The sequence below is a fragment of the Streptomyces sp. NPDC051217 genome (assembly GCF_044455465.1).
Taxonomy (GTDB): Bacteria; Actinomycetota; Actinomycetes; order Streptomycetales; family Streptomycetaceae; genus Streptomyces.
The window spans coordinates 1-55443 of sequence record NZ_JBITEV010000027.1; the positions used below are offsets into that span (position 1 = coordinate 1).

The 55443-nt window shown below is 70.5% G+C and carries 40 protein-coding genes, 1 tRNA gene and 6 pseudogenes; 21 read left to right on the top strand and 26 right to left on the bottom strand.

Annotated features, from left to right (window positions below):
* The 4 genes and pseudogenes from ACIBBB_RS35260 to ACIBBB_RS35275 form a co-directional block, all read left to right on the top strand.
* Positions 1-262 (top strand): annotated as a pseudogene (locus tag ACIBBB_RS35260) (hypothetical protein); the annotation flags it as partial.
* Between the two features lie 3 nt (positions 263-265).
* Positions 266-1603, top strand: coding sequence for an FtsX-like permease family protein (locus ACIBBB_RS35265; RefSeq protein WP_398989400.1), 1338 nt, complete (start codon positions 266-268; stop codon positions 1601-1603).
* A 298-nt stretch (positions 1604-1901) separates the two neighbouring features.
* The gene (locus tag ACIBBB_RS35270) at positions 1902-4520 is read left to right on the top strand and encodes a bifunctional FO biosynthesis protein CofGH (RefSeq protein WP_398989403.1); all 2619 of its coding nucleotides are present in this window, start codon (positions 1902-1904) and stop codon (positions 4518-4520) included.
* 117 nt (positions 4521-4637) lie between these two features.
* The gene (locus ACIBBB_RS35275; RefSeq protein ID WP_398989405.1) at positions 4638-5753 is read left to right on the top strand and encodes an ADP-ribosylglycohydrolase family protein; all 1116 of its coding nucleotides are present in this window, start codon (positions 4638-4640) and stop codon (positions 5751-5753) included.
* A gap of 218 nt (positions 5754-5971) precedes the next feature.
* Here the strand turns inward: ACIBBB_RS35275 and ACIBBB_RS35280 are convergent, their stop codons facing one another.
* From ACIBBB_RS35280 to ACIBBB_RS35295, 4 genes are all read right to left on the bottom strand, one after another.
* On the bottom strand, positions 5972-7555 hold the full coding sequence (locus ACIBBB_RS35280) for a sodium:solute symporter family protein (protein ID WP_398989407.1): 1584 nt from the start codon (positions 7553-7555) through the stop codon (positions 5972-5974).
* A 416-nt stretch (positions 7556-7971) separates the two neighbouring features.
* Positions 7972-8181: a DUF397 domain-containing protein gene (locus tag ACIBBB_RS35285; protein WP_398989409.1), complete on the bottom strand. Its 210-nt coding sequence runs from the start codon at positions 8179-8181 to the stop codon at positions 7972-7974.
* A 184-nt stretch (positions 8182-8365) separates the two neighbouring features.
* Complete coding sequence (locus ACIBBB_RS35290; RefSeq protein WP_398989411.1) at positions 8366-9223, bottom strand: helix-turn-helix domain-containing protein; 858 nt, start codon at positions 9221-9223, stop codon at positions 8366-8368.
* Between the two features lie 328 nt (positions 9224-9551).
* Entirely contained in the window at positions 9552-10271 is a 720-nt protein-coding gene (locus ACIBBB_RS35295) for a GPP34 family phosphoprotein (protein ID WP_189109787.1), read from the bottom strand.
* Between the two features lie 201 nt (positions 10272-10472).
* Between ACIBBB_RS35295 and ACIBBB_RS35300 the strand changes: the two genes are divergently transcribed.
* Both ACIBBB_RS35300 and ACIBBB_RS35305 read left to right on the top strand, forming a co-directional pair.
* A complete protein-coding gene (locus tag ACIBBB_RS35300) occupies positions 10473-13031 on the top strand; it encodes a D-alanyl-D-alanine carboxypeptidase (protein ID WP_398989414.1) in 2559 nt (852 codons plus the stop codon).
* A gap of 199 nt (positions 13032-13230) precedes the next feature.
* Positions 13231-15081 carry an MFS transporter gene (locus tag ACIBBB_RS35305; RefSeq protein WP_398989416.1) on the top strand — a complete coding sequence of 617 codons (1851 nt, stop codon included), beginning with the start codon at positions 13231-13233 and terminating at the stop codon, positions 15079-15081.
* Between the two features lie 91 nt (positions 15082-15172).
* Here the strand turns inward: ACIBBB_RS35305 and ACIBBB_RS35310 are convergent, their stop codons facing one another.
* The 5 genes from ACIBBB_RS35310 to ACIBBB_RS35330 all read right to left on the bottom strand — a co-directional run bounded on the left by ACIBBB_RS35310 (position 15173) and on the right by ACIBBB_RS35330 (position 22689).
* On the bottom strand, positions 15173-16255 hold the full coding sequence (locus ACIBBB_RS35310) for a C40 family peptidase (protein ID WP_398989418.1): 1083 nt from the start codon (positions 16253-16255) through the stop codon (positions 15173-15175).
* Positions 16256-16392: 137 nt separating this feature from the next.
* The gene (locus tag ACIBBB_RS35315; RefSeq protein WP_398989420.1) at positions 16393-16875 is read right to left on the bottom strand and encodes a poly-gamma-glutamate biosynthesis protein PgsC/CapC; all 483 of its coding nucleotides are present in this window, start codon (positions 16873-16875) and stop codon (positions 16393-16395) included.
* Positions 16872-18659: a poly-gamma-glutamate synthase PgsB gene (gene pgsB, locus ACIBBB_RS35320; RefSeq protein ID WP_398989422.1), complete on the bottom strand. Its 1788-nt coding sequence runs from the start codon at positions 18657-18659 to the stop codon at positions 16872-16874. Before pgsB ends, ACIBBB_RS35315 begins: the two co-directional genes overlap by 4 nt.
* A gap of 6 nt (positions 18660-18665) precedes the next feature.
* Positions 18666-21077, bottom strand: a complete 2412-nt coding sequence (locus ACIBBB_RS35325; protein ID WP_398989424.1) for a cache and HAMP domain-containing protein — start codon at positions 21075-21077, stop codon at positions 18666-18668.
* A 310-nt stretch (positions 21078-21387) separates the two neighbouring features.
* Positions 21388-22689, bottom strand: coding sequence for a CapA family protein (locus tag ACIBBB_RS35330; RefSeq protein WP_398989426.1), 1302 nt, complete (start codon positions 22687-22689; stop codon positions 21388-21390).
* Positions 22690-22709: 20 nt separating this feature from the next.
* Here ACIBBB_RS35330 and ACIBBB_RS35335 point away from each other — a divergent pair, with 20 nt between their 5' ends.
* Both ACIBBB_RS35335 and ACIBBB_RS35340 read left to right on the top strand, forming a co-directional pair.
* Positions 22710-23735: a hypothetical protein gene (locus ACIBBB_RS35335; RefSeq protein ID WP_398989428.1), complete on the top strand. Its 1026-nt coding sequence runs from the start codon at positions 22710-22712 to the stop codon at positions 23733-23735.
* A 5-nt stretch (positions 23736-23740) separates the two neighbouring features.
* A complete protein-coding gene (locus ACIBBB_RS35340; RefSeq protein ID WP_398989429.1) occupies positions 23741-24118 on the top strand; it encodes a VOC family protein in 378 nt (125 codons plus the stop codon).
* A 64-nt stretch (positions 24119-24182) separates the two neighbouring features.
* Here the strand turns inward: ACIBBB_RS35340 and ACIBBB_RS35345 are convergent, their stop codons facing one another.
* Entirely contained in the window at positions 24183-24626 is a 444-nt protein-coding gene (locus ACIBBB_RS35345) for a DUF397 domain-containing protein (RefSeq protein ID WP_398989431.1), read from the bottom strand.
* Between the two features lie 421 nt (positions 24627-25047).
* On the opposite strand from ACIBBB_RS35345, the gene ACIBBB_RS35350 reads away from it, so the two are divergent.
* Positions 25048-26256, top strand: coding sequence for an acyl-CoA dehydrogenase family protein (locus ACIBBB_RS35350; RefSeq protein WP_398989433.1), 1209 nt, complete (start codon positions 25048-25050; stop codon positions 26254-26256).
* A gap of 57 nt (positions 26257-26313) precedes the next feature.
* On the opposite strand, the gene ACIBBB_RS35355 is transcribed toward ACIBBB_RS35350, so the two are convergent.
* The 8 genes from ACIBBB_RS35355 to ACIBBB_RS35390 all read right to left on the bottom strand — a co-directional run bounded on the left by ACIBBB_RS35355 (position 26314) and on the right by ACIBBB_RS35390 (position 34119).
* Positions 26314-26892 (bottom strand): GAF domain-containing protein, encoded by a 579-nt coding sequence (locus tag ACIBBB_RS35355; RefSeq protein ID WP_398989435.1) that lies wholly within the window; start codon positions 26890-26892, stop codon positions 26314-26316.
* Entirely contained in the window at positions 26889-27539 is a 651-nt protein-coding gene (locus tag ACIBBB_RS35360) for an ATP/GTP-binding protein (RefSeq protein ID WP_189109795.1), read from the bottom strand. The genes ACIBBB_RS35355 and ACIBBB_RS35360 overlap by 4 nt, the downstream gene beginning before the upstream one ends.
* Positions 27529-27903: a DUF742 domain-containing protein gene (locus ACIBBB_RS35365; protein ID WP_189109796.1), complete on the bottom strand. Its 375-nt coding sequence runs from the start codon at positions 27901-27903 to the stop codon at positions 27529-27531. The genes ACIBBB_RS35360 and ACIBBB_RS35365 overlap by 11 nt, the downstream gene beginning before the upstream one ends.
* 1 nt (position 27904) lies before the next feature.
* Positions 27905-28294 (bottom strand): roadblock/LC7 domain-containing protein, encoded by a 390-nt coding sequence (locus ACIBBB_RS35370; protein ID WP_398989438.1) that lies wholly within the window; start codon positions 28292-28294, stop codon positions 27905-27907.
* A gap of 91 nt (positions 28295-28385) precedes the next feature.
* Entirely contained in the window at positions 28386-30530 is a 2145-nt protein-coding gene (locus tag ACIBBB_RS35375) for an ATP-binding protein (protein WP_398989440.1), read from the bottom strand.
* A gap of 913 nt (positions 30531-31443) precedes the next feature.
* A complete protein-coding gene (locus ACIBBB_RS35380) occupies positions 31444-33108 on the bottom strand; it encodes a hypothetical protein (RefSeq protein WP_398989442.1) in 1665 nt (554 codons plus the stop codon).
* A gap of 260 nt (positions 33109-33368) precedes the next feature.
* Positions 33369-33860 carry an MFS transporter gene (locus ACIBBB_RS35385; RefSeq protein WP_398989444.1) on the bottom strand — a complete coding sequence of 164 codons (492 nt, stop codon included), beginning with the start codon at positions 33858-33860 and terminating at the stop codon, positions 33369-33371.
* 67 nt (positions 33861-33927) lie between these two features.
* Positions 33928-34119 carry a hypothetical protein gene (locus ACIBBB_RS35390; RefSeq protein WP_398989446.1) on the bottom strand — a complete coding sequence of 64 codons (192 nt, stop codon included), beginning with the start codon at positions 34117-34119 and terminating at the stop codon, positions 33928-33930.
* A gap of 227 nt (positions 34120-34346) precedes the next feature.
* On the opposite strand from ACIBBB_RS35390, the pseudogene ACIBBB_RS35395 reads away from it, so the two are divergent.
* A pseudogene (locus ACIBBB_RS35395) lies at positions 34347-35059 on the top strand (helix-turn-helix transcriptional regulator).
* Between the two features lie 77 nt (positions 35060-35136).
* Here ACIBBB_RS35395 and ACIBBB_RS35400 read toward each other — a convergent pair.
* Positions 35137-36420, bottom strand: a complete 1284-nt coding sequence (locus ACIBBB_RS35400) for a hypothetical protein (RefSeq protein ID WP_398989448.1) — start codon at positions 36418-36420, stop codon at positions 35137-35139.
* 251 nt (positions 36421-36671) lie between these two features.
* Here ACIBBB_RS35400 and ACIBBB_RS35405 point away from each other — a divergent pair, with 251 nt between their 5' ends.
* Together ACIBBB_RS35405 and ACIBBB_RS35410 are read left to right on the top strand one after the other, a co-directional pair.
* A complete protein-coding gene (locus tag ACIBBB_RS35405; RefSeq protein WP_398989450.1) occupies positions 36672-37052 on the top strand; it encodes a hypothetical protein in 381 nt (126 codons plus the stop codon).
* A gap of 73 nt (positions 37053-37125) precedes the next feature.
* Positions 37126-37437, top strand: a pseudogene (locus ACIBBB_RS35410) (ATP-binding protein); the annotation flags it as partial.
* A 127-nt stretch (positions 37438-37564) separates the two neighbouring features.
* Here ACIBBB_RS35410 and ACIBBB_RS35415 read toward each other — a convergent pair.
* A pseudogene (locus ACIBBB_RS35415) lies at positions 37565-37695 on the bottom strand (NAD(P)/FAD-dependent oxidoreductase); the annotation flags it as partial.
* Positions 37696-37810: 115 nt separating this feature from the next.
* Between ACIBBB_RS35415 and ACIBBB_RS35420 the strand changes: the two are divergent.
* Positions 37811-38109, top strand: a pseudogene (locus ACIBBB_RS35420) (helix-turn-helix domain-containing protein).
* 44 nt (positions 38110-38153) lie between these two features.
* Here ACIBBB_RS35420 and ACIBBB_RS35425 read toward each other — a convergent pair.
* The 4 genes from ACIBBB_RS35425 to ACIBBB_RS35440 all read right to left on the bottom strand — a co-directional run bounded on the left by ACIBBB_RS35425 (position 38154) and on the right by ACIBBB_RS35440 (position 41464).
* Positions 38154-38226 (bottom strand) — tRNA-Arg (locus tag ACIBBB_RS35425).
* A 394-nt stretch (positions 38227-38620) separates the two neighbouring features.
* The gene (locus ACIBBB_RS35430) at positions 38621-39718 is read right to left on the bottom strand and encodes a CapA family protein (protein ID WP_398989474.1); all 1098 of its coding nucleotides are present in this window, start codon (positions 39716-39718) and stop codon (positions 38621-38623) included.
* 104 nt (positions 39719-39822) lie between these two features.
* Complete coding sequence (locus ACIBBB_RS35435; RefSeq protein ID WP_398989452.1) at positions 39823-40587, bottom strand: PP2C family protein-serine/threonine phosphatase; 765 nt, start codon at positions 40585-40587, stop codon at positions 39823-39825.
* Between the two features lie 70 nt (positions 40588-40657).
* Positions 40658-41464 (bottom strand): HAD-IIA family hydrolase, encoded by an 807-nt coding sequence (locus ACIBBB_RS35440; RefSeq protein ID WP_398989454.1) that lies wholly within the window; start codon positions 41462-41464, stop codon positions 40658-40660.
* Positions 41465-41610: 146 nt separating this feature from the next.
* On the opposite strand from ACIBBB_RS35440, the gene ACIBBB_RS35445 reads away from it, so the two are divergent.
* Together ACIBBB_RS35445 and ACIBBB_RS35450 are read left to right on the top strand one after the other, a co-directional pair.
* A complete protein-coding gene (locus ACIBBB_RS35445) occupies positions 41611-42903 on the top strand; it encodes a phosphoribosyltransferase family protein (protein WP_398989456.1) in 1293 nt (430 codons plus the stop codon).
* Positions 42904-43001: 98 nt separating this feature from the next.
* Entirely contained in the window at positions 43002-43340 is a 339-nt protein-coding gene (locus tag ACIBBB_RS35450) for a DoxX family protein (RefSeq protein ID WP_398989458.1), read from the top strand.
* Positions 43341-43390: 50 nt separating this feature from the next.
* Here ACIBBB_RS35450 and ACIBBB_RS35455 read toward each other — a convergent pair whose 3' ends face one another.
* Positions 43391-45646, bottom strand: coding sequence for an MMPL family transporter (locus ACIBBB_RS35455; protein WP_398989460.1), 2256 nt, complete (start codon positions 45644-45646; stop codon positions 43391-43393).
* 370 nt (positions 45647-46016) lie between these two features.
* On the opposite strand from ACIBBB_RS35455, the gene ACIBBB_RS35460 reads away from it, so the two are divergent.
* From ACIBBB_RS35460 to ACIBBB_RS35485, 6 genes are all read left to right on the top strand, one after another.
* Positions 46017-47402 (top strand): FAD-dependent oxidoreductase, encoded by a 1386-nt coding sequence (locus ACIBBB_RS35460; RefSeq protein ID WP_398989462.1) that lies wholly within the window; start codon positions 46017-46019, stop codon positions 47400-47402.
* 43 nt (positions 47403-47445) lie between these two features.
* Positions 47446-48486, top strand: coding sequence for a prenyltransferase (locus tag ACIBBB_RS35465; RefSeq protein WP_398989464.1), 1041 nt, complete (start codon positions 47446-47448; stop codon positions 48484-48486).
* 54 nt (positions 48487-48540) lie between these two features.
* A complete protein-coding gene (locus ACIBBB_RS35470; protein WP_398989466.1) occupies positions 48541-50166 on the top strand; it encodes a class I adenylate-forming enzyme family protein in 1626 nt (541 codons plus the stop codon).
* 126 nt (positions 50167-50292) lie between these two features.
* Complete coding sequence (locus ACIBBB_RS35475; protein ID WP_398989468.1) at positions 50293-51675, top strand: protoporphyrinogen/coproporphyrinogen oxidase; 1383 nt, start codon at positions 50293-50295, stop codon at positions 51673-51675.
* A 225-nt stretch (positions 51676-51900) separates the two neighbouring features.
* A complete protein-coding gene (locus tag ACIBBB_RS35480; protein WP_398989470.1) occupies positions 51901-54537 on the top strand; it encodes an ATP-binding protein in 2637 nt (878 codons plus the stop codon).
* Positions 54538-54637: 100 nt separating this feature from the next.
* Entirely contained in the window at positions 54638-54976 is a 339-nt protein-coding gene (locus tag ACIBBB_RS35485; RefSeq protein WP_398989472.1) for a YciI family protein, read from the top strand.
* Positions 54977-55326: 350 nt separating this feature from the next.
* Here the strand turns inward: ACIBBB_RS35485 and ACIBBB_RS35490 are convergent.
* Positions 55327-55443: pseudogene (locus ACIBBB_RS35490) on the bottom strand (4-hydroxy-3-methylbut-2-en-1-yl diphosphate synthase); the annotation flags it as partial.

Here is a 55443-nt window from a genome sequence, read left to right on the forward strand (position 1 = left end):
CAGCGCACGCGGCGTGCTGCGGCTGCTCCAGGAGACCGTACGGATCCACGGCCGCACCGTCGTCATGGTCACCCACGACCCGGTCGCCGCCTCCTTCGCGGACTCCGTGATCTTCCTCGCCGACGGCCGTCTGGCCGGGCAGATCGACCGGCCGACCGTCGACGCCGTCGCCGAGCGCCTCGCGCATCTCGGAGACACCGTCAACCAGCCGGGCACCAGCTCCGCCGCCCAGTTCGCCGGCAACGCGTTCGCGGGGGTCTGACACATGTTCACTCTCGCCATGAGCTCCATCCGCCGGCGCCCCGGGCGCTTCATCGCCACCCTGCTCTCCACCTTCCTGGGCGCGGCGGTCATCATGACCTTCAGCTCGATGCACGACACGGCCGCGACACCGGGCATCGACAGTCTCAGCAAGGAGTCCATCACCACCGCCGCGAACGTGGTCGGCGGCTACGGCGCCCTCCTCGTCTTCTTCGCGATCGCCTCCACCCTCACCGTCAACGTCCGCCAGCGCCGCGAGGAGATCTCGCTGCTCCGCCGGAGCGGGGCGACTCCCGCGCAGATCAAGCGGATGGTGGTCTTCGAGGCCGCCGTGGTGGGGATCGTCGGAACGCTGCTGGCCGTGGTGCCCGCGATGATCGGCGGCGAGCAGCTGCTCAACGTCTTCAAGGACACCGACCAGGTGGCCGCCGGTGTGGACCACGTCTTCGGTCCGATCGCGCTGGCCTTCGGTGCGACCGTCACCCTGCTGACGTCCGTCGGCGCCGCGTTCCTCGCGGTCCGCCGGGCGACCAGGGAAGCGGCAGGCGGCCGCAAGCCCCGCGGCCGGGCGAAGACCTTCGCCGGAGTCGCCGCCCTGCTCCTGGGCGCCGGCACCGTCGGCTCCACCTTCGCCATGGACAAGACGGACGTCGCGCTGATGGCCGCCCCCGGCTACGGTGCCATCCTGCTCGCCGCGGGCTTCGCGATCCTCTCGCCCGCACTGCTGCGGATCCTGCTCGGCGCCCTGGCCAAGCCGCTGACCCTGGTCTTCGGCGCCAGCGGTTACCTGACCATCCACAACATGCGGCAGCGCGCCGCGCAGCTCTCCAGCGTGCTCATGCCGCTCATCCTCTTCATCAGCATCGCCACGGCCATCTTCTACATGCAGGTCATCGAGAACGACGCGGCCGAGGCCGCCGGTCTCACCCGGTCCGGCGAGGACATGAGCGTCCAGACCCTCAACTTCGTGATCGCCGGCATCATCGTGATCTTCGCCTGCATCATGCTGGTCAACAGCCTCTACGCGGCGACCACTTACCGCACCAGGGAGTTCGGCCAGCAGCGTCTCACCGGCGCCACGCCGGGTCAGGTCCTGGGCATGATCAGTCTCGAATCGCTCATCCTGACGGTCTTCGGAGTCTTCTTCGCGACGCTGTCGGCGATCGCCGGGATCGTCTCCTTCAGCATCGTCCGCACCGACACCGCCGTCCCGGACCAGAGCCTCGGGATCTGGCTGGCCGTCGTGGGCATCGGAGCCGTCGCGACGATCGTCACCAGCGTGGGTACCGCCTACCGCGGCCTGCGCACCCCGGCTGTCGAGGCGGTGGCACTGGCCGCCTGAGATGACGCACCGGACAGCACCACACCGACAGGAAAAGCCGCCGAGGGGCAGTCGCACACAGCGACTGCCCCTCCGGGCTTTTCCGCGGGCCCTTTTCCGCGGGACGCTTTTCCGCGGGACTCGGTCGCCCTACTCGGGGCCGTACGCGCAGGGCGACACGACCGAGCCGTCCAGGTCCTTGAAGTCCTTGGCGTCGTTCATATGACCGAAGTTATTCCCGGACACCCGAATGTGGGCATCCGCTCACCTACTCATCTCCGCCCCGGAATCGTCGGACCCCGCTCGTATGCTCGGAGATATGACGACGAGCGCCACGTCCCCCTCCGGCTCCCCCTCCGCCCCCACCGCCAACTCCATGCGCCGTGCCCTCAAACGTGCCAGGGACGGTGTCGCGCTCGACGTCGGCGAGGCCGCCGTCCTGCTCCAGGCGCGCGGCGACGACCTGAATGACCTGGCCGCCTCGGCCGCGCGGGTCCGCGACGCCGGGCTCGAAGCCGTCGGGCGGCCCGGGATCATCACGTACTCCCGCAAGGTCTTCATCCCGCTGACCCGCCTCTGCCGCGACAAGTGCCACTACTGCACCTTCGTCACCGTCCCCGGCAAACTCCGCCGCGCCGGCCACGGCATGTATCTGTCGCCCGACGAAGTCCTGGCCATCGCCCGTGAGGGCGCCGAGATGGGCTGCAAGGAAGCGCTGTTCACACTCGGCGACCGGCCCGAGGACCGCTGGCCCGAGGCGAAGGCGTGGCTGGAGGCGGAGGGTTACGACGACACCCTCGCCTACGTACGGGCCATGGCCATCCGCGTCCTGGAGGAGACCGGGCTCCTCCCGCACCTCAACCCCGGCGTGCTCGGCTGGACCGACTTCCAGCGGCTCAAGCCCGTCGCGCCCAGCATGGGCATGATGCTGGAGACCACCGCCACCCGGCTCTGGTCCGAGCCCGGCGGCCCGCACCACGGCTCGCCGGACAAGGAGCCCGCCGTACGGCTGCGGGTGCTCGAAGACGCGGGCCGGTCCAACGTCCCCTTCACCACCGGCATCCTGATCGGCATCGGCGAGGATTACGAGGAGCGCGCCGACTCCCTCTTCGAACTGCGCCGCACCGCCCGCGCCTACCACGGCATCCAGGAAGTCATCGTCCAGAACTTCCGGGCCAAGCCCGACACCGCGATGCGCGCCATGCCCGACGCCGAGTTGGAGGAGCTGGCCGCGACGATCGCCGTCGCCCGACATCTCCTCGGCCCGGCGGCCCGGATCCAGGCCCCGCCCAATCTCGTGGACGAGGAGTACGCGCTCCTCATCGACGCCGGCATCGACGACTGGGGCGGCGTCTCCCCGCTCACCCCCGACCATGTGAACCCCGAGCGCCCCTGGCCGCACATCGATCAGCTGGCCGAGCGCACCGCCGCCGCCGGGTTCGAGCTGCGCGAACGGCTCACGATCTACCCCGAGTTCATCCAGCGCGGCGAGCCCTGGCTCGACCCGCGCGTGATGCCGCATGTGCGCGCGCTCGCCGACCCGGCGACCGGGCTCGCCCGCGAGGGCGTGAAGCCGGCCGGGCTGCCGTGGCAGGAGCCCGACGAGGGGTTCACCGCCACCGGCCGTACGGATCTGCACCGCACCATCGACACCGAGGGCCGCACCGGCGACCGGCGCGACGACTTCGACCATGTGTACGGCGACTGGGACGCGCTGCGGGAGGCCGCCGCGCCCGGCATGGTGCCCGAGCGCATCGACACCGACGTCAAGCAGGCGTTGAAGCAGGCCGCCGCCGACCCGACGAAGCTCACCGACGACGAGGCGCTCGCGCTGCTGCACGCCGACGGTCCCGCGCTCGACGCGCTGACCCGGATCGCCGACGAACTGCGCCGCGAGGTGGTCGGCGACGACGTCACGTACATCGTCACGCGCAACATCAACTTCACCAACGTCTGCTACACCGGCTGCCGTTTCTGCGCCTTCGCCCAGCGCCGTACGGACGCCGACGCGTACACCCTCTCCCTCGACCAGGTCGCCGACCGCGCCGCGCAGGCGTGGGACGTCGGCGCCGTCGAGGTGTGCATGCAGGGCGGCATCCACCCCGATCTGCCCGGCACGGCGTACTTCGACATCGCGCGCGCCGTCAAGGAGCGCGTGCCCGGCATGCATGTGCACGCCTTCTCGCCGATGGAGGTCGTCAACGGGGCGTCGCGCACCGGGATGTCGATCCGTGAATGGCTCACCGCCGCGAAGGAGGCCGGGCTCGACTCGATCCCGGGGACGGCCGCCGAGATCCTGGACGACGAGGTGCGCTGGATCCTCACCAAGGGCAAGCTGCCGACGGCGACATGGATCGAGGTCGTGGAGACCGCGCACTCGCTGGGCATCCGTTCCAGCTCCACGATGATGTACGGCCACGTCGACCAGCCCCGGCACTGGCTCGGGCACTTCCGCACCCTGGCCGGCATGCAGCGCAAGGCGCTGGAGGCGGGGCGCGAGGGCTTCACGGAATTCGTCACGCTGCCCTTCATCCACACCAACGCGCCCGTCTATCTGGCCGGCATCGCCCGCCCCGGCCCGACGACCCGCGACAACCGCGCGGTCATGGCGATGGCCCGGCTCCTCCTCCACCCGTACATCACCAACATCCAGACCAGCTGGGTGAAGCTCGGCACGGAAGGCGCCGCCGAGATGCTGCGCTCCGGCGCGAACGACCTGGGCGGCACGCTGATGGAGGAGACCATCTCCCGTATGGCGGGCTCCAGTTACGGCTCGTACCGCTCGGTCAAGGACCTGATCGCGATCGCCGAGGCCGCGGGCCGGCCGGCCAGGCCGCGGACCACGCTGTACGGGGAGGTGCCCGAGGAGCGCGTACGGGCGGCGACGGCGTCCGACGGGCACCTGCCGGAGCTGCTGCCGCTGCTGCCCGCGGAGTGACCGGGGGCCGGTGGCCGGGGACGAACCGGCCACCGGCCGCCCGTGCTCAACCGTCCGTTCCCGTTCGATTACAGTGCTGCGCCAGAGCGCGTTCCACGACTCGGGAGGGAGGGACGCGTGAGCAGGCCAGCCACCGCCATATGGGGCCGGGCGGAACAGCAGGACTTCCGCAGCCGCGTCCGTGGCTGCCTGCTCGGGGGAGCGATCGGCGACGCGCTGGGAGCGGGGGTCGACACACTGACCCTCGACGAGACCCGCACCGCGCACGGCGCCGAAGGCGTCACCGACTTCGCCCCCGCGTACGGCCGGCGCGGCGCGGTGGCCGCCGCCACCCAGCTGACCCTCTTCACCGTCGACGGCCTCATCCGCGCGCAGGTCCGGCGTGACACCGGCGCCTGGCACCCGCCGACCGACGTGCACCGCGCGTATCTGCGCTGGGCCGCCACCCAGAGCGACTGGGGACCCGACGAGCGCCGCAAGGACAACGGCTGGCTCGCGCAGGAGGAGTGGCTGTACGCGCGCCGGGACCCCGCGCGGCCCAGTCTGACCGGGCTGGCGGACGAGGTGATGGGGACCCTGGAGAAGCCCAAGAACCCGACCGCGCGCGACGCGGGCGCGCTGGTGCGCTCGGCGCCGTTCGGGCTGCTGGTCGGCTGGGAGCCGCAGTTGGTGTGCCAGTTGGCGGTCGAGTGCGCGGCGCAGACGCACGGCCATCCCACCGCATATCTGTCGGCCGGTGCCTTCGCCGTGATCGTGCACGGCGTGGCGCGCGGCGACGGCATCGACGCGGCTGTGCAGCGGGCCCTTGCGCTGCTGACCCAGCGGCCCGGCCACCAACCCGTCACCGACGCGCTGGGACAGGCGCTCGGAGCCGTACGGCAGGGGATCCCGACCCCGGGCCGCGTCGCGGTGCTCGGGGAGGGCCGGGCGGCGGAGGACTCGCTGGCGGTGGCCGTGTACTGCGCGCTGGTCGGCGAGGACGTACGCCACGGCCTGCGGCTGGCCGTCAACCACGACGGGCCGTCCTCGGCGACCGGGGCGCTCTGCGGCGCCCTGCTCGGCGCGATGCATGGGGAGACGGCGCTGCCGCCCGCGTGGCTGGCCGAGTTGGAGGGCCGCCCGACGCTCCTGGAGATCGCGGACGACTTCGCGATGGAAATGACGCAGGGCCCCGCACTGCACAGCCCGGCGGTCACGGCGTCGGCCTGGCTGACGCGGTACCCGCGGGGCTAGGGCCTGGGGCCGAGCCCGTTGGCAGGGCCGCGCCACTTGTGGCCCGCGCCTGTCCTCAATCGCCGGACGGGCCGCGATGCGGCCCGTCCGGCGTTCGAGGACACCTTCAACCGGCCGGGCGCATCTCAAGCCCGTCCGGTGATTGAGGACGAACCGGCCCACTGGCCGGGCCCGGTGACACAAGTCCGGGCCCGGCACCAGGCCGAGACGCGGACCCGTCAGCCGGAGGCGTCCTCGCGGCCGAGCAGCTTCGCGTCGCCCGACGTGGCGGGCGCCGGCACCGCGACCGCCGCCGCGAGTGCGTCAGAACCGTCGTCGTCGTTGTTGATCTTCTCCAGCACGGCGTCGCGCTCCGGGGTGTCCTCCGGCTTGATGAAGCCGATCAGGATGTAGAGGACGAGCGAGACGGCGAGCGGGATCGACACCTGGTACTGGAGCGGCACTCCGCCGTCCACGTTCCAGCTGATCGGGTAGTTGACCAGCCAGAAGGTGACCAGACCGACGCCCCAGCTGATCAGCGCGGCCGTGGGCCCGCTCTTGCGGAACCAGGGCAGCAGACCCAGCATCAGCGGGATCGCGATCGGCCCCATGAGTCCGGCGACCCACTTGATGACGACGGTGATGATGTCGCCGAAGAAGGGCGAGTTGACCTGCGTCGCGATGGCCATCGAGAGACCGAGGAAGAGCAGCGTCGTCCAGCGGGCGGCGAGCAGCCCGACCCGGGTGTCCCACTCCCGTGCCTTGCGGGACAAGGCGGGCATGATGTCGCGCGTCACGACCGCCGCGATGGCGTTCGCGTCCGAGGAGCACATGGCCATCGTGTGCGAGAAGAAGCCGACGATGACCAGGCCCAGCAGCCCGTGCGGCAGGAGCTGTTCGGCCATCAGCGCGTAGCTGTCGGCCGGTACGTCCGTGTCGATGAGGACCGGCGCGACCCACATCGGGAAGAACAGCACCAGCGGCCAGATCAGCCACAGTACGGCCGACAGGGCGCCGGAGCGCGTCGCGGACTTCGCGGAGTCGGTCGCCATGTAGCGCTGCGCCTGGTTCCACATGCCGCCGTTGTACTCGAAGGTCTTGATGAACAGATACGCGATCAGGAAGACCATCATGTACGGCCCGGCCAGCGGCTCGGTGTGGCCCTGGAGTTCGGGCTCGTCCCAGACGTTCCACAGGCTGCTGAACCCGCCCAGCTCCGCCAGGACGGCGACGAGCATCGCGATACCGGCGATGAACTGGATGATGAACTGGCCCAGTTCGGTCAGGGCGTCGGCCCACAGACCGCCGACGGTGCAGTAGACCGCGGTGACCGCGCCCGTGATCAGGATGCCCATGTTGAGCGAGACACCGGTGAAGACGGAGAGCAGGGTGGCGATCGCGGCCCACTTGGCACCGACGTCCACGATCTTCAGCAGCACCCCCGACCAGGCGAGCGCCTGCTGGGTCGGCAGGTTGTAGCGGTTCTTGAGGTATTCGAGCGGCGATGAGACATGCAGCCGCGAGCGCACCCGGTTGAGCCGGGGAGCGAAGAGCTTGGCCCCGATCGCGATGCCGATGGCGATGGGGAACGACCAGGTGACGTACGACGTGACGCCGTAGGTGTACGCGATGGCCGCGTATCCCGTGAACATCACCGCGCTGTAGCCGGACATGTGGTGCGAGATGCCGGAAAGCCACCACGGCATCTTGCCGCCGGCAGTGAAGTAGTCATGGACGTCGCCCACGCGCTTGTGGGACCAGACGCCGATCGCGACCATGACACCGAAGTATCCGATGAGCACGGTCCAGTCGAGACTGTTCATGTGCCCCCTCCAGGGGTCCGCCTTGTGAACGTGGGTGCGCTCCGCCAGTACGTCCGGTCAGCGGTGCCCCCGTGCGGGAGCGGGGACTTCGGGGATTGAACCGCTACTCGCGGCAGCGGGTCAAGGGTTCCGGCGGTCATAAATGTGAACACGGATCAGAAAGCCGAACGATTTTACCGGTTCTTGACCTTGCTAGGCGTTGTCGTGAACGTGACGGGAACCACACGATGGGCGGGCACTTCGTCAGATGCGGCAGGTAGCACGGCAACAACAGGAACGACCGCACGGGATGCGGGTCCCGTGCGGCCGAGAGGGAGTTCGTGTGAAGTGAGGGCATGGCCGAGCCCCCTCGGCCAGGACGGCGGACAGGTCGAGAGGGCTCAATTCCGTGCTGTGGTGCGGGTGGCGCGAAGGGCTCAGCCGAGGTCGAAAGCGCCCCGGTTCATCTCGTGTACGAAAGTGGTCCACGATCCCGGGACAAAGGTGATCGAGGGACCTTCCGGGGCCTTCGAGTCCCGTACGGCGATCGCCTGCACGACGGGAGACTTGACCTCGACGCATGCGCCGTTTCCGCCGGAGTACGAGGACTTGGTCCACGTGTCCGTAGCGCCCTGAAGAATTGCCATGTTCGGTTCGCTCCGATTCAGCAAGTGGTGTCAATACGCCAACTTCTTGCCGGCAAGATCGACGCTACTAGCCGGGATGGACGCGTGGGGCGGACGTTCACTCGACCGGATGGGATATCCCGGTGAACTCTTCCGATATGAGTCCACCGGGTGTATTCTGCCGCCCGCTCCTGCTCAACTGCCCTTAGCGGGCGTATCCCTTGGCGATGTCCGAGATGAACTCGCGGGTCTGATCCGCATTCAGCGCCTGCGCGCGAAGGTGTTCGTACATCACGCTGTACTTCTGGACGTCGTTGGCCTTCTCCAGATAAAGATCACTCGTGACGCCCTCGATGTACACCACGCTCGAATCCGTGGCGTCGGGGAATTCAAGAATCGCGTAATGCCCGCTGATACCCGGATGGGCGCCCATCTCGAACGGCAGCACCTGCACGGTGACATGGGGGAGCTGCGACAGCTCGACCAGGAACTCCAGCTGCTCACGCATCAGATGTTTGCCGCCGACCACGCGGCGCAGCGCCGACTCGTCGATCACGGCCCACAGACGCAGCGGCTGCTCGGGCGCGTTGACCCGCTCCTGGCGGCGCACCCGTACGCTGACGCGCTTCTCGACGTCCGCCGGCGAGGTCTCCGGGAGCGCGCCGGTGATCAGCGCCTCCGCGTAGCCCCGGGTCTGGAGCAGTCCGGGCACGACCTGCGGCTCGTACACACGCAGCGAGGCCGCGTCCGTCTCCAGACCGATGTAGACGCTGTACGGGATATCCCCGAAGGCGTGCCACCAGCCCTGCTGGCGGGAGTCCTTGGCCATTTGCATGAGCGACTCGACAATGCGGTTGTCCTCGACCTCGTACACACCGCACAGGTCGCGGACATCGCGCTGACTGATGGAACGGCGACCGTTCTCAAGACGGCTGATCTTCGACTGGGAAACCAGCAGGCGCTCCGCCACCTCCTCGGCCGTCATGCCTTTGACCTCGCGGAGCCGGCGCAGCTCCTGGCCCAATCGGCGTCGCCTGACGGTGGGATTGACACTGGACGCCACGGAAACGGCACCTCCTGCTGAGTAACTGCGTAGCTCTATGTGTCTACGTCTCAGCAGACTGCCACCGATAGGGTCAACTGCGCTGGAAAACAGGCACAGAGAAGAAAGCACGGGCGGTGAGTGGACACGCCGCCGCCGGACCTGTATCCGGGCGCGCGACGCGCGGGGGCAGCCGGTTGTACGGCTGGACCCCGCGCGCCTCTTGCGGCTCCCGAACCGGGTCTCTGGGGACGTCGGCGCGGCGGATTCGGATACCCGCGTGCTGTCGTGTCCGTGCTCTCTCGGTGCTCTGTTGGTGCTGTTGGTGCTGTTGGTGCTGTTGGTGCTTTCAGTGCGCCGCGACGCGGGCCATGCCGCCGCGCTGCGGTTGCATCGGTACGGCCGGCGGTCGGCCTCCCGGTGCGGGGTTACGGCGTGGCTGAGCGGCCACACCGTTCTGGACGTCCATCACGGCATGCGCCACGAGACCGCCCATGGGGTCGTGTCTGATCAGATCCCGGAGCCGGGAGCGCGACGAGCGCCCCTCGTTACCGGGGTACAGGTGCTTGCCAAGTCCGACCGCGTGGGCCAGTGCGGCGAGCGCCGCGGTCCGCGGGTCCGGCGGTACGCCGGTGCGGATCGCACTGTCCAGCCGTGACCTGATGTCGCGGCTGATCGCCGTCTCCGTCGCCTGGTAGCGAGTCGTCGGCAGCACTCCGCACATCTGGCCCGCAACGGCATGAACCATGCCGCACCGCTCCAGATGCGAGAGGTAAATCTGACGGAGCCCCAATCGGGGCCCGCCGATCCAGTGAACTGCGCGAACCGGACTGCCACGTCTGCGCAGCAGTTCCAGCGCGGAGTCCAGAGTCGGATCTCCGGTCGGCCGTGGCATCACCACGGCGATACGATCCCCGTCAGGGGCTATCCGTCCTGCCAGAGCCAGCTCTACTAGCTGTGCTCCGGCCAGGCCGAGGTCGAGCGACTGCGGCTGCGCTGTGGTACCCGTGGCCGGGTCCAGAGCGAGCAGCAGAAGCTCCTCCGGAATTGTTCTGCGGCTCCTGCCCATCCATGCCTCCCCGCGTGGATGAATGACAGGGTGACCCCTCTCACATTGGTCTGTCGAGAGTGCCTGGTCGCTTTGTACGGGAACCGTTATGTATGTCGTTCTCGTCTTGCGCTTGGGCTGTGGTTTCACACAGGACACTGATAATCGGTTCGGAGAGTGCGGCGGAGCGTGCGAAGCGCCGCACACGCATGAGGAGGCACGGTGGCGGGCGAGTCCCCCGACAAGTCGGAGCAGCGGAAGTCGTCGGGGGAGGCGGCTCAGGAACCGGACCCGAGGTTCGCGGTCTTCCGGGAGTCGGCCGCCGCCCGGGAGGCGGATGCGGATGCCACTGCCGGGGAGGCGGAGGGCGGCGCCGACACGGACAAGGACGCGACGCCGGGGACGGACGGTTCCGCGGTGGACACGGCTGAGCCCTCTGCCGACCGCGGGACGGCCGTTTTCACGGTCCGGGGTGAGCGGGGGCCCTCTGGGGCTCCTGAGGCCGCTGGGGCGCGTGTGACGGCTCCTGAGGTGCCTTCGGCGCCGGAGGCGGGACGGCCGGAAGCGGTGTCGGTCGCCTCCGAGCCGGAGGGCGAAGCCACCCCGGCGGGGCCGGAGATGCCGGGTGGCGCGGCGGCTGCCGTGCCGGAGGCGGCGGATTCGGGCGAGGTCGGTGTCGACCGGAGGACGGCCGTCTTCAAGGCGGTTGAGCCCGAACCGGAATCCACGGGCGGACCGAAGTCCGGGGCCCCTGCGGCCACTTCCGAGCCGGAAGCCGCAAAGCGGGGCGGCGCGGCGCCTGCCGCGCCGGTGGCTGACGCCACGACCGGCAAGCCGGAGGCCGACCGGGGCGCAGGCGGCGCCGCAAAGCCCGCAGCCGCGCCTCCCGTGCCGAAGCCCGACGCCACGGCTGCCCGGCCCGGGGACGCTCCCGCCGTACAGGCGGGCGGGTCCGGGCCGACGACGCGAGGCAGCGAGGGGTCTACCGCGCCGAAGGCGAGGCCGGAGCCGGTGGCCGACGCCACGACCGGCAAGCCGGAAACCGGCCCGGCCGCCAAGCCCGCAGCCGAGCGGGACGGTGGTGGCGCCGCGAGGCCCGGTGCCGCTTCCGCCGCGTCAGCGGGCGGGTCCGGGCCGACGCCCTACCCCACGGCCTCCAAGGCCGAAGCCGGCCCGGCCGCCCGGCCCGCAGCCGAGCGGGACGGTGGCGCCCGGACCGGGGCCGACGGTGACGACGAACCCGGTGTCGACCGGAAGACCGCCGTCTTCAAGGCCGTCAAGCGGCCCGGGGTTGATCAGCCCACCGCCATGCTCAAGCTTCCGCCGCAGCCCCCGGCCGCGACCCCGCCGGCGGTCTCGCCCGAGCTTCCCGCCGAGCGCACCAGCAAATTCGTGCCCCTTCGGGCGGACGACGTGCGGGTGCCCGCGAAGCCCGCCGGGGCGCCCTCCGGGCAGGCTGTCGCGGAGGCCGAGCGGACCCGGCAGCAGCCCATGCCGCCGCTGCCGCCGCTCGATCTGCTCGCCGAGCTGACCAACAAGCCCGCGCCGCCCGAGACCCCCACCCGTACCGTCGTCCGGCGGGTCAAGATCTGGACGCCGCTGCTCGTACTCGTACTGATCGTCTTTGCGGTCGTACAGGCCGTGCGCCCGCTCCCGGCGCCCTCGCTGAACCTGACCACGAAGTCCACGTACACCTTCGAGGGCGACAAGCCCGCGCTGCCGTGGCCCGGCGAGGGACAGGGCTTCATGGCGGCGACCGGGCTCGGCACGGTCGACTCGTTCGGTGAGCAGAAGGCCGTGCCCATCGGCAGCGTCGCCAAGGCGATGACCGCGTACGTCGTCCTCCAGGACCACCCGCTGAAGAAGGGCGCCAAGGGCCCGTCCATCAAGGTCGACGCCAAGGCCGAGGAGGACGGCGGGCTCGACGCGCAGGGTGAGTCGACCCTCAACACCGTGAAGGAGGGCGACACCCTCACCCAGCACGACGCGCTGGCCGCCCTCATGATCCCGTCCGCGAACAACATCGCGCGGCTGCTGGCCCGTTGGGACGCGAACGGCTCCGAGGAGGCGTTCGTCAAGAAGATGAACGACACCGCCGCGGAGCTCGGCATGAAGAACACCGAGTACACCGACCCGTCCGGCCTGGACGCGACGACCGTGAGCTCCGCCGAGGACCAGGTGAAGCTCGGCCAGAAGCTCGTCGAGATCGAGGCGCTGATGGACATCACCAAGCTGCCCGAGTGGACGGACCCGTCGGGCAAGAGCTGGCGGAACTACAACACCCTCGTCCCGTACGACGGCGCCCTCGGCATCAAGACCGGCTCCACCACCAAGGCGGGCGGCAATCTCCTCTTCGCCGCGCACCAGATGGTCGGCGACACCGACCAGTTGATCGTCGGGGCGGTCCTCGGCCAGCACAAGTCGCCCATCATCGACACCGTCAACGCGGTGAGCAAGGGCGTCATGCTCGCGACGCAGGACGAGTTGGAGGGCGCGACGATAGTGAAGAAGGGCGCGGTCGTCGGCGAGGTCGACAACGGCATGGGCACGACGACGCCCGTCGTGGCCACCGAGGACGTGAAGGCCGTCGGCTGGTCGGGCCTCACCGTCAAGCTCGAACTGACCGACGGCGGCGAGGTGCCGCCGCACGCCGCCGCCGCCGGAACCCACATCGGCACGCTCACCGTGGGTGAGGGCAAGAGCCAGGTCGAGGTGGCCGTCGCCCTCCAGAGCGACGTTTCCGAGCCGTCGTTCACCGACAAGCTGACGCGGGTGAGCTGACTCGGTCGGCCGATTCCGTCCACGACCGCACGGGAGGGCGCCGGAACCGGCGCCCTCCCCGCCCCCGGACGCGTGCTAGCGTCCGAGAAAGGGCAGCCAGGCAACTCAGGACGCGGGGACGGCGTCCTTACACCTCCAGGGCCGGACAGACCTCGGAGGGCCGGCACACCGGGCTGACGGTGAGACGGGGAGAGTCGCAGTGACCACCGCTGAGCCGACGCGCGCCGACGGCAACTCCACCACGCCCCCAGGGGCGGCGGGGAAGAAACCCGACGGCAGTGCCACCGGGCAGGCGGCCCCCGACGCGCCTCCTGAGCCCGCCCCCACGCCCGCCAAGGACCTGCGCAGCCGCGTGCTCCGCCACCCCGTCCTGCTCACCGGCACGGTCGCCGGGGTCGTGCACATCCTCTGGTTCTTCTTCTTCGCGAACAGCGGCGGCGACATCGCCGCGCAGGACGCCTGGGCCGAGTTCGTCGGCCGCCACCCGGACTCCGCGTACAACCTCGCCTGGTACGGCGGGATGCACCCCGTCTCGTACAGCGTCGTCTCGCCCTACCTGATGTCGCTGCTCGGCGTCCGTACGACCATGATGATCGTCGGGACCGTCTCGGCCGCGCTGACCTCGCTGATCCTCTACCGCGTCAAGGCTGTCCGGAATCCGCTCGCGTGCTCCTTCGCCGGCGTCTTCGCCTTCCTCTGCAACGCGCTCTCCGGCCGCGTGACCTTCGGTCTCGGCACGATGTTCGCGCTCGGCGCCGTCGCCGCCGTCTTCTGCTGGCCCTACCGCTGGCGCTACAAGCGCTGGGCCAAGGCCGTGGTCGCCGCGCCGCTCGCCGGCCTCGCCACGGCGGCGAGCCCGGTGGCCGGGCTCTTCCTCGGAGTGGTCGCCGCCGCGCTCTTCCTCAACAAACGTCGTCCGGGGGCGTACGCGGTCGGCCTCGCCCCGGTCGCGGTCGTCGCCCTCTCCGCCTGGCTCTTCCCGTTCTCCGGCACCCAGCCGATGTCGCTCGGGACCGCGTCGCTGCCCTTCCTCTTCTCCTTCGTCGCCTTCTTCCTGGTGCCGCGCGACTGGCACACCGTCCGCACCGCGGCCGCCGTCTACGGCCTCGGGACGCTGCTGACCTGGGCGATCGATTCACAGATCGGCTCCAACGTGTCGCGGCTGGCGATGATCGTCGGCGGTGTGGTGCTGCTCGCCGCCCTGCCGTACACGGCGCCGCGCTCACGCAAGTGGTACGCGCTGCTCCTCGCCTTCGCCGCGCTCAACTTCTGGATCGGCTTCAAGGGCGTCGACGACATCATCCGTACCGCGCCCACCGCGTCCTGGACCCGGGAACTGGCACCGCTGGTGAACGAGTTGCAGGAGGTCGGCGCCGAGCGCGGCCGGGTGGAGGTCGTCCCGGCCAGCAGCCACCGCGAGGCCTCCGCGCTCGCGCCGTACGTCAATCTGGCCCGCGGCTGGAACCGGCAGGCCGACATGGAGCGCAACCCGCTCTTCTACGACGACAGCCTCACCGACGACACCTACCGCGCCTGGCTGGACCGCTGGGCCGTCCGCTACGTGGTGCTGCCCAAGGGCCGGCCCGACAACGGCGGGGACCAGGAGGCGGAGCTCGTACAGCGGGGCCTGCCCTATCTGAACCACCTGTGGGGCGACGCCAACTGGCAGCTCTACGAGGTCCAGGACCCGATGCCGCTGGCCGACCCGCCGGCGGACGTGCTGCGGGCGTCGGCCGACGAGCTGACCATAGAGGTGAAGTCCGCGGGGCGGGTGCTGATCCGTATCCCGTACTCGCGCTGGCTCGCCGTCGTGGACGAGAAGGGCGAGAGCCTGGACCGCCCGGAGGAGACGGAGGCGTCCAAGGCCGACGAGGACGGCCCGAAGACGTTCACCAACCCCAACGGCTGTCTGTTCCGGGCCGAGAAGAACACCGACGGCGACGAGTGGACGGAGCTGCTGGCCCCGCGCCCGGGGACGTACCGCGTCGCGGCGCCGTACCAGCTCCGTCCGGGCACGCCCTGCCCGGAGGAGCTGCGCGACGAGGGCTGACGTCGCCCGCCGCCCACAGCTCCCAGAGCCCGGCCCCGGGCCCAGAGCCCGGGCCCAGAGCCCGGCCCCGGGCCTCGCCGCCCTCGCCGCGTCAGAGCCGCTTCGCGCTGCGCAGCGTCTTCGCGTAGTAGCCGTTGCCGTCCAGGCGTGACGTGCCGCCCGTGTCGCCGATCGTCGGCCCGTTGACCTCTTCGCGGCTGGAGACGAACATCTGGTGGCCGTCGGTGTCGATGCCCATGTAGATCCCGACGTGGTCCAGCCGCTCCTTGGTCCGCGCGTCGAGCTTGAAGAAGACCAGGTCACCCGGCTGGAGAACGCTGATCGACTTCGGCCGCTCGAACGGCGCGCTCCCCGTCAGCTTGATGACATCCGTGCCGGTCCCCGAGCGCGCCATGCCGTTCGCGGTACGCGGCAGTCCGTCACCGGTCTTGTCGTCGGCCATCAGGGGGAACCGGCCCCGGTAACCGAAGACCGTCCGGATGAAGCCCGAGCAGTCGATGGAGCGGTAGCGCTTCTGCTCCGGCTGGTTGGTGGTGCCGTCGCGGAAGGTGTACGGAATGCCCAGGTAGTCGTAGAAGTCCGACTCTTCGAGCCGGTAGTCCGCGCCCACGCTGCCCTCGGGGTTGATCGGGCCGAAGTCCGCGTCACCCGCGTACGGGGTGCCCTCGCCGTCCTCCTTGACCGGGGCGCCCTCGACGTACTGGAAGGCGTACGCGAACAGGTCGTCCTCCTCGCTGCCGTAGAACTCCTCGAACCAGTCCTTGAACCACTGCTCCTTCTCGGCGTCCTTCTTCCACGGCTCGGGCATCAGCCGCACCCAGTTCTCGGTCACCACCCGCGACTGGGTACTCGTCGGCTCGGAGAACGTACGGCTCGGCCCGGTCAGCGTCGCGGTGCGGGCGCCGTCCGTGAAGGTCGCGAGCACGGCCCCCTTGCCGGAACGCAGCACCGAGCGGTCCGGGTTCTTCAGCCGCTCCCACTTCTGCTCGCCGTTCCGCGCGTCCCCGGCCGACGTCAGGTCCGGGGTGTCCGTGATCGCCTGGACGGCGGGCGCCTTCGCCTGTTCGTCCTTGCGCAGTTCGACGGTGAGATACGCGCTGCCGGCGAGCAGCGCGATGACGGTGGTCGCGTGCAGGAAACGGCGGGTGCCGCGTTTGTTGGCCTTGGCACTCATGAGAGGTCGCTCCGGAGGGTCCAGGAATCTCGGGCACGTGGGCGGTCCGAGGGGGTGTCTTGTCGATCAGGCCGGATGAGCGTGCGTGCCAGGGCTCGCGAGCCCGGCAAGATCGGGAAGACACCCCCTGAGGCCGCTCATGTGGTGGGCAGGGCGCCGAGCAGGATGCCGGCGGTGAGGACGACGTACGCCATGAGCGTGACCGTGCCTGTCGCGAGGATGGTCGCCCCCTTGGGCTGGCGGACGAGCTGGTACGCGATGAGGCCCGGCACGATGAAGCCGAGCGTCTGGTTCGCGTACAGCAGGGGGAACTCCAGCGACAGCACGATCATCACGGTCGCCTGGAGGAGCACACCGATGAGGACGACGGCGGAGAAGAGCCGCTTTCCGTAGAGGATCACGAAGCGCTGGACGAGGAGCGTGCTCACGTACGTCAGGACGGTCACACCGACGACCATGGCGGCGCGCTGGAGGTCCTCGACGAGGGTCAGCGCGAGCCAGCCCGGCGTGATCATGCCGCCGGGGGAGAGATTGGTCGTCAGGTAGCAGATCAGGGAGAACATCAGGCCCAGGCCGATGCCTATGGCGGCGATCTCGGGCGTGAGGACTGCGGGGATCAACGGGGTTCTCCAGGATTCTGCGGGGTCTGCGGCGGCTGCGGACTCTGGCCGTACGGGGGCTGCTGCGGGGCGTCGGTCTCACGTTCGTCCGCCGCGTCGGTCGGCATCCGTACCGGCTCGAAGGGGCCGCGGGGCCGGGCCGGCCGCTGGTAGCGCTGTTCGTAGGCCTCGGGGTAGGGCTGGAACGGGTCGATGTGCGGTGAGTAGCGGTGGAGCGCCAACGTGTCCTCGTGGCGCGGGTGCTGAGCGGCGTGCGGTGTGGCGTGCGGTGTGGCTTGCGGTGCAGCGGGGTCGGGCGTGGGGGCCGGTGATGTTCCGGCGGCGGGTGCGGCGGGGGAGGCCGGTGCACCCGGGGCGGGCGGTTGCGCGGTCAGCCGGGCCACCAGCTCGGTGCCCGGCTCGGCCGGCCGCCTGGAGGTCTGCACGGGGACGACCACCGGCAGCGCCGCCGTCGCGGCGGGGTCCCCGGCCGCGTCCGCCACCGGAGCCGACGGAGGAACGAAAGCGGGAGCGGGAACGGACGCCGGAACGGACGCCGGAGCGGACGCCGCGGCGCGAGCCGGGGCCGGCTCCTGGCCGGGGACCGGGTCCGGGTCCGGCGTCTCGTCCGCCGGCAGCTCCGCCAGGTGCTCCAGCAGCAGCTCGCCCTGGCCGTGGATGTTGCCGATCGCGACCAGCGACGAGTCGGGCCCGAGCTGCTCCAGCAGCTCGCGCATGAACTCCGCCGGGTCGCGCTTGTCACCGCCCAGGTCCACCGCGCGCGAGCGCCAGTCCGCCGGGATCGCGTCGATCGCGCTCTTCGCCGGGTGCCCGATGACGAACACCTGGTCCGGCTGGAGGTCGGGGACGATCTCGCCCATCTGGCCGTTGCGCTCGACGCGGTCGGGGCGGCAGTTGATGACGACGTTCAGCGGGCGGGCGATCGCGCCCAGGTCGAGCAGCTGGTTGATGTTCATCAGCGTCGACTCGGGGTCGTTCGCCGCGAAGACGTTCGCGAACCGCAGCCGCTTCCCGTCCGGCGTGAGATACCGCTCGACCGACAGGACACCCGGGTCCGGCGGGGCATCGTACATGCCCTGGAGAGCCGTCTCGCGCTCCACGCCCATCAGTTCGGCGACCTTCAGCGCGATCGACACGTTCTCCTTGAACGTGAACCAGCTGAAGCCGCGCAGCTCCTCGTCGCTGACCGTCTCCGGATCCGCGTAGATCAGCTTGCAGTTCCGCGCGTCGGCCTCCTCCTGGAGGATGTCGAAGCGCTCCTTCTCCGCCGTCACACAGATGCCGTTCTCCGGCATCGAGCGCGACAGCGAGCGCGCGACGTCGTCCAGCGTCGGCCCCATCTCGGCCAGATGGTCCTCACGGACGTTGCACAGCACGCCGATCGTGGAGCGGATCAGTTTCGACTGGTTGATCTCCTGGAGGGCCGGCATGACCGCCATGCACTCGATGACCAGCGCGTCCGGGTTGTACGCCGCCGCGCGCCGTACGATCCCGATCTGCTCCACCACGTTGGCGATGCCGAACTTCCGGTAGACCGGCTCCTCGGTGGCGTCCGGGTGGATGAAGCGCGCGGCCGTGCCGGTGGTCTTGGCGACCGTGACCAGGTCACCGCCGCGCAGCGCGCCCGCGCAGAGGCGGGTGATGGAGGACTTGCCGCGGATGCCGTTGACCAGCACCCGGGCGGGGATGCGGTTGAGGTTGGTGAAGTGGCGGCGCTGCTCGACGACGCCGGCGACCAGCAGGAACGCGCCGCACACCAGCAGCACGGTGTAGAGGAAGAGCACGGTCGGTCAGTTCCTTCCGGCGGGTGCCTGCGCGGCGGCGGCGGGGGCCGTCGCCCCCGCGCCGTCCCGCTTGCGTTGTTCGAGCACCTGCTGGCGCAGCAGTTCCAGGGAGCGGGCGATGGCGCCGACCTCGTCGTGGTGGCGCGGGTAGAGCACGGTGCGGCGGTCGCCGCCCGCGAGCGACTCGGCCTGCTTGGCCACCTCGCGCAGCGGCCTGACGACAACGATGTGCAGCCAGCCCAGACACGCGGCCGCGGCGGTGATGCCGAGGAGGCCCGCCAGCACGGTGCGGTTCTGGAGGCTGTACTCGGGGATCGCCAGCCCGGCGGCCGGCTGCCAGCTCACCACGCTCCAGTTGAGCGACTTGGCGGCGCCGCCGCCGACGAACGGGGCCGCGCCGGCCACCTGCACGCCGCTGCCGTCGCGGTAGACGACGGCGCCCGCGCGGGCGCTGACACCTGTCTTCTGGCTGGTACCGGCGACCAGTTCGTCCAGGCGCGACGACGGCAGGTCCTCGAAGGCCAGATAGCCGGAGTTGCCGCCGAGTACGCGCCTTTCGGCGTCGACGACACGGATCTCGCCGAGGCCCGGCCGCTTGAGGAGCGAGTTGATGAAGTCGATGCGGAACTCGCCGACGACCGAACGGCCGTCACGTCCCGGCAGCTCGGCATAGCTCGCGATGACGGGTTCGGTGCCGGAGTCGTTCAGGACGGTGATCGGGTCGGCGAATGGCCTGCCGTCGTCGGCTGCGCCCTTCGCCGCGTCCTCGCCCGCGCCCGCGCCCGCGTCCTCGCCCGCGCCTTCGTCCTTCGGCTTGTCGGGCAGCCGGGGGGACTCGCCGGACCGCGCCACGATGGTGCCGTCGGCGTCGCGTACGTACAGCGAGCGGTAGCGCGAGTGGTCGGTACGGGTGCGCTCCAGGACCTTCGTCATGTCCTCGGGCGAGGTCCGCTCACCGAGCAGACCGGCGACGGACATCAGGTCGGCGTGACCCTCGTTGAGCGAGCGGCGCACCCGGTCGGAGAGGGTGTCGGTGCGCTCACGCTGGTCGTTGGTGACCTGTTCCGGTACGACGGCGGTGGCGTCGGCCCGGTTGAGCAGGAGCAGCATCGGGGCGGACCAGACGAGCAGCAGGATGCCGCAGACCGCGAGCAGGGCGCGGGCGCCGAACCGGCCCCGGCGGGGCCGTGCGGCGGGGCCGCCGGACGTACCGTCCGCTGCCTCGTCCGCGTCGGAGCGCTCCCCGAGCAGCTGGCGGCGCAGCCGCTCCAGCGCGTCGCCGATCCGGGCGGCCTCGCCGAAGCGGGGCGTGCGGACCGGCCGGGTCAGGTCGCCGCGGGTCAGCCGCCGGCTCTCCAGGAAGAGCCGCAGCAGCGGCCGTTGGACCGTGCCGAGCAGGACGCCTACGGCCAGCGCGCCGATCAGCAGCAGCGCGCCGGCGGCGAGCAGCCCGAACAGCGGGTCGGTCACCCGGGTCGGGTCCTCGGCCACGTCCACCATGGCGACGACGGTCAGTCCGAGCGAGGTGGCGACGGTGCCCTTGCCGGGCTCCGGGCCGGTGAGGGCCGCGTAACCGGCGATGGCGCGGTCGCCCTCGAAGAGATCGCCGCGCAGACTGCCGCTGACTCCGGTGTAGCCGCCCCCGCCGGGCTCGTTCACCTTGAGGGGGTGTTCCTTGGCCCGCTTGGCGGCGACATCGGCGAACGCCTTGAGCTGCTTCTCGGAGCGGGCGACGCCGGTGCGCTGGTCCTCGGTGAGGACCTGCTCGCTCTCCGGGATGCCGTCGCTGCTGAGGATGCGCCCGGTGCTGTCGATCACCGCGATGGAGCGGAACTTGCCGAGGCTTATACCGGGGAAGCGCAGGCTGCTGGAGGCGATGAGCAGTTGCTGGGGCTGTCCCTCCCAGGACAGCACCTGGAGGGAGAGCAGCCGGGTCTCGCCGTTGGCGAGGCGCACCATACGGGGGCTGAGCCCGCCCTTCTCGGAGAGCTTGGAGGTGTCGATCGCGGCCACGGGCACGTTCTCGCCGCGGGCCGCGAGCATCCGGCCGGAGGAGATCTCCACGACGGCGGTGCCGACCCACTTCTGGTAGACGCTGCCGATCTTGTCGACCACGGCGTCCGGCTGGGCGGGGTCACCCGCGTTGAACAGTCCGGCGGTTCTGGCCAGGTCCGCGGCGCTCTCGTCGATGGAGGCGCGCATCGCGACGGCGCCGTCCTCGGCGAAGTGCGCCTGCGAGGTCATGACGGCCTTCGGAACGGAGTCCTCGCTCGCGCGGCCGAAGCCGAGGGCCGTGATTCCCGCGAGGGAGAGCAGGAGCGCGGACAGGACCGCGATGGGCGGGCGAATACCGCCCAATAGGGACATGTCGGCCCGTCTGCGGACCTTGTGCCGTCGCTTCGCGGGCGAAGCGGCCATGAGCGTTCCCTTTCGGATTTTCGTGATCGGCGGGTGCGGTGCGTGCGTGCGGGCGCGCGGAGAACAGCCCCAGCCGGAAGAGTCCGACTCGCAAGCCTTGGGGATGGTTGCACGAAGAGTGACCGGTGTGACCTACGCGACGTTTGGACCGGGGGATTCCGCCTACGCGCGCGCAGGCATGATCCCAGGCATGATCCAGAAATTCGGATTCCCGGCTCTCCGCGTGTTCGGATGCTGGGCCCCGCGCGTGTCCGCGTTCTTACCTACCGAGGGGCGCTCGCTCAATTCTCGATGGCGGACAGTCCCCGGCTCAGTCCGGCAGCTCGTTCAGCGGCCGCAGGCCGTCCTTCGCCGCGCCCCGGTTGAGCATCGTGCCCCGGGTGCGTTCGAAGGCGAGCCGGTACTGGGCCCGCTCCTCGGCCGACAGATCCTTGTCCGCGCGCAGCGCCCCCGCGATGTCCAGCAGCCGGTGGTCCTTCGCCGCGCCCTTCACGGGGCCGGGGGACTGCTCGACGACCGCGCCGTCCGCGCCCGCGCCCGCCTCGCCTTCCGCCTCCGGCGGGATCGTGACGAAGGTCGGCGCGTAGCGCGCCTCCACGTCCCAGCCGCCGCCGGACTTCTTGTGGAACTCGAACCAGCCGATGGCGCCCTCCTCGGTCAGCCCCGACGGCACGTCGTGCCGGGCGAGCTGGTTCCCGAGGCCGTACGCGATCCAGGTGCCGTCCACCTTCTCCATCGGCTGCACCACATGCGCGTGGTGGCCGATGATCAGGTCGACCCCGGTCTCCTTCGCGATCCGCCGGCCAAGTTCGAGCTGCGTGGAGTGGGGGTCGGGATGGTGCTCCCGCCCCCAGTGGATGCTCAGGATCACCGCCTCGGCGCCCGCCTTGCGCGCGGCCTTCTCGGCGGCGGAGATCGCGTCGAGCGAGTTCTTGTTGGTGAGCCAGGGCTTGTCCGCCGGTACCTGACGGCCGTTGAACCCGAAGGCGTACGAAAGCTGCGCCACGCGCACGCCCTTGACGTCCATGATCAGCGGCTTCGCCGCCTCGGCGGCACTGCGCGCGGAACCGGTGTGCTTGAGCCCGGCCGCGTCCAGCGCGTCCAGGGTGCGCTTCACACCGCCCGGACCGTCGTCCAGTGTGTGGTTGGAGGCGGTCGAACAGGTGTCGTACCCGGTGTCCTTGATCGCGGTGGTGATCTGCGGCGGGATGAGGAAGTCGGGGAAGCCGCGGAAGGGGCCCTTCGGCCCGGCGACCACCGGCTCGAAGTGGCAGATGGCCAGATCCGCCTTGCTGATGACGGGCTTCACCCCGGCCATGATCTTGTGGAAGTCGGGGTCCGGGACGTCCGCGCCGACCTTCTTGCCGACCGGCTCGGGGACTTCGGTGACACCGGCGTCCCGGTACGCCTGCTGGGTCAGCTGCGGGTGGATCAGGATGTCGCCGGCCGCGGCGACGGTGAACGTCGGATCGCCCTTCGGTCCTGCGGCGTCGCCCTCACCGCCGACGAGGGAGCAGCCGGCCGCCGTCGTCGCGAGGAGCGCGAAAGTCAGCGCGACGGTGCTCCTCGGGAGGCGGACGCGTATGAAGGACGTGTTTCTTTGTGGTGTCACCCTGATATTTTCACTCGACAATGAGCCCCGTTCCGACCAAAAAGACAACGGTACCGGCAAACCTGCCGCGCACCGCCGTACTTCTGGCACTCCTGGTGGCAGCGGTCGCGGTGGTCGTCCCGGCTCTCGACAGCGCCCGCACCGACTCCCCGTCCCCCGGTCCGGGCCCCGCAGGGGGCCCCTCGTCCGGCCTGGAACGCCGGCTCTCCGCGTACGCCACGGAGGTCGTCGCCGACTCCCGCTTCCGTCCTCCGGACCGCGCCGAACGCGAGGCCCTGGCCGAGGGTGTGGCCCTCTATGTCGACGGCGAGCACGAGAAGGGCGAGCGCAGGCTGGCCGAGGTGGACTTCGGCGTACGGATCGTGCGGGACACGCCGCGCGACGGGGACGGTCCCGGCCGCAGATACGCGGAGATCGCCGACCGGACGCAGGAGACCCGGCGCGGCTGGGGACGGGTCTACATCGACCTGGACACCGCGCCGCGCTACAGCGTCCAGGTCCCGCACCCGGTCGCCGACGCGTACACCGACCGGCTCGGCGCGGGCGTACTGCGCGGCGCGCCCGGCGGGATCCTGGTCATCGCGGGCGCCCACCGCCGGGCGGGCGAGGGCGACGCGGCCGATGTCGCCCACCGGCGGGACACGGTCTTCCACGCGGTCGCCGCCGCACTCGTGGACCGGTCGATCCCCGGCATCCAGGTCCACGGCTACGCGGACAGCACCGTCCCCGGCCGCGATCTCGTCGTCTCCACCGGCGCGGGCGACCGGGCGCGCTCCCAGGCGCGCACGCTCGCGAGCGCGTTGGACGACGACGGGTTCCAGGTCTGCCGCGCCTGGGAGGAGAAGTGCCCGCTCGAAGGCCGGAACAACAAGCAGGGCAGGCTCGCCGCCGACGAGGGGGTGCCCTTCCTGCACGTCGAGGTGAACCGCACGGTGCGGGGGGACGCGGCGCGCACCGACCGGGCGGTCGCGGCGATGGCGGCGGCGGTCCGGGAGTGGGGCGCCGGAAACTCACCTGCGGACGACCCGCCCGCCGGTGCACAGTGACGGCCATGACTTCTCGCGTACGACATGTGACGGTCGACAGCACGGACGCCTACCGCCTCGGCACCTTCTGGGCCGAAGTACTCGGCACCACGGTGGCCGCCGACGACAAGCCGGGTGACGACGAGGTGCTGGTGGCCGCGGACGGCATCACGCTGCTGTTCGTCGAAGTCCCGGAACCCAGAACGGCGAAGAACCGCATCCACGTCGACCTCGAACCCCAGGACCACACCCGCGAGGAGGAGGTCGACCGCCTCCTGTCCCTGGGCGCCACCCTGGTCGCGGACCACCGGCGCCCGGACGGCCTCGGCTGGGCGACGCTGGCGGACATCGAGGGCAACGAGTTCTGCGTGGAGCGCAGCAGAGGCGAACGGGCGGCGTCGTAGGACGCTCACCCGCCGGCGCGGAGCTTCGCCCTGTAGTACGTCTCGGCCGCGTCGGCGAACTTGTTCACGAAGTACGCGTTGATGCCCGCACCGGCGAGCACGCCCCAGCAGCGGCACCGCGCCGGTCACCGCCTTCGAGCCGAGCAGCACCGAGAACTTCACCGCGGCCTTCTGCGCGATCTTCTGGATGAACGGCTTGATCAGTACAACTCGCCGCCGACGAGGGCTCCGACGAAGGCGATCCAAGCGCTGCCGGTGAGGACGAAGGCGGGTCCGTGGGGTTTTTGGAGTCGCGTACGGCCATGACACCGCCGGGGAGCCGGGCGCCTCCGACGCAGTCGCCGCCCTGGTTGTTGCTGTAGCTCGACTTGAACCAGTCGGCGCTGGACAGGGCGTCAGCCGTGGTGGCGGGATATCTTCGACGGCACGGGTTCCGGACGCACGAGGGGGCCGACGGGCACCATGTGTACGGGGAACGCGACGGGCAGACGGTCTCCGTGCGTCTCACCGAGGACGATCTGATCGCGTCGGTGTCTCATAGTGCCCGTACGGGACCGGAGAGTGCCCGTGGCATGCCCGAATAGCCCGCAAACGTCTCTTGGCGCGTTTCATACCGTCGAACGTGATCGTTCACGGGCCGCGCGGGGGTCGTTTGCGGTTCGGATCGTGTCGTACGCGGGATCGGCCAAAACGTGAGAAAGGCCGGATTGGCACAGAGTCAGGCGGACACGGGGTGTAGTCATCGCAGCAAACGACCCACAAACGACCCCTGTGCGGTGCTGCAACGAGAGCGGGAAATCGTCACTGTGTAGGAGCGCCTGCCGCCGGTAGGGCGAGTTCCGGTTCCGCTGACCGATCTGAGAGCACCGATCAGTTCTAACCATGTTGACAGTTGACAGATGTCTCATTCGAGAGGGCTGTACAGGCGCATGAGTGGCTATTTCACCACGGAATTCCATGAACGTCTCAGGGCGCAGGTCCGCGCGTTCGCCGAGGCCGAAGTCCGCCCGCGAATACCCGAGATGGAAGCGTCCAAGGCCGTCCAGCACGAGCTGTCCCAGCTCATCGCCTGGCAGGGCTGGCTGGGCGTCACCATCGATCCCATGTACGGCGGCATGGGAGCCGGTCATGTCGCGAAGACCATCATCATCGAGGAGCTGGCCCGGGTCAGCGGTGCCATGGGTGCCATGGTGCAGGCCTCGCAGCTCGGTGTCGCGAAGATCATCCACTTCGGCAACGACAACCAGAAGAAGACCTGGCTCCCGGAGATCGCGGCCGGCGCCTGTCTGCCGACCATCGCCGTGACCGAGTCCGGCTCGGGCGGCCATGTCCTGGGCATGGAGGCCACCGCCCACCGCGACGGTGACGACTACGTGCTCAACGGCGCCAAGGTGTTCGTCGGCAATTCGCACGTCGGCGATCTGCACGGTGTCGTGGTGCGCACCGGACCGGGCAGCAAGGGCCTCTCCGCCTTCCTGGTGGAGTCCGACCGCCCCGGCTTCTCGCTGGCCCCGCACCGGCCCGCCATGGGCCTGCACGGCTTCTCCTTCGGGGAGCTGATCTTCAACAACTGCCGGGTCCCCGCGGCCAATCTGCTGGGCAACGAGGGCGACGGGCTGCCCGTCGCGTACTCCTCCAGCATCCTCTACGGCCGGGCCAACCTCACCGCCGTCGCGCTGGGCATCCACCGGGCCATCCTGGAGGAGACGATCGCGTTCGCGAGCTCACGCCAGCGTTACGGCGCGCCCCTCGCCGAACTCCCCACGATCAAGCAGAAGCTGGGGAAGATGCAGTCGGCGCTCATGACGGCCCGGCTGACGGCGTATCACGCGGTGCATCTGCTGGACCAAGGGCTCCCGTGCGACGCCGAGTTGATGAACGCCAAACTCATCAACGTCGAGTCGGCGATGGACTCCGCCCGTACCGCCATGGAGATCCACGCGGGCATCGGCCTCTCCGCCGACCTGCCCATCGAGCGCTACACGCGCGACGCGTTCCACATCTTCGCACCGGCCGGCACGTCCGACATCCAGCTCCAGCGGCTGGCCGAGACGGCGCTGGGCACCTCGAAGGGCGACTGGTCACGACGACTGGCCGCCCACGCCGGAGCGGGGGCGGGGGCGGCGGTCGCCGTCTGAGCGTCCGAACCTCTGAACGCCCGAAGTTGTACGTCGAAGTGCCGTGGGGCCCGCTCTTTAGCGCGGGCCTCCACCGGTGCGCTGGTAGATGAGGCGCATCAGTTCGTCGCGGCTCTCCTTGATGAGCTGGAGCGTGTCGCGGCCCGTCTCCTTGCCGCGCGGGTCCGTACCCACGAAGCAGACCGTGCCCAGCACCGTGTCCGTGCGCTCGTCGATGAGCGGAGCGCCCGCGTACGTACGGATACCGATCAGGTCCACCACCTCGTTCGAGGCGAACCGCGGGTACGCGTACACGTCCGGAAGCACCAGCGCCTTGCGGCGGTTGAGGACGTCCGGGCAGTACCCGTGGTCACGGGACATGATCCGGCTCACCTCGGGCGCGGCTCCCGCGCCCGCCTCGCCCGACGGACCCGCCGTCGCGGACGGCGTGTGCAGACCGGCGAAGAACTGGTGGCCGGTGATGAAGTTGACCATCGCGTACGGTGCGCCCGCCGCCTGCGCGAGCTGCGTCGCGAACGCGTCGAACTGCGCGTCGGGCATGTCACCCAGACCCAGCTCACGCAGCCGGGCCTCCCGCTGCGCCAATTCCACGTCCGGCGCGGGGAGATGCAGTCCTGCTTCGGTGTCGTACGTCATGAGGTGGCTCCCAGGTCACTGGAGTGCTGAAGGGGGGGTGCGGCGGGCGGGGCCTGGACGGCCCGCTCCCGCGCGCGGCGGAGCGAGACCGCGTGCGCGTACGAGACGAGTGAGACCAGTACGTGCTTGGCCGACGCCGGGTCGCGTGCGTCGCAGAGCAACACCGGTACGTCAGCCTTGAGTTCGAGCGCCTCGCGGACCTCTTCCGAGCTGTAGCGGTAGGCGTCGTCGGCGTCGAACTCGTTGACGGCCACGACGAAGGGCACGTCGCGGCTCTCGAAGTACTCGACGGCGGCGAAACAGTCCAGCAGCCGGCGGGTGTCGGCCAGGACGACGGCCCCGATGGCACCCAGCGACAGATCGTCCCAGGTGAACCAGAACCGCTGCTGCCCCGGAGTGCCGAACAGCAGCAGCACCATGTTCTGCTTCTGGAGGGTGATACGGCCGAAGTCCAGGGCGACCGTGGTGGTCGACTTGTTCTCGATGCCCTCCAGCCGGTCGGTGCCCGTCCCGCTGCTCGCCGAGGTCAGCGTCTCCTCGGTCGACAGCGGCTTGATCTCGCTGACCGAGCCGATCATGGTGGTCTTGCCGACGCCGAAGCCGCCGCCGACCACGATTTTCAAGGCGATGGGATCGTCAGACGACATAGGTTCGTAGCCCCTCAAGCACTGCCTCCAGCAGATTCGGATCTTTCGGGTCGGCCGTTCTCGTGGGCATCGCCATGATCAGTGCCCCCGCGTCCAGCAGGTCGGAGAGCAGGATCTTGGCCACCTGGACCGGCTGGCCCAGGGTGGCGGCGACCTCGGCGACCGACCGTGCCTCGCCGCGGCAGAGCGCGAGACAGTGGGCCGCCTCCGGGCTGAGGTAGCCCTCCGGCGCCGTGGCGCGTGCCTTGAGGAGCGACGACAGACTCATCTCGTTCGTGGGCCGCGTTCGCCCACCCGTCAGGGCGTACGGACGGACCTCGTGCTCGTCGTCGTCGACCCAGGGGGTACCGTCTAAAGCCGCCATGTCAGTGCACCCGGTCGTCGACGGAGGGCTGCCGGAGCCGCGGCGGTGTACTCAGGTGTTCGGGCACGCTCTTGACCAGCTGCCCCATCTCGAAACCGACGGCGCCGAGGTCGGCGCTGTCGGAAGCCAGTACACCCAGTACCGCCCCGGGGCCGGCCATGGACACGAAGAGCAGCCCGTTGTCGTGTTCGACCACCACCTGCCTGACCCTGCCGTCGGCGGGACCCTTGATGTCACGGACGCCGCCGGCAAGGGAGCACAGCGCGGTGCTGATCGCGCTCAGCTTGTCCGCCGAGTCGATGCTCAGACCGTACGAGTGCTTGCGCACTCCGTCACTGGAAGCCAGGACGGCGCCCTCCGTACCGGGGACGCGCCTGATGAAATCAGCCATCAACCAGTCCAGATCGGGCTGCTGGGCCGAAAAAACTTCGTTTGGCAAGAGAGTGACTCCGTAAGTGGTTGGGCGACCGCCGAAGGCAGCGTCAGCTCGTCTGGTCGGGGGGCCCCTGAGGGCCGTCTTCCGAACTGGCGAGCCTGATACCTGAGGCGAAACGAGCCATCAGATCCGGATTCGGTGCGACGACCTCTCGGTCGGCGTCGGCGAGCCGCGGGAACTCAGGTCCGCGGTACGTCTCGCTCCGCCGGGGCAAGGTGGGCCGACGGCCGGGGGGAGTGTTGGCGTCGCTGGGGGGTGAGGCCTGGGTGGATCGGGGGACCTCGGGGGTTGTGACGTCGGCAGAGCCGGTGGTGGAGCGGCCGGCACTGGATTGGCCGGAGTTGGGGTGGGCGGTGGCGGTGGGCCGGCCGCCGCCGGTGTGTCCGGAGCCCTGGTGGTTTCCGGTGCCGTACGGGGATTCCGCGTGGGCGCCGCCCAGGCCGCCCGGGGTGTGGGCACCCCCGTGGCCGCCGGTGTGGACGCCGTTGCTCTGGCCGTTGCTCGCGCTGTACGCGGCGGGTTTCCGCTGGGGGAGCGGGACTTCGCCGGTGGAGCCGGGTCCGCCCGGGGCCGTCGCCGTCGCGGCAGCCGCGGCGGCCGCGTGGGCCGAGGGAGAGCCGATGCGGCGTACGGACGACGGCGTCTCGCCGTGCGTGCCGCGACCGCCGCGCGAGCTGCGGGCACCCGCCTCGGCGGGCAGCGGGCTGCGATGGTCGGACGAACCGTACGACGGCTGGGGGGCCTGGTACGGCGAGTCGTGCGGCGCCGGCTGGGAGGTGTGCGCGGGCATCTGCGGCGACGCCGGCTGCGCGGCGGACTGCGGGTGCGACCAGGCGGCGCCCGACGACGGCTCGTGCGACGGCTCCGTACGCTGCGTGTGCTCGGCGGTCCCCGGCCGGTGCTGCTCCTGCTCCGGCGCCTGACGCTGCACGGGCGGCGGGGGAGCCGCGTCGAGCAGCGCGCTCGGCAGTACGACGACGGCCTGGGTGCCGCCGTAGATGTTGCGGCGCAGCGCGACCTCGATGTCGTGCCTGCGCGCGATCTGGGCGACCACGAACAGCCCGATCCGGCCATCTTCCAACTGCTCGCGGATGTCGAACTGGTCCGGCCTGGTGAGCAACCGGTTCATCCGGTCCAGCTTCTCGGGCGCCATCGGCAGCCCGCGGTCGTCGATCTCGATCGCGAGGCCGGCCGGGACGCGCTCGGCGCGCAGCGTCACCTGGGTCTCCGGGGCGGAGAACCGGGCGGCGTTCTCGACGAGTTCGGCCAGCAGATGGATGACCTCGGCCGCGGCGTAGCCGGGCAGCGTGCCCTCGGGTGGCTGGATCACACGTACCCGGGCGTACTGCTCGATCTCGGCGACACCCTGGCGCAGCACGGTCGGCAGCGGGACGGGCTTGTTGATACGGCGGGGGACCGCACCACCCATCACGGCCAGGCTCTCCACCTGGCGGCGGAACTGGGTGACCAGGTGGTCGACGCCGAAGAGACCGCCGAGCAGGTCCGGGTCCTCGACCTCGCTCTCCAGATCGTCCAGCCGGGCCAGCGCGCGGTTGACCAGCGCGTGCAGCCGCTGGGCGATGTTGACGAACACGTCCACCTGCTGGCGTGCGCCGGCCTCGGCGACGGCGGCCAGCGCCTGGTGCTGCGCGAGACGCAGAGCCTGTTCGAGATCGGCGAACGGGTTGCCCTGGCTGACGGCGTGGGGCATCGCCTCGGGCAGGTGGGGCCGCTCGCCACGGCTGATCTGCTCCAGCAGTTGGGCGACGTTCTTCTGCCCCTCGGCCGTGACGGCCTCGAAGCGCTCGACCCACTGGCGGGCGGAGGTGGCGTTGGTGACCCGCTGCTCGTGCACGGCGGCAGAGACGGCTGCGGCCTTACGGGTGGCGGCGACCATCGTGCCCACGCCGATGACGGCGGCGGCGCCGACAGCGGACCAGGTCGCCACGGCGTCTCCGACGAAGTGCCAGGTGGACCAGGTGCCGGCGGCCAGCACCGACACCGTGGCCACGGGTGTTACGACGAGAAGACGGATCCGCGAACGGAGGCCCTTCTCGGTGGCCAGATTGCGATTGGCCTTGGCGGGGGCCTGGGCGGTGTTCCCGGTGTTCCCGGTGTTCCGAGCGGAACGTCCGCGCCGCCGACCGCTACGACGGTCGGCGGGGGCGGTGTGCGGGGAGAGTTCAGGCATAAATGTCCTCGGTACGACGGGGACCGGCGGATGAAGGTGGAGGGGCCGCCGCGCTTCCGCGCCGGCTTGGGGCTCCGGGCGCGTGTGCCGGACGTCGCCGGCCGGGCGGGACTTCGAAGACGCCCCCTGGCTCACTGTCCCGTCCGCCGTCCTCGGGAGCTGCGGCGTCAGCCGGCCGGTACATCCGGGCCGGCGATGCGAGCCTGAGGGAGCGGACCATGGGGATAAGGAGCCTTCACAGACGGGCAGTTGGACGGGACAGGCACATGCCAGCGTCATTAAGAGCCATAACAAGCTTGGTGCGTCCGCGCGTTCGCCGCCACGGGCGGAAGGGATCGTTCAGCGGTCGCTTCATCCCAGGGGCTTCACAATGTGAAGCAGGCAAAAGCGGCTATTGGCTCGAACGCAAAGACGCCGTCGGCAGGGCACAACGACGATGCGACCGCCAAACGATCGATATCGCGGGACGCGTCGATCACTATGGGGGCCGCAATTGGGCGGGGCTTGAGGTGGACTTGAGGAAGAACCTCTCAAACCGCGCATCGCAATCCTCCACTCAACTCTGCCCAACGGCAAGGCACTTCAACCATGCGCGACCTCCACAACACGGAGAATTGGTGATTCCCGCCGGGTGAATCGGTCAGTGGCGCTTGATTTGTGGGGGGTTGGGTGTGATGCGGGTCACTGGTGGGATGGCTCGCGGCCGGTGGTGGCCGGGCGCGGGCCGGTGGTGAGCGGGTTGCCGGCCGGCTGCGAGCCGGGCATGAACCGGCCCCGAACCCGGGGCGAACGCAAGGCGAACCCGAGGCGAGCCGGTCGCGGGCCCGACGCGAGCCACCTCGCGGGCCCGACGCGGGCCCGACGCGGGCCGGTCACCGCCGGCCCGCGAGCCCGCGCCCGCCCCCCCGGCTGCCTACTCCGGGTCGAGTTCGCCCACGAAGCGCAGGACCTCGTCCAGCTGGTCCATGCTCAGCAGCCGGCTGCGCGGCCGGAGCATGCCGGAACTCCCGTACGCGCCCAGCTCCTGGCAACGCCGCAGCAGCCAGGGCCAGTCGACCGACAAATAGTCTGCCAGGGCCCGCAGTCGGTGCGCGGAGGTGGGTCCCTCGATCACGCTGTGTGCGCGGGCATGGTCGATCGCCTGGGTGTACGTACGGACCTGGGACCGCTGATCCGTAATGCCGACACGCCAAATCCCGTCCGAACGCAGCCAGTTGGCCACTATCACCCGGTCGTCGGGTGCCAGGACGAACTCGTCGATCTGTGAGTACTCCTCCTCGGTGCAGACCCACACGGCCAGTCCGTGCATCTCCATCAGCGCGACGGTGAGAAACAGCAGGATTCGCTCGTACGGCTCGCTTTCCTTGACGGACTTCTCCGGAATGCAGAAAGCGTGCCCAGGCGGTTCGGACGTGTCGGCGCGCCGGGCCGTCGCACGGGCGAGGTGCTCGTGCTTGTGCCGGAAGAACAGCCACGCCGCGCCCTCCTCGCCTGTCTGCTCACGCGTCCAGAAGAAAGACGGTTCGGTCACGTCGCCGAGATGGCGCTCGATGTGCAGCGCACAGAAGTACGAGCCCAGCCAGGCGGCTCCCACCCGGGACAGCTCGGGCACGGCCGAACGCGCCACGGCCGAGCGGGGCATCGCTAAATGGCTCTCCAGCTCCCGCCGTTCACTGTCGAGAATGTGGTCGTCCGCGAGGAGGCTGTCCTCCAGATTGAGCATCGCCCACAGGATGCCGAAGGTCAGATCGTCCAGCCGGTACGGCTTCGGTATCGGCAGCGTGCCGCGTGGATCGGCGTCCAACTGGTAGCGCGCGCGGGCGGAATCGAGCACGAACAGCCCCTCGCCGCCACTGCCTCCGAGGGAGGCGATCAGCAGGGCCCGACGCGCGGGCTGAACGAACGCGCGTAGATGCGGATTCTCCTCGACCGCGATCGATACCACGTCGTCCTGCGACGTCGCCTCGTACATCTGGGCGGGCACCGCCGTACCGTCGAAGATCCGCAGACCGTCCAGATACCAGAGTCCGCCGGTGCCGGCCGCCGCCTCCGAGGGGGAGAGCGAGGAGCTGGACCACAGGGCGTCCATCGAGCGGGCGGTGGCGAGCGACGATCCGTGCGGCAGCCGGGCGGGGACCACCTCGCGGCTGGGCACGCGCTGGAGCAGCAGGTCCACCTCGACGCCGAGCATGTACGCGAGGACGGTCGCCGCGTCGCCCTGGGGGGACTGCGTACCGGCCAGCCATCGCTTGAAGGTGATCCGGGAGACGGAGACGTTACCGACGCGGCTGTTGCCGTACTCCTTGGCGGCGCGGCGGGCGGCGAGGCTGAACTGCACGTCGAAGACGGCGAACTTGGCCCAGTTGAGCCGTTCGAGCAGCACCCGCAGGAGGGTCGGCGGGCGCTGCTCGGTGTGGCCGGGGGACCGGTCGGCGGGTCGGCCGACCGGCGGCTCGACCTGCTGCGCGACCGGTCGTGCGACTGCTGTCCCAGCCCCTGTCCCAGCCTCTGCCTCGGCTGCTGACTCGGCTGCTGACTCGACCTCGTACTCGTCGTACTCATTCTCGTCAGGGGTCACTGGCTGAGCCCCCCTCGGGCAACCGGAGCGGTGCGGTCAGATAGTCGAAGCGGAAATGCCATCCAGCTGACTCATCCTCACGGTCTCGTACGCACGGTCTCGAATGCCAAATCTGGCGTCACAGCAGACACATGATCACTCCGAGCCCGCGCCGCTGTCCAGCAGAACCCTGGGCAGAGCATCGACGGGTAGTCAACACCCCTCACTAATAGCGCTGTTGGGAGCAACGCGTTCCGTGTGCGCCCCGGCCCGCCGCGGCCTCAGGATTCCGCTTCAGGCCCTTCCGCGTGAACTGGGCCAGAAGTCAGCACCCCGAAGACCAGGATGACCATCAGACCCGGCCGGAGCATGGACAGTTCCGTGCCCGGCGAGATCGCCGCCGTGACGACGGCCAGGCCGAACGCGCCGCCGACCTGGAGCGAGCCGTTGAGCATTCCCGCGGCCGGCCCCTGCTCCTCGTCGGGCACCCCGCTGGTCCCCGCGACCATCAGCGTCGCGATGCTCAGCGCGAAACCCACACCCCAGAGCAGGGAAGCGGGCAGCAGCACCGTCCACAGATCCGGCTCCGGACCGATGCGCAGCATCGGCAAGTAACACGGCAGGAAGGCGACGATCCCCACAATCAGCACCTTGTGCACACCGAACCTGCCCATCAGCACGTCGAGTTTGGGCCCGATGACGACCACCAGGGGCCCGGCCGACAGCAGTACGAGCGCCATCTGCCACGGCCGCCGGCCCTCCAGATCCTGCAAGTACAGGCCATGACGAACTGGAACCCCATGGCGCCGCCGTACAGCAGCGCGATGCTGATGTTGGCCGTCACCAGATTCCGGTTACGGAAATCCCCAGCCGGATCAGCGGTTCGCGCAGGGTCCGCTCGATGATGAGGAACCCGGCCAGCAGGAGGACAGACAGGGCGAAACCGCCGACGGTCCGCCACGACGACCAGCCGACCTCCGCCGTGGAGACCACGGTGAAGACGAGGAGCGGCGTGCCGGCGTTGGTGTTCACTCGTGGCCGATTTGTCTGACATGAAATGTGTCCCCTGACAGTGGATGTGTGGATGACTCGCGTCGGATGCGGCGAGCCTCACGGCGGGGACGGGGCCGGCCAGGTCTCCGCTGTTCCCGCTACCGCCAGGGACGGTCACGACTCACGCCGTGGGCGTACCGTCGGGACCATGACCGCTCCGAGGACCTACGTCGGCGAGGGCCGGGGTCTTCGACCCCCGGGCCGAGATCGGCGCGTTCCCGCGCACCCGCCGCACGGCTGAGCCCGGGGGACGCGGGCCCCCCGGCGTACGGTCGCCACCGCAGGGTCCCGGGCCTGCGACGCGAGGAGTTGGCGCAGCTCGCGGGAGTGTCGGTCGCGTATCTCACCCGCCTCGAACAGGGCAGGGGCCACAACATGTCGGCGGAGGTCCTGGGCGCGCTCTCCCGCGCGCTACGGCTGACGGACGCGGAGCACGATCACCTCACCCGGCTGGTCAAGTGCCCCCGTACGAACAGGCACACCTCCCCGCTGCCGCCGGAGCGGGAGCGGGTGCGCCCGGCGCCGCGCGAGATGCTGACGTCACTGGACGGCGTACCGGCCTACGTCACGGGCCGACGCCCGGACCTCCGGCCTGGAACCGCACGGCGACGGCCGCCCGGACGACCCTCGGCCGCGGTCACTGGTGGACGAACTCACCTCCACGAGCCCCGACTTCCGCCGCCTCTGGTCCCACCACGACATCAAGGAACACCACCACGGCACGACCACCCTCCACCACCCCCTGGTGGGCGCCCTGACGCTCTCGTTCGAAACGCTCCAACTCCCGGACGGCTCGGACCAGACCCTCACGATCCACCACGCCCAACGCCCGTACCCGGAGTGGGAGAACCTCCGCCTCCTCACGAGCTGGGGCACGAGCACGGCGGCCCTCGCGCCCATGGGACGGAAGGGCACTTGACCAGGCGTCTCGCCGGCCCGCCAGGCACTAACGTGCGGCATTCCCTCTGAAGGAGTTCGCCCGGTTCGGCGTGGACGTCAACGGCTCGCCCTCACGACCTCCGACGTCGCCGCGCGGAACGAGTCGGTCGCCTCGAAGTGCGCCCGGTAGTAACCGTGCCGCGCACCGGCGACATCGGCCGAGAAAGCGTGGCCGCTACCGGACCAGTTGGCCTCCGTCGTGACCAGGTCCGTCCACTGCTCGCCGTTCCGCGAGTACTGGATGTGCACCGGGATGGTGGCGGGCGTCCAGCTGTCGGGGAAGTCCATCGCACCCTCGACGCGCACGCCACGGTCCTGCGTACGGGTGGCCGAGAACGAGGTGAAGACAGAGGCACGCAGCACGGCGATCGTGTCACTGTTCACGGAGGCGGAGGCGATGAACGGGTCGTCGCTGTGCGAAGCCACACGGAACGTGCCGGTTTCCCACGGGGCGTGGGTGAAGGCGACCTTGCCGTCCTGGCCCGTCGTGAAGTAGCCCACGCTTGCCGACTGACCGCCTCCGGAGGGCTCGAAGAGCACCCCGCCGCTCTGCCCCTCGAAGGGCACCCACCCCTGCGGGGTTTCGCGCTCCAGCGTCGCCGTGAGGGCGACCTCTTCGCCGAAGTCGATTGTCCGGGCATGCGCCGGGGCCTGGACGGTCCAGCGCGTGGCTATCTGCCGGACGCCGATCTGCGTCGGCGTGGACTCGCCGGACAGGACGTACCGATGGTCGTTGCTGTGCCGGTAGACGGCCTGGACCGGCACCGCGTCGTTCACCGTAACCGTGCCGGAGAAGCGCCCGTTGGCGTCGGTGCGGACGGTGTTCTCCGTCCAGTGGTCCACATCGAGGTCCACCGGGTGGTCCGCCAGGGCTTTCAGCTCGCGGGTCGCCGGCCATCGTCCCTTCAGGATGCCGTCGACACGCACCTCACGGTGGTCGTTGTCGACCTCCGTACGGTCGGTGCGCACGTCTTCGAGCACCGCTGCGACGTAATAGGCGAGCGAGCCCGCCGAGTTGTCGGTGGTGCGGTCCCCGTCGGCGCCCGTGGCCTCGACGCGGACGGTGTAGCTGCCGAGGTCGAACGTCTTTTCTATCGCATGGCTGTGACATCGGTCCCGTGAGTTCTCCGCGTGGGGCTCAAATCTGCACTGGCTGAGCGCTCGACCCAGCACCCGGACCGGGTTCTGGAGCGGATCGCCCCAGTCGCCCGAGGGGAGACGTGATGATTCCGGATCGTGCGTCGTGACAGTCACCTCGGTCCGGCGCTCGCCGAACACCACGACCGTGGAGGCGCCCGCGCCCGCGTCGCGTCCGCGGTTCGACGAGAGAGCCTGCGCCAAGTGCAGGGGTGTGACCGCCAAGCCGACGGAGTCGGCGCGGATAGAACGGAACGCGTGTACCGAATTGCCTGGTCCGGATGCAGTCGGCGCGTATACGTAACCCCATTCCAACTCGCCACCAGTCATCCCAGATTGACCAGAAAATGGGCTATTCGGATGGGTGTGCTGGTTCTATCTTCGACGAAGCGCCGGACGCACCGGCGTAGTTGGTAGGGGGAAGCATGCTTATTCGTTCACGCACTGTCCGTCTGGTGGCTGTCGCTGCCTTAGCGGCCGGCGGACTGACGGCCGCGACCGCGTCCACGGCCGCTGCCGGGCCTCTCACAGCCCAGTCCTGCTACGGCAGCGCGAAGTCCTACTCCAAGTCGGCGGGACAACGGTGGTTCCCGAACAACGGGTCCTCCAAGCTCCTCACGACGGGGAACTGCAACGACATCAACATCAAGCCCAACACGACGACCACGATCGCGGTCTGCTTCTATCCGTCCTCCGGCGGCGTGTCCTGCCAGGGTTCCTTCAAGACCGCCCCCGCGGGTCAGTGGACCGTGGTCGCCACCGATGTCCGGGACGGCACCAGCTTCGTCTTCGACTTCGGTCACACCTCGGCGAACACCGGGCTCTGGGCCGGCTGAACATCCGCCGTGGGTACGACAGCGAGCCCGGACCGCGTCGCCGGTCCGGGCTCGCCCGCTCTTCGGGTCCGGGCTGCTCCCCGACCAGAACCTCCCCGCCGCCCCCGCCATCGGCGGTTACTGGACCCGTACCAACGATGTGGAGAACGACGTCGTGGGAGCGGACCGCGCGCCGATCGCCAAGGAGCTGTTGTTCGTCGGATCGGTGAAGTGGCTGGAGAACTCCCCGTTCGACCGGCACGACCTCGCAGCACTGCACCGGCACCGCGCCGCGCTCACGCCCGATCCCGTGCCGGTGATCGCTCTCTCGCGCAGCGGGACCGACTGCGCGGGGCTCGACGCTGCGTACGGCCCGGCGGAACTCCTCGCGGCGTGGTCCTCCTGAGCGCGCCGGGACGCATGTTGGTGCCGGGGCGTACGGCCTGCCGACCGAACTCGGGTCGGCCGAGCCTCTGGCTCCGATACGCGATCTTGCCTTGCGAAGTCCACCTGGGCGCAACAGAGAAGCAGAGGCGCACCAGGATGCAGGTCGACTGCGCGGGCCACCCCGCCGTCGAGCGGCGCACGATATTCGGCACGGTCGGACCGCCGGCTGTACCCGGGCCGCGCCGCCCTCGACCAGGTCCACCGCGACCTTGACGCCGTGCCGATGCCCTCGACGGGGACGTCCTTCCGCTCACGCAAACGGCCCCGGACGAGGAGTCCGAGGCCGAGCACGGCCATGCCCAGTACACGTACGAACGGCGCAGGGAGAGCTGATGAACCACAGCGCGTGGAGGACGCGCCGGACCCGGCAACTCGCGGGGGAGGCGGTGGAGTACGACCAGGAGTACGTCGACGCCCGCCTGGCCGGCGACCTCGGCCAGGCGGTCTACGACCGTCGCAGCTGGCGGAGCGGGCCGGGATGACGCAGCCCCAGGTCTCCCGGATGGAGGGCGGCGAGACCGTGCCGACTCTTCCGCTGCTGCGGCGCTTGGCCGAGGCCCTGGACGGCACTCCCCACCTGACCATCGACGAAGGCGACTCGCACGTCACCTTCACCCCATACGCCGCCTGAGTCGCCGAAGGGCACCTACGAGAGTCCGTAGGTGCCCTTTTCTGTGCCCCCGGCAGGATTCGAACCTGCGACACCCGCTTTAGGAGAGCGGTGCTCTATCCCCTGAGCTACGGAGGCGGGGCTTGCGCGAAACCTTGCGCGGAACTTGATGAACAGACCGCGTCCAGGTCTCCCAGTCAAGTGGCGAGCGTCTGGATCAGGCCGCGGCGGTGTGCTGATGTGGGGTTCTCATACGACACAGCACAGCGCCCGCCCGGGCGCTCGATCCACATCGTAGCGGATCGGGTCCCGGGGCGGGTGCGGAGGAGGTCGGTCGTGGTCGGGGGTCAGCCTGCGGGCTGGAGGAGGGTGCCGCTGTGGTGCAGGGCGCGGCTGGTCGGGTTCTGCGCCAGGACGAAGCCGAGGGTGAGCAATTGCCGGGCTTCGACTCGTAGGAATCAGCCGACCGTTCCACAGCTCTTCCCGCACCCGCCGCCACACCGCCCGGGCAGGGCCTTGGTGAGCTGGTCCGTCAGGCCGCCCGGAGCGTCAAGGCGCCCTCGGGGTCCGGCCCGGCGCACGGGCGGAAACCCTCGGAGAGCCGGTCGAGGAGGGATCGCAGCCACCGGCAGTCGTCGGACGAGGCGTGGCACAGGCGCATGCGCCGGGCCCGCAGCGGAGTGATGCGCAGGTCGGTGAGCTTGCCCGTGCCGGGCTCGAGCGAAGCGAGGTAGAGGAGCCGCAGGTCGTCGCGGTACTGCTCGTAGCCGGTGATTCCCTCGTAGTCGTTGATGAAGTCGCCGCAGCCGTACAGGACGAGTTTGCCCCGGTACACCTCCAGGGGACGGGGGTGGTGCGAGGAGTGGCCATGCACGACGTCCGCTCCGGCGTCGATCAGGGCGTGGGCGGAGTCGACTTGGTCCCGGGATATGCGATAGCCCCAGTTGGAGCCCCAGTGGACCGAGATCACCGCGATGTCGCCGGGACGCTTCATCCGCCGTATGCGGTCGGCCACTTCGGCCGCGGCGGCGTCCGAAGGACCGGCCACGAAGCCGACTCCGCCGCGCGACCCGGTCGCGGCCCAGGAATGCGGGACACCGCTGGACGGCATGCCGAAGGAGAAGACCAGGAGCCGTCGGCCCCCGTCGAGGAGGACGATCGCCGGGCGGCTCGCCCCGGCGGCGTCCAGGCCCGCGCCGGCCGTCCGCAAGCCCGCGCCGGCCAACGAGTCGAGTGTCTCCGCGAGGCCACGGCGGCCGAAGTCCAGGACGTGGTTGTTGGCAAGTACGCAGACGTCGGGGCGGGCGGTCGCCAGACAGGGGAGGTTGGCGGGGTGCATCCGGTAGTGGATCTCCTTGCCGGGGGCGAACGAGTCGCCGCGCGTGACGCTGGTCTCCAGATTGATCACGCGGGCGTCGGGCGCGGCCGCTTCGAGGACCTCCAGTGCGTCCCCCCAGGGCCAGGAGAAGTCGACCGGACGCGGGATGGGGCCGTTCGCCGCCTCCGCCAGAGCGACGTACTTCCGGGCGTCCCGTACGTACCTCTCGCGGAGTTCCGGGTTACCGGGGTGCGGGAGGATCTGGTCCACGCCGCGGCCGAGCATGACGTCGCCGGAGACGAACAGCGTGATCAAGCCGGTCCTCCGTTCTGTCGTGTGCCTCGTGTGCGTCGTGTCTTTGAGGTGTCTGCCGTGTCGGTGTATCTGGAATGTCTGACGTGGCGCCGTGGCGTCGGCTATTCGAGGAGGGCGATCAGCGCGAGCGTGATGTTGTCGGGGCCGCCTGCCTCGATGGCGGACCTCCACAGTTCGAAGACCGCCCGGCCGTCGTCGTGGGTCCGCAGCAGGTCGTCGAGCCTGTCCTCGGGCACGGGGTCGGTCAGTCCGTCGGTACACACCAAGTAGCGCTCCCCCGCGGTGAGCGGCGCCGTGCTGACGTGCGGCGTGATCGGGCTGAACCGCGGGGCGCCGCCGAGCGCCTGCGTGATGATCGACGTGGTGCGCCGGCCCGGTGCCAAGGGCGGGCTGTCGTCGACACTCACCCGGTGGAGGGGTGTTCCTCCGCCCTCGCCGGGCCCGTTCGGACTCACGTCGAGCACTCTGCTGTCGCCGATGTTGAACACCAGCACTTCCTTCGCGAGGACCACGGCACCCGCGACCGTCGTGCCCATGGTTGCCAGCTCCGGATCACGGTCGGCAGCCGCGTACACGGCGTGATTGCAGACGTCCAGGGCGTCGCGCACGGCCTGCTCGCTGTCCAGCGTCGGCCCGAGCGACGCGAGGTGCCGGACGACGAGGCCGCTGGCCACCTCACCCGCCGGCTGGCCACCGATGCCGTCGGCGACCGCGACGACGAGCGGGCTGCCGAGCGGGAACCCCAGTGTCCGCGTCGTCTCGGTCATGGTTCCGCACAGCGTCCACGGTCCGACGACCAGACTGTCCTCGTTGCGATCGCGTACGAGTCCTGGATGGCTCAGGGCACTGACGGTTATGTGCGGCATTTCGGTCCGGCCTCTCCGCGACGGCAGGCGAGTTCCGCACCACCATTGTCGCGCCGAGAGCCGCCCCGGCTCAATCGGCGCCCGTGGCCAGGCGTTCCAGGAGGGCGGGCAGCGCGGCGAAGGAGTCGATGACGTGGTCCGGTGTGCCCGTGGCCGCCTGGTGGGTCTCGGGCAGGTACTTGCCGGTCTTGACGAGGACGCCGGTGATCCCGCCGCGCTGGGCGGCGAGTACGTCGGACTCGATGTCGTCCCCGACCATGACCGCCGTCGACGGCTCGGCGCCGAGGTGGGCGAGCGCGGCGGCGAAGAACGCCTCGGCCGGTTTGCCGGTGATCTCCGCATCGACCCGGGCGGCCCGCTCCAGGCCCAGGAGAAAGGCTCCGCTGTCGAGGCTGAGGCCGTCGGCGGTGCGCCAGAAGAGGTTGCGGTGCATCGCCACGAGGCGGACTCCGCGCTGCAGGTGGCGGAAGACGCGGTTGAGGGCCGTGTAGCCGAACTCGTCGCCGGCCCCTCCGACGACGATCACGTCCACGTCGGCGTCCGGATCCGTGTCGTCGACGAGCGTCACGCCCGACAGATCGTCCCGGATGTCACCGGCGTTGAGCAGCAGACAGCGAGCGCGCGGACAGTGCTCGCGCAGATACGCGGCGGTGACGGCCGGCGCGGTGAGGATGTCGTCGACGGTGACGGGGAACCCCGCCCCGGCCAGGCGCTCGGCGATCGAGGCGCGAGTCCGCGAGGTCGTGTTGGTGACCAGGGCGAAGGGGCGCCCCGAGGCGCGCAGCCGCTCCATGGCCGTGACAGTGCCGGGCAGCGGCTCCCAGGAGACCGTGAGCACTCCGTCGATGTCGATCAGGACCGCGCCGCCTCGTTCCATACGATCGACGGTAGCCACCCTCGTACGGCATCGCAGCGTGTACGGAGCCCGCGGCGCATCCGCCCCGAGTTGCGGAATGCCGTGAACAGGGCTACTCCGAAAGTACGGACATGCCCTGCCGTCTCCCCTGAGAGGGGACGAAAACTGTGTTGTTCACCGACCGTGTGGACGCCGGACGACGTCTCGCCGGAGCAGTGGAGCACCTGCGAGAGGAGAGGCCGGTCGTCCTCGGCCTCCCCCGGGGCGGCGTGCCGGTGGCCTACGAGGTGGCGCGGGCGCTCCGCGCCCCGCTCGATGTGGTCGTGGTGCGCAAGCTGGGGGTCCCTCACCACCCTGAGCTGGGGTTCGGCGCGATCGGGGAGGGCGGCGTACGGGTCATGAGTGATGACATCGTGCGCCGCAGCGGGGCCCGGCAGGCGGAGCTCACGGCGGTCGAGCACGCGGAGGAACAGCAGCTGCTGCGCCGGGCACGGCGCTACCGCGAAGGGCGGCCCCGGGTGACCGTCGACGGCCGGACGGTGATCGTGGTGGACGACGGGGTCGCGACCGGTGCCACGGCGGCCGCCGCGTGCCAGGTCGTACGGGCGCAGGGCGCGGCCCACGTGGTGCTCGCCGTGCCGGTGGCGCCGCCGGACGTGGTCCACCGGTTGCGCGGGGCGGTGGAGGACGTGGTGTGCCTGTCCAGGCCCGACCTGTTCAGCGCCGTCGGCGAGTGGTACCGGGACTTCTCGCAGACCACGGACGAGGAAGTGATCACGTGCCTGACCCAAGCGGCGGCGGCCCGGTCCGCACCAGCCACCGCCGAGGTCGAGGTGGACGCGGACGGCGTCCGGCTGGCGGGAGACCTCGCGTTGCCGGCGGGCGCGACAGCGGTGGTGATGTTCGCCCACGGCTCCGGCAGCAGCCGGCACAGCCCGCGCAACCGGTCGGTGGCGGCGGCCCTGCGCGACGCGGGCCTGGGCACGCTGCTCTTCGACCTGCTCACGCCGGCCGAGGAGGCCGACCGGGCGAACGTCTTCGCCATCGACACTCTGGCCCGGAGGCTGTCGGGCGCCACCCGCTGGCTCCGGGAGCGCGAGTCCGTACCGATCGGCTACTTCGGAGCGAGCACCGGGGCCGCCGCCGCGCTCCGGGCAGCCGCGGATGACGACGCGTCCGTCGGCGCCGTGGTGTCGCGGGGCGGGCGGCCCGATCTCGCCGCGCCCCGCCTCGGCGACGTACGGGCACCGACCCTGCTGATCGTCGGCGGGCACGACACGTTGGTGCTCGACCTCAACCGCGCCGCCCAGACAGAGCTGCGCTGCGAGAACCGCCTTGAAATCGTCCCGGGGGCCACGCACCTCTTCGAGGAATCCGGAGCACTCGACCAGGTCGCCGACCTCGCACGGGCGTGGTTCATCCGGCACCTGACGGCAGGCGGCGCGCCGCCTGCCAGCTGAGCGGCAGTGGGTCGCTCGATCAGGCGGTGGCGGTGGGTGGGGAGAACCCTTGCGGGGGGCTGGGCGTTGGGGTCGTTGTGAGGAGCGTTCCTGAGCCCGTGTGGCCCGTCGTCGTGCTGGCGGTGATCCAGTTCGGGGACGGGGTTCTCTGTGTCGGGCCCGTTCGGTTCGTGCGGGAGTGCTTCGAGGGCGTGGGCTTTCCGAGGCGGTGGTGGTGGGTCACTCCGCCCGTCAAGTTCGCCGCCGCCGCCGGGCTGGTCGCCGGGATCTGGGTGCCCGTGCTGGGGGCCGTCACCGTGTGGGCGCTGGTGGGCTATTTCGTCGTGGCCATCTCCACGCACGTTCGTGCGCGGGACTTCGGGCGGAATCTGTTCCTCAACGCCGTCGGCATGCTCGTCGTCTGTGTCCTGGTGGGGTTGTACAGCTTTGTGTTGTAAGCGTGGCCTCCGGTGCCGGACACGTCGTCCGGCACCGGAGGCCACGGACCTCAGTGCACGCTTTCCCGCGTCGCCTCTCCCTCCGGGGCCTTCGCCGGTGCGTCCGGTGCGCCCGGTGCCTCGCGTAGGCCGAACCTGCGGTGGAAGCGGGCCAGCGGGCCCGGTGCCCACCAGTTCGCGCGGCCCGCCAGGCGCATGAAGGCCGGGACCAGGGCGCCCCGTACCAGCGTCGCGTCCATCAGGACCGCGATGGCCAGGCCCAGGCCGATGGCCTTCAGATACGAGATCCCCGACAGGACGAAGCCCAGCCACACGATGGCGATCAGCCCCGCCGCGGCCGTCACCATCGCGCCGGTGCGCTCCAGGCCGCGGGCCACGGCGAGTTGGTTGTCCCCCGAGCGGTCCCACTCCTCCTTGATCCGGGAGAGCAGGAAGACCTCGTAGTCCATCGACATGCCGAACGCGATGCAGAACAGCAGGACGGGCACGGTCCAGGTGATGGTGTCGGTGACCACGAAGTCGCCGACGACGCCCTCCAGATGACCGTCCTGGAAGCCCCACACCAGCACACCGAACGTGGCGCTGAGGCTGAGGCAGTTGAGGACCAGCGCCTTCAGCGGCAGCACCAGCGAGCCGGTGAAGAGGAACAGCAGGATGAACGTCGTGACACCGATGATCGCGAGGGCCGTCGGCAGTTCGTCGTACATGGAGTCCAGCGAGTCCACCAGTTCCGCCGCCGGGCCGCCGACCTGGACGTCGTACGGTGCCTCCGACGCCCGGATGTCCTTGACGAGCTGTTCGCCCTCCTCGCTCAGCGACTCGCTCTCCGGGATCACCGAGAGATACGTGCTGCTGTCCGCGCTGAACCGGTCCGAGCCCGGCCCCGGCGGGGCGACCTGCTCGCCGGCCGCGAAGGAACCGGCCTCGCTGTCGACCCGCGCCACATTGCCGAGCGTGGACAGCTGTTGTACGTACGTCTCCACCGAACGCTCCCCGGTCGGCGGGGTGTCGCTCAGCACCACGTTCAGCGCCTGCGACTCCTGGGCGCCGAAGTCCTCCCGCAGGATGTCGCTGATCTGCCGCGACTGGGTGTCGGCCGGCAAGACGCGGTCGTCGGCGAGGCTCATGTGCAGGGACAGGAACGGCGAGCCGAGGAAGAGCAGCAGCCCGATCACGGCGACCGCGACCGGCACCGGGAAGCGCATCACGGTCGTCGCGAGGCGGTACCAGAAGCGCTCGGACTCCGGCTTCGGCGGCTTCTCCGCCTTACCGCGGCCGAGAACGCGGATGCGGCCCTTGTCGATCCGCGGGCCGAGCGCCTTCAGCAGGGCGGGCAGGAAGGTGATGGAGACGATCGCCGCCAGCAGGGCGGTCGGAATGCCCGCGTACGCGAACGACCGCAGGAAGTAGAACGGGAAGACCAGCAGACCCGCGAGCGCGAGCGCCACCGTCACCGCCGAGAACAGGACGGTACGGCCGGCGGTGCGCAGCGCGGTCGCGATCGCCTCGTCCGTGCCGGCCCCGCCGTGCAACTCCTCGCGATACCGCTTGAGGAGGATGAGGCCGTAGTCGATCGCCAGGCCGAGCCCGAGTCCGGTCGCCACGTTGGTCGCCAGAACGGATACATCGGTGAACAGCGTAAGGATACGGAGCGTCAGCAGGACGGACACGATGGTCAGTCCGGCGACCATCAGCGGCACCAGCGCCGCCACGACACCGCGGAAGACGAACAGCATCACGACCATCAGGACGGGGAAGGTGACCATCTCGATCAGGAGCAGGTCGTCCTGGGTGGTGTCCGTGATCTCCTTGTTGGCGACCGCGGCGCCGCCCACGCGCGTGTCCAGGCCCTCGGCCGTGCCGTCGTACTCCGGCTGGATCCGCTCCAGCGTCTTCTGCACCTGGTCCTCGTCGCCGGTGATCCGTACGAGGACCAGCGCGCTGTCGCCGCCCTCGCCGCGCAGTGCCGGGGCCTTGCCCAACGTCCAGTAGGACAGGGCCTGTTCGACCCCCTCCTCTTCGCCGATGCGCTCGGTCAGCCGCTCACCGGCCGCGCCGACCGCCGGATCGTCGACGCCGCGGGTGTCCGAGACCAGCAGGGTCAGATTCGGGGCGCCCGAACCGAATCGGGTGTCCAGGACCTCGGCCGTCTTCGCGGATTCGGTGGAACTGTCGGTGAATCCACCGGCGGAGAGAGTCGAAATCACGCCACCACCCAGCGCCCCGGCAAGCACCAGGAGCACACCGGAGAGATAGAGGACCAGCTTGCTGCGCTGCGTGGTGAATCTGGCCAGTGAGGCGAACATTCGGCAACCTTTCGAGGGGGAACACCGTTTCGGGGCCGGCGTGTCGATCCCGTTCACACGAGCGAGGACGGAAGGTGTGGTGCGGGTGCCCTCCGCGTAAGAGCGCGAGCCCACCGGCAGTGACAACTCGACTTCCTCCGGGGGCGGTTGAGCATCCGGTCGTGCGGCAGGTCGGCTCGCTGACGGGTCGTCGGGCGGCATGCTCCCCGACTACGGTCCCGCAACGCGCGAATGCGCACAATGACAGGTGTGTGCGGGTCATTTCCCGCATGACTGCTATATCCAACTGCCGCTTCACCCTCCTAAATTGCGGCGACAACAGGCGACAACCGTCGAGGTCGATCCGAGACAATCCCTGGAGGGAAAGCGAATGAGCCAGCGTGAGAGGACCGCTGTCATCGGCGGAGGTATGGCCGGCTGCGCCGCCGCCAAAGAGTTGATCAAGGCAGGGCGCGAGGTTGTCATTTTCGAGGCGGCCGGCGGGCTCGGTGGCCGGGCCCGTTCGTGGCACCGTTCGGAGATCGAGCCCTCCGTCGGCATCAACCTCTGGTTCACCAGCTTCTACAAGCTGATGTTCGAGCGGATTCACGAGTACGGGCTGGAGGACCAGCTCGTGGAGATGTCCAACAACGTCATCGTCGTGGACAACGGACAGCCCGCCGAGCTTCTCTCCGACTCGCTGCGCAGCCTCCTCACGTACAAGCACGTCGGCCTCCGGGACCGGATCGGCTTCCTGGCCGGCACGATGAAGGAGACGCGTCTGCGCAAGCGGCTCGACATCTTCGACCCGGTCAAGCTCGCGCCGTTCGACGACGGGACGACCGCGGCGGAGTACGCCCGCAAGAGCCTGTCGCAGCGCGGCTTCGACAATCTGCTGCGGCCGGAGATCGAGTCGTTCTGGCTGTGGCGCTGCGAGGACGTGTCCGCCGCGCACGTACGGGCGATGCAGGCGCAGGTCGTCGGCGCGAAGTTCTACGTGTTCCGCAACGGCATGGAGGTCATCGCGGAACGCAACGCCGAGGGCGCCGACATCCGGCTCGAACACGAGGTCACCGACCTCCAGGTGACGGGCGGCCGGGTGCACATCACGGCGCGGTCCGCTGACGGCGAGAGCCACGCCGAGATCTTCGACGACGTCGTGGTCGCTACGACCGCGCCGGTCGCCGCCAAGCTGACGGCCGCGCTGCCGAACGACCTCGTGGGGCGCGACACCCGCGAGTTCCTGGAGACCCAGGTGTACGAGCCCGCGCTGTCGGTCTCGTACCTGGTCGACTTCAGCAGCATGCCGTCCGAGGCGCACATCGTGGCGGCGGGCGCGGACGATCCGCCGGTGAAGACGATCATCACCTTCCCGCGCAAGGTCAAGGACGCGCGGGGGCGTTCGGTCGACAAGCACCTGGCGTTCGTCTATCCGGGCCGGGCGGAGACGCGGCGACTGCTCGCGATGTCGCCGCAGGAGCAGTACGCGGAGACGACGCGGCTGGTCACGAAGTTGTGGCCGGACTTCCCGGCGGACGCGGAGCCGTTCGAGATCGCGGTCCGCCCGCACGCGATGCCGCTGCCCGCGCCGGGCCGCTACCGCATGTCGGCGCGCGTCATCGGCCTCCAGCACGCGCCGGTGGTCTTCGCGGGCGACTACTTCACCGCCCCGATCTCGGAAGCGGCGATGCTCTCGGGCATCCGGGCGGCGGAGAAGCTGACGACGGCACGAAGGCCGGCGCCGACGTCGGCGCGGACGACAGCGACGGCGGGCTGAGGCCGGACGGCGGAGGGGAGCGGGAGAGGGAGGGGGAGAAGCGATGGATGCGTTCACGCCTGTGGACGCGGGGCGTGGGGCCTCGCGGCCGGGCGACGGGGCGCCGGCCTCCGGCGGGGCTACGGCCTCCCGTACGGCCGCGCCCCCTGCCCCCGGCGCCCGAGTCCGGCTCGTCGCGTACGCGCGGCTTGCCAAGTTTGAGTTCGTTCTCGATTACTACCTCAGCGTGCTCGTCCTCTGGACCGCCCTCGCCGGCGGAGCGCGGCTCGCCCCCGACACGCTCACCACACTGCTCCTCTTCCTCCTGGGCGAGATCGGGGTCATCTCCGCCGTCATGGCCCTCGACGACGTCAACGGGATCAAGGACGGCAGCGACCGCGCCAACTACCTCGGCACCGGGGGCACTCCCCTTCGGCCCCTCGCGCGCAAACCCCTTCTCACCGGGGCGCTCAGCGTCCCGCAGGCCACCCGGTTCGGGTATCTGAGTCTGGTCTGGGGGGCCGTCCTCTGGACCGCGTCCGCCGTCGCCGCCCCCGAGCGGCCCTTGTGGGCGCTCGTCGTCACCGGACTGGTGCTGTTCGCCGGGTTCCAGTACTCCTGGGGGCTCAAGCTCAGCTACCGCGGACTCGGTGAAGTGCTCATCATGGGCTGCCCGTTGGTCATCGTCGTCGCGCCGTACGGCTTTGTGACCGGGCATCTGCCCGCCCTCGTGCTCGTGCAGGCGGTGCTGTTCGGGCTCTGGCAGATTCTTGTCTCCTGCTACTCCAACACCAAGGACATCAGCGGTGACGCGGCTGTCGGCCGCAGCACCGTCGCCGTGCACGCGTCCGCGCGCGGCAATCTGCTCTTCATCGGCGCGCTCTCCGCCGTCGACCTGCTGCTGACCGTCGGAGCGTCGGCCGCCGGCTGGGCACCGTGGTGGTTCTTCGCCGCCCTGCTGCCCGAAATGGCGCTGCGGCTGCGCCAGTTCACCTCCTTCGGCCGCGACGGCGACGCACTGCTGGCACGCAGGCGAGGAGTGGTGGCTTTCCGGACGGGCGTCGCCGGGATCGTCCTGGCCAACCTCATCCACTTCGCGAGCTGAGGGGCGACGGCCGCGGCCCGAGCCGGCGGCCCGAACTCCGGACAGGACACACACATGGGAAACAGGAACAAACCGACCGGACTCGGCCTGCTCTTCGACGAACACGCGCTCGCGGGCCGCAGCACCGCCTTCCATCTCAGCCGTCCCTTCGACATCGCCCCCGGCGCCGGCACCGACTTCAGCGTGGCCGGTCTGGCCGAGCTGGTCCAGGAGACCTCCGGACTGCTGTACGAGGCGGGGGCGCGGGCCGGCGACCGGGTCGCCATCGCCAAGGACAACCACTGGGACTATCTGATCCTCGCCTGCGCGACCGCGCGCTTCGGCGGCCTCCCCGTGCTGGTCGCGGGCAGTCTCCCGGCGCAGACGCTGGGCACCGTACTCAAGCGCGCCGACGCGCAGTTGCTCGTCACCACCGCCGACATCCTCGGCCGCGCGGCCGAGCGGGGCGTGGACCTGAAGTCCCTCGTCCCGCGCACGGTCACCGTCGGCACCGCGCAGCCCGGCACGCCCGGCACACCGCCCGGCACCGTCGCGCTGGACGATCTGCGCGGGGCGCGTACCCCGGGCGCGTACCGTACGGCCGGCTACGAGCCGATGGTCGCCACCCACACCTCCGGCACCACCGGCGTCCCGAAGCTCGTCGTGCACTCCGTCGACACCGTGCTCGGCCACCTCGGCCGCACCGAGTCGCTGCGCTTCCCGATCGTGGCCATGAAGCGCTCCGACACGGTGGCCACCGCCACCCCCTTCAACCACATGCGGATGATCACCTGGAGCACCGGCACGCTGAGGCTGGAGCCGAAGGACGCGATGCTGCTCGCCGACGCGAGTCCGGCCACCGCGGAACGGATGTTCGCGCGGCGGCGGCCCACATATCTGGAGGCGCTGCCCGCCACATACATCGGCTGGCAGGAACTGGCCGAAAAGCGGCCGGAGTTGTACGGGCACGTACGGCTCTACGTAAGCACCTTCGACGCCATCCACCCGCCCACCGTCCGCCGCTTCCTGCACGCCAGCAAGCGGCGCTTCCCGGCCTGGCTCCAGGGCTGGGGCCAGTCGGAGACCGGCCCCATGACCTTCCGGCTGCTCACCCGCAGGGCGCTCGCCGCCAAGGGCGACCGGCACCCCACGACGCGCGACGTGGGCCGCCCCATCCCCGGCTTCACCGGGATGAAGGTGGTGGACCCGGCGACGATGAAGCCGGTCCCCAACGGCCGGCCCGGCGTGCTGCTCACCCGCACCGACGGGCGCTGCATCGGCTACCTCGGCGAGCAGCGGCGCTGGCAGGACAAGGCGCGCGGCAAGTGGTGGAACACCGGCGACTACGGCGTACGCACCGCCGCGGGCGCCTTCCGCCTGCTGGACCGTGAGGTGGACGTGATCCCCGGAATGAGCTGCATCGAGCTGGAGGACGTACTGGCCGACCGGCTGCCGCAGCTGCTGGAGGCCGCCGTGATCGGCATCCCGGGGCAGCTCCCGCTGCCGGTGGTCTGCACCCGGGACGGCTCGCTGGACGAGACGGAGTGGGCGCGCGCGACGGCGGACCTGCCGGCGCTCGGGGCGCCGCGCGTGCTGCCGCCGGCGGAGATCCCGCGTACGAGTACGGGCAAGGTGCGCCGGGTCGAGCTGCGCGAGCGGCTGCTGGGCGAGGAGACGTACGGCACCGGGCGCTGGACGTAGCGCGCCCACGCCCAGCAGGCACCCGGCCGGCGCCCCCCCTGGGCCGGTCCCGGCCCAGGGGCCCCGCCCGCTGCGCACAGGAGCCGCGGTGTCCGGACCAGAGCGTCGAGAGAGGAGTGCACCAGCATGAGAGAGACGAGCACGCACGTCGATGTGGCCGTCGTCGGTGGCGGGATCGCCGGACTCACCGCCGCGTACCGGCTGAAGGAAGCCGGCCGGGCGCCCGAGGTCTTCGAGGCCGACAGCGACATCGGCGGCCGGATGCGGGCGCACAAGGAGGACGGCTGGCTGGTCGAGAAGGGCACCGAGACCCTCGCCTCGCACGGCTACCCGGCCACCTGGCGGCTGATCAAGGACGTCGGCCTCGACCGGGACGGCGGGGTGCTCAAGGTCGGCAGCCTCGCCGGTGTCTGGCGGAACGGCAAGGCGCACGCGGGCAGCGGGCACTGGGTGGGCACCCTCACCGGCGCCGGGCTGTCTCTCGGCGGCCGGGCCGCCATGACCGGGATGCTGGGCGGGCTGCTGCCCTCGCTCGGCAAGGTCGGCACGCGGCGGCCGGGGGAGAGCCCGCTGGGGCTGCGTACGGTCGCCGAGTTCGTCGACGGCAAACACCCGGACCTGCACGACTATCTGCTCCAGCCGGCGGCCGGCACCGGCTGGGCCTGGGACACCCGGCGGTCGTGCGTCGCGCCACTGGTCGCCACGATGGTCGCCACCCGCGGGCTGCACGGCTGGCGCACGTACCGGGACGGGATGGACGCCCTCGCCCGGAAGGTCGCGGAAGGGCTGACCGTACACACCGGCAGAGCTGTCCAGGAGGTCACCGAGATCCAGGACGGCGGCGTACGGCTGGTCTTCACCGACGGCGCGGTGGTGACGGCTCGTGAGGCCGTACTCGCGGTGCCCGCGCCGGTGGCCGGAAAGCTCTACCCGTCGGCGCCCGCCGGTGAACTCCCCTTCCTGTACGCCACGTCGTACTCCCGGATGATCCGCGTGACCTGCCTGGTCGACCGTCCCCTGGCGGTCCGTCAGTCGCGCGGAACGAAGAAGGTCTACGCGCTGCTCATCCCGGAGAAGGAGGACGGATATCTGGCCGGCCTGACCTTCGAGCACTTCAAGGCCGCCAACCGGGCGCCGCGCGGAAAGGGACTGGTCAGCATGTTGACGGCGGCCCGCGCCACCGACGAGCTGATGGACCGGCCCGACGAGGAGGTCGTCGAGACGCTGCTGGGGCGTGCCACCAGGTACGTACCCGAGTTGCGTACGGCGCTGCGCGGGGCGCACGTGCACCGCTTCCCGTACGCCGCCCCCGAGGCGACCCCGGACGCCCTGCGACTCCAGGGCGCCTTCCTGGACCGGTCCACGCGGGCGGTCGAGTTCGCGGGGGACTGGGTCTTCCAGCGCCCGACGAGCGAAGCCGCCGTGCAGGCGGGGGAGTTGGCCGCGGAGCGGATCCTGTCGCGTCGGCCGCGCTCGGCCAGGCACGTACACGAGAACGCCCGCACGTAGGCGCCATCCGCCACAGGGCCGCCCACTCGCCGATCACTCGGCGGGCCGGGCGGCCTTTCGCGTGCTCGGAGCCGGTGGGCGGGGCGCCGGGGTATCCGTCCGATGACCCGTCAGTGAGCGTGCGCTGAACCATCCTTGACCGCTCGTTGGACGGGGCCTGTGAGATTTCCGGGGGAGAGAAGTAACGAGTCAGTCGTGCGAACAAGATGAGCCACGGGGGCTGGAATGCGCGCCCAGAGCAACGAAGGAACAGAAGGAACCGCAGGAACCGCAGAAACCGCAGGAACCGAAGGAAAGATCCGGATCGTCGAGACCACGCGGCCGGGCGGAGATCCCGCGGGGCCCGTCGCCCGCCCCACCACCACCCAGCCGATCAGCCGGCCCGCGCCCCGGGCCACCACCCACCAGCGGGCGCGCTACGCGCTCACCTCGCGGGTCGGCAGGGACGCGGAGCTGGCCGACCTGAAGGCCCGCGCCGCCGCGCCGAACGGGCAGATACTCACGCTCACCGGCCCGGTGGGCGTGGGCAAGAGCCGACTGGCCGACGCGCTTTTCGACCAGATCTCCGGCGTCTTCGCCGACGGCGGGCGCTACGTGGAGCTGGACACCCTCCAGCCGGCGGCCGACGACCCGGACGGCGGGCTCGCCCGCGCGGTCGCGGAGGCGCTCGGTCTGACGCCGGGGCCGGCCCCCGCCCGTACTCCGGCGGACGACGTCTACGCCTACGCCGACGCGGACACCGTCCCGGACGCGGACACCGCCCCGGACGCCGATGGCGTGAACTCACCGCTCGATCTGCTGCGCGAGTACCTCCGCGGACGGGACTTCCTGCTCGTACTCGACTGCGGCAACCGCCCGCCGCACGGTATCCGCGCGCTGTGGGAGGCGGTCGCGGCGGCGGCCCGGCGGCTCTGCCTGCTGACCGTCGGCACGCAGGTGCTCGGGATGTACGGGGAGCACCGGGTCCCGCTCGTCCCGCTGGCGGTGCCGACGGCGCACGACACGGCCGATCTGGGCCGCCTCGGGCAGGTCGACTCCGTACGGCTCCTGGTGGACCGTACGAAGGCGGTACGACCCGGATTCCGGCTCACGCAGGAGAACCGTGAGACCGTCGCCAGGCTCTGTCAGATGCTCGACGGGCTGCCGCTCTCGATCGAACTGGCCGCGGCGCGGCTGAAGGTGAGTTCGCCGCGTGCCCTGCTGGACGAGCTGAGCCGCTCGCCCGGCACGCTGACGGACCCGAGCGCGGGAGCCGGCCCCGGCACCGAAGCGGCGGAAGGCGGCCCGGCCGCCGGGGTGGACACCCTGGGGCTCCCGCCGGCCTCCGTCGAACTCCTCGTACGGCTCGGGGTGTTCACCGAGAGCTTCGGTGTCGCCGAGGCCGCCGGAGTCTTCGAACTCCCGCTGGACATCACCCGGCAGGCGCTGGAGGAGATGGTCGACCACAGCGCTCTGCTGACCGAGGAGCAGCGGGACGGCAGCATCCGTTTCTGGATGCTGCGCGGGTCCCGGGCGCGGGCGCTGGAACACCTCAGGCGGCGGGGCGCGCTGGGGCCGGTCCGGGCGGACCACGCCGTCTTCTTCATGCGCCAACTGCACAGCATCCGAAGGCAGTTGGAGGGGCCTGGGCAGACCGTGGCGCTGGAGCAGTTCGACCACTGGCACCAAGAGGTGCTGGCCGCGCTGGAGTTCCTGGCCGAGGCGGGCAACGGCGAGGCGGTCGCGACACTGGCAGCCGCTTCCCAGCCGTACTGGCTGCTGCGCGGCGAGGTGGAGAGCGCCACGTACTGGCTGTCCGGCGCGGTGGACCTCGGCATCGAGCGCTGTCGCGTACGGCTCGCCGCACTGGAAGCACTCGGTGAGGCACTGCTCCTGACGGACGACCCGGCCGCCGCCAAGCCCTGGCTGGACGAGTGCCTGGCGGTGTACACCGAACTGGCCGACGTCCCCGGGACCGCGACCGTGCGCCAGCACCTGGCCAGGCTCGCCCAGATCGAACGGAACCTGCCCGCTGCCGAGAACCTGCTGACGCTGGTGCTCGCGGACCTCGACCCGCGGGGCGGCGGCCAGTGGTCCAGGGGGGCGGTCCTGGCCCGTCTGGCGGAGGTGCGCAGGGACCGGGGCGACACGGCGTCGGCGGCGCGGCACGCGACAGAGGCGGTACGGCTCTTCGAGGGGGCCGAGGACGCCCGCTCGGCGGCCCGTGTCAAGCTCACTCTCGCGGGCCTGACGGGAGCGCAGGGCGACTACGACCGTGCCGAACAACTGGCGTGCCGGGCGTTGCTGTTGCTGCACGACCGGGGCGATCTGCCGGAGGTGGCACGGGGCTTGACGGTGCTGGCCGAGATCCTCACCCACAAGTACGGGCGCACGGCGGCCGTGTGGGAGCGGGCGGCGCGCCTGCTCGGCGCGGCGGACGCGCTCCGCCGCCGGGTCGGCGACACCCTGGTGGGCCAGCCCGGGGCCGTCAGCGGCGCGCTCGTCGGCCAGGTCACCGAACGGATGGGCCGCAGCGCCTTCGACACGGCCTGGCAGCAGGGCGGCCGGTGCACCCCGGACGAGGCGGTCGCACTGGCCCTCGCGCTGATCGAACCGGCCGAACACCAACCGCACCCAAGGGACCTCGTCGGCTCCCTGACCCGCCGCGAACACGAGGTGGCGATGCTGGTCACGGAGGGTCTGACCAACCGGGAGGTGGCACGCAGGCTGGGCATCGCGGAGTGGACGGCGGTGAATCACATGCGCAAGGTGATGCAGAAACTGGGCTGCACGTCCCGCGTCCAGGTGGCGGGCCGCATGCTGCGACCCCTGGACCAGGGCGCGGACACGGCGGGTGCGGCGGGGGGCGTGATGAGCCGTTAGGTCCTGTCGCGGAAGCCGGGGGAAGTGTCGGTCCTGGAGGGAGGCGTTCGTCGTAGGGTGAGAGGCGGCCGAAGGAGGCCGACGGCCAAGGGAGCCAAGTATGACGCGGTACCTGATCTCGTTCGACGACGGCGCGATGAACTTCCCCGAGGAGGAGTTGCCCGAGGTGGCCAAGGCCTCGCACGAGGTGGTGCGGGAGGCTCAGGACGCCGGTGTGTGGGTCTTCGGCGGTGGGCTGGAAAGGCAGCGGGCGAGCGTCGTGGCCACCGACGGGACCGTCACCGACGGCCCTTTCCCGGAGACCAAGGCGGTCCTCGGCGGGTTCTCGATCATCGATGTGCCCTCACGTGAGGACGCGCTGGAGTGGGCTGCCAAGATCGCTGCCGCGTGCCGCTGTGGGCAAGAGGTCCGGGAGATCATGCCCGACAACCCCGCCTGATCGAAGACGACCCGCCGCGGCGGGGGCCTGGTTCGGAAGTGGCTTCTGATTGCGGGCCCTGACCTGGATCAGGCAGCGCTGACCCGTTCCGAAACAGGCCCCGGTCACGATGCTCGTCGCCTCGCGCGCCCGACGATCGAGCCGGCAGGTCGCCGGTGCCAACGGAGGTCGGTGCTTCGATCGCCGACGCGATCTCGACGGCTACGGCCGCCGGCACATGCCGTCGGGCAAGCTCGATCAGGGCGAGCCCATCAGCGCCGGGGCAGCCCGGGAGTGAGCTGTGCCACTGTCGATCCCCTCGATCGCCGGCCGGGCCGCGTGTGCGGCCCGGCCGGCGATCGAGGACACGTTCAGGCTCCCGCCACGACCAGCGGCTCGCCGGAGGGGACGCCGTCCCGTTCCATCTCCTCGGCGATCTTCATGGCCTCTTCGATGAGGGTCTCGACGATCTTCGACTCGGGCACCGT

What these genes read in the sequence shown, in the direction of transcription:
- ACIBBB_RS35265 (WP_398989400.1), top strand. Translation starts at nt 266, where the DNA reads ATGTTCACTCTCGCCATGAGCTCCATCCGCCGGCGCCCCGGGCGCTTC.
- ACIBBB_RS35270 (WP_398989403.1), top strand. Translation starts at nt 1,902, where the DNA reads ATGACGACGAGCGCCACGTCCCCCTCCGGCTCCCCCTCCGCCCCCACC.
- ACIBBB_RS35280 (WP_398989407.1), bottom strand. Translation starts at nt 7,555, where the DNA reads ATGAACAGTCTCGACTGGACCGTGCTCATCGGATACTTCGGTGTCATG.
- ACIBBB_RS35285 (WP_398989409.1), bottom strand. Translation starts at nt 8,181, where the DNA reads ATGGCAATTCTTCAGGGCGCTACGGACACGTGGACCAAGTCCTCGTAC.
- ACIBBB_RS35295 (WP_189109787.1), bottom strand. Translation starts at nt 10,271, where the DNA reads ATGGGCAGGAGCCGCAGAACAATTCCGGAGGAGCTTCTGCTGCTCGCT.
- ACIBBB_RS35310 (WP_398989418.1), bottom strand. Translation starts at nt 16,255, where the DNA reads ATGAGTGCCAAGGCCAACAAACGCGGCACCCGCCGTTTCCTGCACGCG.
- ACIBBB_RS35325 (WP_398989424.1), bottom strand. Translation starts at nt 21,077, where the DNA reads ATGGCCGCTTCGCCCGCGAAGCGACGGCACAAGGTCCGCAGACGGGCC.
- ACIBBB_RS35335 (WP_398989428.1), top strand. Translation starts at nt 22,710, where the DNA reads ATGAGCCCCGTTCCGACCAAAAAGACAACGGTACCGGCAAACCTGCCG.
- ACIBBB_RS35340 (WP_398989429.1), top strand. Translation starts at nt 23,741, where the DNA reads ATGACTTCTCGCGTACGACATGTGACGGTCGACAGCACGGACGCCTAC.
- ACIBBB_RS35350 (WP_398989433.1), top strand. Translation starts at nt 25,048, where the DNA reads ATGAGTGGCTATTTCACCACGGAATTCCATGAACGTCTCAGGGCGCAG.
- ACIBBB_RS35355 (WP_398989435.1), bottom strand. Translation starts at nt 26,892, where the DNA reads ATGACGTACGACACCGAAGCAGGACTGCATCTCCCCGCGCCGGACGTG.
- ACIBBB_RS35360 (WP_189109795.1), bottom strand. Translation starts at nt 27,539, where the DNA reads ATGTCGTCTGACGATCCCATCGCCTTGAAAATCGTGGTCGGCGGCGGC.
- ACIBBB_RS35365 (WP_189109796.1), bottom strand. Translation starts at nt 27,903, where the DNA reads ATGGCGGCTTTAGACGGTACCCCCTGGGTCGACGACGACGAGCACGAG.
- ACIBBB_RS35370 (WP_398989438.1), bottom strand. Translation starts at nt 28,294, where the DNA reads ATGGCTGATTTCATCAGGCGCGTCCCCGGTACGGAGGGCGCCGTCCTG.
- ACIBBB_RS35375 (WP_398989440.1), bottom strand. Translation starts at nt 30,530, where the DNA reads ATGCCTGAACTCTCCCCGCACACCGCCCCCGCCGACCGTCGTAGCGGT.
- ACIBBB_RS35435 (WP_398989452.1), bottom strand. Translation starts at nt 40,587, where the DNA reads ATGCCGCACATAACCGTCAGTGCCCTGAGCCATCCAGGACTCGTACGC.
- ACIBBB_RS35440 (WP_398989454.1), bottom strand. Translation starts at nt 41,464, where the DNA reads ATGGAACGAGGCGGCGCGGTCCTGATCGACATCGACGGAGTGCTCACG.
- ACIBBB_RS35455 (WP_398989460.1), bottom strand. Translation starts at nt 45,646, where the DNA reads ATGTTCGCCTCACTGGCCAGATTCACCACGCAGCGCAGCAAGCTGGTC.
- ACIBBB_RS35460 (WP_398989462.1), top strand. Translation starts at nt 46,017, where the DNA reads ATGAGCCAGCGTGAGAGGACCGCTGTCATCGGCGGAGGTATGGCCGGC.
- ACIBBB_RS35465 (WP_398989464.1), top strand. Translation starts at nt 47,446, where the DNA reads ATGGATGCGTTCACGCCTGTGGACGCGGGGCGTGGGGCCTCGCGGCCG.
- ACIBBB_RS35470 (WP_398989466.1), top strand. Translation starts at nt 48,541, where the DNA reads ATGGGAAACAGGAACAAACCGACCGGACTCGGCCTGCTCTTCGACGAA.
- ACIBBB_RS35475 (WP_398989468.1), top strand. Translation starts at nt 50,293, where the DNA reads ATGAGAGAGACGAGCACGCACGTCGATGTGGCCGTCGTCGGTGGCGGG.
- ACIBBB_RS35480 (WP_398989470.1), top strand. Translation starts at nt 51,901, where the DNA reads ATGCGCGCCCAGAGCAACGAAGGAACAGAAGGAACCGCAGGAACCGCA.
- ACIBBB_RS35485 (WP_398989472.1), top strand. Translation starts at nt 54,638, where the DNA reads ATGACGCGGTACCTGATCTCGTTCGACGACGGCGCGATGAACTTCCCC.